This window comes from Sinorhizobium sojae CCBAU 05684, assembly GCF_002288525.1.
GTDB classification, from domain to species: Bacteria; Pseudomonadota; Alphaproteobacteria; order Rhizobiales; family Rhizobiaceae; genus Sinorhizobium; species Sinorhizobium sojae.
This window is the reverse complement of sequence record NZ_CP023068.1, coordinates 56,101-112,308: the sequence shown is the minus strand read 5'-3', so window position 1 is coordinate 112,308 and position 56,208 is coordinate 56,101. Positions and strand designations below refer to the sequence as shown.

Sequence of the window (56,208 nt, the reverse complement as noted above, 5' to 3'; positions counted from 1 at the left end):
TGCGCGTCGGATTTGTCGGAACCGGTTTCATTGCCGGGTTCCATCTCAAATCGATGGTCGGCGTGCGCAATGTGGAGGTGACCGGCGTCTACAGCCGCAGCCCCGAAAACCGCAGTCGCTTTGCCGAAGAAGTGAAGGCACTCGAACTTGGTCGCTGCCGGCCCCATGACAGTCTCGAGTCGCTCGTCTCAGCCGGCGACATCGATGCGATCTGGATTCTCTCGCCGAATTACACGCGGCTTGAGGTGATGCGGGTGCTGCACCGGGAGATCCAGACGGGGCGCAGCAAGGTCTTCGCCGTCGCCTGCGAAAAGCCCTTGGCGCGCACGGTCGCGGAAGCCCGCGAAATGCTGCGGCTTGCCGAGGACGCCGGCCTCAATCACGGCTATCTCGAAAACCAGGTGTTTGCGACGCCGGTGCAACGCGGCAAGGAGATCATCTGGCGGCGCGCGGTCTCCGCCACGGGCAGGCCCTATCTGGCGCGCGCGGCGGAGGAGCATTCCGGTCCGCACGAGCCCTGGTTCTGGCAGGGCGACAAGCAGGGCGGCGGCGTGCTTTCCGACATGATGTGCCACAGCGTCGAGGTGGCGCGTCATCTTCTGACCGCACCCGGCGCGCCGCGCAACTCCCTGAAGGTCAAGGCGGTGAACGGCACGGTCGCCAACCTGAAATGGACCCGCCCAGGCTATGCCGACCAGCTCCGCCATCGCTTCGGTGCGGAGGTCGACTACCACAACCGCCCTGCCGAGGATTTCGCCCGCGCAACCGTCATGCTCGAGGATGAAAACGGCCAGGATCTGATGATCGAGGCGACGACCTCCTGGGCTTACGTCGGCGCCGGTTTGCGCATCCAGCTCGAGCTTCTGGGGCCTGAATATGCGCTCGAATACAACTCGCTCGGCGCCGGTCTCAAGATCTTCCTGTCGCGGGCCGTGCAAGGGTCCGAGGGCGAGGACCTCGTCGAAAAGCAGAATGCCGAGCAGGGGCTGATGCCGGTACTCGAAGACGAAGCGGGCGTCTATGGCTACACCGACGAAAACCGGCACATGGTCGAATGCTTCCGTAAAGGCATCAAACCCGTCGAGACCTTCGAGGATGGCGTTGCCGTGGTCGAGATCCTGATGGGGCTGTATCGCTCCGCCGAGATCGGCGCCACGCTTCACTTTCCGGCAGCGGAGCTGGACAATTACGTGCCGTTGGTGGCACGTACAGGTGCGTGAAGCGCGGCGGTTATGGTCGCTGCAAGCGAGCCGGCGCCCGTTGGCGCAAATCAGCCTGGAAGGGCGCTCTTTCCTTTCAGGCTGATTTGGCTGCGGCTCAGTCGACGAAAACTGTAAGCGTGCCGTCAGCCTCGACGCGCACCGCAACCGCGGCCCCTATCTGCTCATCGGTGAGGTCGTCCAAGTCGAGCTCGGCCAGGTCTTCGCGAAGCCGGGCGATCTCTGCCTCCCGGGCCTCGACGGCGTTGTCGAGGGCGGTGCGATTGACCACGAACTCGTCGACGTCGACCACGGTGACCTCGACGTCATCCTGAATTCCGCCCAGATCGGTCCTGTCGGCGCGGAGAGTGGAGATAAGGGTGCCGAGATTCCTCTTGTCCACGCTGCCGGTCGTATCATCGTCACCTCCGTCGCCAGCCCGCTTGATTTGACCCGGTGCGTAAGATTTGGCACTTTCGTCGTCGCTTTTCACTTGACCGGGCGCAACGTCTCTGGCGCTCTCGCCTTCGCCCTTGCCATGTCCCGGGGCGCTTTCGGCGGCACTGTTCTCGGTGCCTCGCTCATTGCCTTTGCCGTTTCCATTTCCATTTCCATTGCCGTCCTGTGCGAAAACGGGTGAGGCCACGCTGGCGCAGGCGAGCAGTGCGGCAGCTAAACTTGCGACAATTCTCTTCATGTCCGTGTTCCTTTTTTAGGTCAAAGTGCAAGCTCCAGTTCGGCAAGTTCGAATTCGGCGTTCCCGAGATTGTTCCGTGCGCACCAACCGCATCGGACCATTGCCTTTCCGTTTGAGCCTTTGGTCCGATCACCAAAGATTCCAATCGGCCATTGAGACAAACCGGCCTGAAGCAAGGGGAAAGGGAAAGTGCTTAGGACCTTCGTCTTAGGCAAAGGTCTTACCGCGCCGAGGGAAAGGTCCTAAAGGCGCTGACTGCGGAAGACGCGGCTTGACGATTTGTTGGGGGGTAAGCAAGGTGATCCCAAGATCACGCGTGCTTTGTGCGATTTTTGAATTTCGTGTCGATATCACGCGGAACCCGATCCCGGCTGCCGGGTCAAGCTTTATGAGGCGGAAGGTGCGCCATGACGTTCCTCAAGAAGACGAAGACGACGCGACGGAAGACCATCGCGGTCCTGTTCGTTGCGTCGGTGGGCTTCGTCGCGCTTCCCTACAAGGTAACAATTTCCGGTTCGAGCCTTGAGGTCGCGCCCCAGTCTGCACTCGCCAAGAACGAGGGCAAGGGAAATGGCGGGGGGAGCGGCAATTCCGGCGGCAATGGCCGGGGGGGCGGAAATGGGGGCGGCAGCAGCAAGGGCCGCGACAATTCAAGCGAGAGCCGGTCGAGCGGCAATTCGGGCGGGTCGAGCGCACGAGGCGCAAGCATCGGAAATCGCAGTTCGACTTTGCGAGTACGCCACGCCCAAGGTATAAGCGAAGAGATCAGAAACGGGCGATACATCATGAAGGATGCCCGTGGGCGCACGATCGTCAACCGTCGCGCCACTGAAGACGATCAGAAACGGCTCTTGTCCTTCATTGACTGAGCGGGCGGTCAAGCGCGTCGCGCAGCACCATCGCGGCCTCCGTCCGGTTGGCGACGTCGAGCTTTGCCATGATCTGAGTCATGTGGTGCTTGACAGTCTTCTCGTGCAGATTGAGCCGCCTTGCGACCTGCTTGTTGCTCATGCCGGACGCGACGAGATTGAGAACCTCTTTCTCCCGAAGAGTCAGATCCCGGATCAGGTCGGACTTGCGCGCAGGCTCTGAGGCCCGGCTGGACAATAGCTTCGCCGAAAGCGTCGGCGCCACATAGCTTTCCCCCGATGCGACCGTCCGGATGATATCCGCCAGCGCCCTCGATCCGACACCCTTGAGCACATAGCCTCGGGCGCCATTCTGCAGCGCAGCGGTGACGTCGTCGCCGGCTTCCGAAACCGTGAGCATGACGATCTTCTGCGACGGGACGATCTCAAGGATGAGCGGGATAGCGGCCAGTCCGCCGCCCGGCATGGAGATGTCGAGAAGCATCACGTCGGGATTGAGATTTTCGGCGATTCTCAGCGCGTCGTCGTGTGAGTCCCCCTCGGCGACGACTTCAAATCCCTCGATCTCCGACAGGCTTCTCGTGACTCCCTCTCTGAACAGAGGGTGGTCGTCGATTACTGCAACCCGGATTACAGCTGTCATATCTGCCCAATCTCCCTGATGTCGAGCCACATCCGGACAACAGTCCCCGTTGCTGCCGCGTTCAGTTCAAATGTTCCCCCGAGACTTTCCACCCGCTCCCTGAGACCGGCAAGCCCGAGGCTCGTGGAGCTAATCTGGCTCGGATCGAAGCCGGGGCCGCCATCCGCCACCTCGATCCGGATCCTTTCGCCTTCAAGGGTCTGCGTGACACGCTGGCCGATGCCTCCAGCGTGCCGATAGGCATTGTTCAGCGCTTCCTGTACGAAGCGGAATATGCATATCTTCGCCGAAGGGGAAAGATGCGCAGGCGGGTCGGAGAGCGACAAGTCCACAGCCGTACCGGTCCGCTGCCTATGCGCCTGGACACAGCGCTCGAGGATTTCAGGCAAACTGGCGGCTTCAATCTGCGGCAGCACCAGCCCGTTGCACAGGGTCCGGATCTCATGCATCGCCTCTTCGAGACTGGCTTTGATCGCCGCAAGCTCGCGGTCGCGTTTTTCGTCCGAAGTCGACGGGTTCGTCAACAGGTCGCTGTCCAGCCGCAACGAGGCATAGGCCAGCAGTTGCGCCGGGCCGTCATGAAGATCCGCTCCGATGCGCCTTAACATCTTCTCATTGAGCGCCGTTGCCCGTTGGGAGGCGTGCTGCACGCGTCCGCGCAGGGTCTCGTTCTGTGACAGAAGCGCGGAGAGCTCGTCGATGCGCTGCTTGAGCGCCGCACGCTGTTTTTCGATCGTTCTGCTTCCCCGCATGACGATCGCCGAAAGCATGATGAAGAAGGCAAGCGTGAAGCCAGCGACAGCGAGCCAGGTAAGGAACCGCGCCCGAAGCAGGCTCTGCAGGAAGTCGTGGGCGATTTCATGGAATTCGGAAACGGCCACGACCTCGCCCGACCAAGGCTGCAGGACCGGATTGTAAATTTCGAGGAACGGATTGCCGGCCGGCCGGCCGGTCACATCCTGAAAGTCGTCCTGCGACTGCAATTGAGCCACCATCTCGCCGGAAAAGGCCGTCCGCAATTCCGGACTGAGCTCGAACCGCTTTCCGGCTATCTCCGCATGGCTCGAATAGAGGACGGTGCCGTCGGCGCGCCAGAGTCTAAACTCCAGCAGCCGATTTCCGAGCGCGCCCTGGCCGAGCGTTTCATCGAGCGCCCGAGCGACGGCATCGTCCAGGACTTCGGCGGTCTGCATGTCGGGCAGGAGCGGAGCGATCACGCTGTCGACGTAGAGCGCCGTCGTCGCCGCGGAGTTCCGCGTGACCGCCTCCTCTATGAGGTTGGTCACGAACGCCCCGACCACCAGCATTGCCGCAGCCGCAACTATGCCGCCGGCCAGCAGGAACTGGCTGCTCAGCGCTTGTGCATTCCATCGTGTGATCAGGTCCGTTGTGCGCACGACAAGTTCTCGGGGTCGCCCGCCCGATTCGCTGGCGGCACTGGGGTCGAATTGAGGCGTAAACTATCGCCCGCGAGAAGGGGGTCAATGGCATGCCATGCTTCGTGTGGCGGATCGGACCTTTTTCCGGACGGCCGATGCGACCTAAGTCCTACTGATCAAGGCAATGGTCCGAGTGCCATGGCGCCTTGGTATCCCGCGAGCTACCGTCGCACTGGATCAAGTCTGCCCTTGCCTCGCCGGAGAGGCAACGATTCGAGAGGAGGCCAACATGAGTCTTTCCAGAACAGTCGGACGGAGCGTCGTTGCCCTGGCCATCACGCTTGCTCCCATGGCAAGTATTGCTTTCGGCACTGCCGACGTTGCTTTCGCCAAAGGCGGAAATGGCGGCGGCGGTGGCAATGGCAACGGCGGAGGGAATGGCAATGGCAATGGCAATGGAGGGAGCCACGGCAAGGGGCATTCCACCAGCGGCAAACAGGACAAGGCAAGCAAGACCAATCGAGGCGCCGGCGATGTCCTGAAGTCGCTTTTCACGCGGGGCACCAAGACCAAGAAGACGATCAAATCCGCGAAGGTCCCGAAAACAGGAAGCGTTGCGACGATCAAGCCGAAGAACGTCAAGAGCGACACCGCCGGGCTGAGTTCGCTGAAGAGAAATTACCACGCCTATCTCAACTCCAATGATCCCCGCATGGCGGCGATCTCTGCCTATGTGATTTCTTATGCCGCGTTCGAGGCCGAGTTCGGTCCCGACGCTTTACCGACAGATCCGGCGCTCAGCGACGAGGCGCTGCGGGAGGCACTGGAGAGTTTCACCAAAGGAGGCGTTGTGACCGACGATGCGCTCCTCGAAGCCAAGGATATCCTTGGCGTCGGACCTGCAGTCGGCAAGATCGACCAGATTCGCGAAACGCTTCCAGAACCTGCGGAGACCGACCTCGAAGCGTCGGAGTGACCCTGACCACTCGACGATTGGACGCCGCCGGTGGAGCTGAACGAAAGAGGTCGACCTATGAATGCAGAGAAACTCGACCTCGCAGGCGGCGTCGCGCCGCAGGCGATGCAGCAAGAACGGATCGGGTTTTCCCTGCAGCAGATCAACGCGGTCGACGACCTCGCAAAGGTCCTCTATTCGGAGTGTCTGGGCAGGTTCACCGAGCCCGACGGCACGATCCGAACCAGTGAAGAGCTCTTGGCAATGCCCGAGATTTCGGGCAGCCCAGCCTTCGACCGGTACCTCCTGCAACTCGCATTGGACTGGCTGGCCCGTCACCCGTCCTGTGTGCTGGGTTGCGACATCCAGGCTTCGAGTCTGGCCGACAAGCACAGCTCGGCGACGTTATACGAATTGCTCTTCAAGCACCGAGCTGTGGCGCGGCGCATGATTCTCGAAGTCACGGGAAGCGTTGGGTTGAAGACACATTCGGCCGCGATGCTCCAGAACGCCCGCGCCCTGGGGTACCGGATCGCGATGGAGGCGTTCGGAACCGAACACGCGATCGCCCGCACGCTCCCGTCCTTCCCCGTCGACATTGTCAAGATCGATGCATCTTTGGCATGGCATGGCCGGGGCGACGCCGCGCCCATGCTCCGCCACATCGTCGCCCGCGCATCCCGCTCGGCATCGGTGATAGTGATCGAAGGGATCGAAACATACGAGCAACTCGACGCCGCCAAGATTGCCGGAGCGACCCACGTTCAGGGCCTTCTCCTGTCGGAACCAACGCTACCGCCCATCTATTCCGAGCCGTGCCGCCCGGTGGTCCAGCGCGGGAACCCGCTCGCGCATCGGCCCGAAAATCGCACTCGATTTTCGGAAAGCGCGGTGCGCAGGTTCAAAGAGTTACAGGGCCCTTTGCGCGTCTGAAAAGACGCGCAGCGCGCTGCAAAAGACCGTCGCTCAGCCTATCGGATGCACCGTTCCTTGGCGTCGGTGTACGCTCAACGGTCTTCCCTACTCCCCGCGATGGGAATTCGCCGCCGGGTCGCCGCGACGAGATCTCAAGAACAACTGTGGCGTGTAGGACCTTAGTCCGATCTGCTCATTCAAAGGTCTTAGGGTCGTTGCCAAACAGCTGGCCCGTTCCATATGGTGCAAATCAGCGCCGAGGGGGCAACGGCCAAAGATGAACGCAGGTTCTATTTGGGAGTTCCCGCAATGGCTTTCTCGATCAGCGAACGGAAATATCGCTCTTCCGATTTCGCCTTTCGGCTGCTCGCCAGCCCGCTGGCATTCGCTGTCTACATTGCGATCGCCATGGCGACTGCGTTTCTTGCAAGCGCCAGCACAGGTATTCCGGCCTACCTGCTCGTGCCTGTTGGCTTCCTGCTGGTAACTTTCCTCGACCCGCCCGCGAGACTCACAAAGTTCCGAGAGGGCCGAAACGGACAGCTTGTAAAAAAGCGGCTTCGACAAATGCCCGCGGCCAACAACAATTGCCCGAGCGAATTTGCGAACAGCCGGACAAACTCTCGCGAGTCCAGGTCCGATAGCCGTCGTCGCTGATCGGACCATTTCGGAGCCCCGGAGCGATCCCCCATCCGTCCCTTCGGGTAAGAACAGCTCTGGGGCTTCACCCCGTCCGCCGTCCGCAATGAGCGAGGCATCGCACTCAATTGGAAGCGGAAACGTATATCTCGGGACAAGACAGGATCGGCGTGGCCGCCGATACGGTCCGCTCTACCGCAACCTCTTTCCACGCTCGTCAAACACCAGCGCGCAAGCCGGGTCAAATCGCGCCGCGATGCGATCGCCGGATTTGAGACTCCGACCGTTCTTCGTCTCGATCACGATCAATTCGCTCTTGCCATGGCGGGCATAGGCGAAGGTTTCGCCGCCGAGATGCTCGAGCATGTCGATCGTCAGGTCGAGGCTAGCCGAACCATCCTCCTTAAAATGCTCGGGTCGGATGCCGATCGTCACCGGCATGCCCTCTGCCATGCCCTTCGGGCTGACGGTGATTCTCACATCGCCATGGTCCGGCAGCCGTGCATAGGCCTGCCCGTCCCCGCCGGTCTCGATGACGCCCTTCAGGAAATTCATCTTCGGTGAGCCGATAAATCCCGCAACAAAGAGATTGGCGGGATCGTCATAGAGTTCGAGCGGAGAGCCGACCTGCTCCACCACGCCGCTGCGCAAGACGACGATCTTGTCGGCAAGCGTCATCGCCTCGACCTGATCGTGAGTCACGTAAATGATCGTCGCAGCAAGCTGTTTGTGCAGCCTTGCGATCTCGATGCGCATATGGACGCGCAGCTCCGCATCGAGGTTTGAAAGCGGCTCGTCAAAGAGGAAGATCTTCGGGTGGCGGACGATCGCCCGACCGATCGCCACGCGCTGGCGCTGTCCGCCGGAGAGCTGCTTCGGCTTCCGGTCGAGCAGCGGCTCGAGCTCCAGGATGCTGGCCGCTTCCTTCACGCGCTTCTCGATCTCGGGTTTGGGGACACCGGCAAAACGCAAGGCAAAGCCCATGTTTTCCCGCACCGTCATGTGCGGATAGAGCGCATAGGACTGGAAGACCATGGCAATGCCGCGTTTCGACGGGTCGACATCGTTCATCCGGATGTCGTCGATCGTGAGGTCGCCGGAGGTGATCTCCTCGAGCCCGGCGATCATGCGAAGCAGGGTCGACTTGCCGCAGCCGGACGGTCCGACAAAGACGACGAACTCGCCCGACCTGATGTCGAGATTGACACCTTTGATGACTTCGAGTCCGCCATAGGACTTGCGGACATCGGTGAGTTGCAGTTCGCTCATGCCCCGGCCGCTCCTTCGACCACGGCGGAAAGCTTGATCTTTGTCGTACCCAGACGCGATGAGGTGACGGTCACCAGGATTTCGCCCGCGGTTCCCGTCGACTCCAGCCAGAAGCCGGTCGAGCCGCCCTGCAAGACGAGCCGGCTCGGACCGATCAGGCGCGCCGGCCCCTGCACCGATACATCGATGGCGTCGTTCAGAAAGGGCAGGACATTGTCGACCTGGTCGAGCGCGCGGACGATCACGCGGACGCTGTCGCGGCCCTCGGCGCGGATCGCGGCGCTATCCGCCTGAAGCTTCAGCGTCATCGGCACCGGATCGGCGACCATGCGGAGGTTGGCGACCGTCTTACCGGCCAGGAAACCGGTGAATTCAGCGCTTTCCCACTTCATGCCCCAGACGCCGAGCTCGTCCTTTGTGAAGTGGCGATGGTCAATGACGACAGGTGGATGCGGCAGGTGCGGGAAGTTCTCGCGGTCCGGCCTGACGCGCTTCGTGAGCGCGCCATATTTCAGCTCGACCTCGTCGCAATTGGTGAGCACGATCAAGGGCAGCACGCCGCCGATATTGCGCTCGCCGCGCGCCCAGAAGGTCACCGGCTTCATCACCACTTCCTCCGAAGGGTCGCACTGGCTCGCATAAACGTAAGCGGCGAATTTCGGTTCGCGGAACATGTCCATGACGCCGTGATAGCAGATCCGATCGCCGGAGCCGAAATCCTTGTGGGTGTTGTAGTCGAACATGCACCAGCCGATCGCGCCGGAAATGCTCGGATCGCCATGGGCAGCGTTCAGCACTTCCAGGTGCCGGCGCACATGTTCGGCCTGGCGCTGCTCCTGGTCGTAGATCTTCGTCGGATACATGTGGCCGCCGAATTCGGTGATGAGATAGGGCACCTTCCGGGAAAGCCCGGTACATTCCTGCTGCGGGCGCAAGGGCGTGCGCGGGCGATTGGAGCCCGGCAATTCCTCGTTGCCGAGGATGAAGTCGTTCATGGTGTAGACGTCCTCGAGGAATTCGCTGTCGGTGATGTAGCGCACGCCGCCGGTCTGCCGCGTCGAGTCGAGTTCGCGGGCCAAGCGGTTGGTCTCGACATAGAAGTCGTGCAAGTCCTGGGATTCGTTGATGCGCACGCCCCAGATGACGATCGACGGGTGGTTCCAGTCGCGCTCGATCATCCGACGAACATTGCGGATCGCCTCCTGCTTCCATTCCTCGCCGCCGATATGCTGCCAGCCGGGTATCTCCTCGAAGACGAGCAGGCCGATCCGGTCGCAATGGTCGAGGAACCATTTCGACTGCGGATAATGCGAGGTGCGCACCAGATTGCAGTGGAGCGTGTGCTTGAGGATTTCCGCGTCGCGCTCCTGCGCGGTGCGGCCCATGGCATAGCCGACATAGGGAAAGGCCTGGTGGCGATTGAGGCCGCGGATCTTCAACGGCCGGCCATTGAGGCGGAAGCCTTCGGCAGTGAATTCCGCCGTGCGGAAGCCGAAGTATGTAGCCTGGAGGTCGCGGCCCTGGTCGGTCCTGAGCTGGACTTCCATCTGGTAGAGCGCCGGATCGTCGACATCCCAGAGCGAAACTCCCGTGAGGCCCGTGATATCGAGCGTAACGCTCTCGCCCCGAGTCTCGCCGACCGCCTCGGCCAGCAATTCGCCCTTGGCGTCCCGGAGGAGCGCCGTTACCGTGCCCGCAACGCTCAGACCCTGCGGATTGGCGAGATCGCAGCGGACGGAGACCGACTTCGTTTCACTCAAGACGTCGCGGGCTTCGATCTTGATATTGGCGATCGATACCGCGTCAGTGACTTTGAGCCACACGTCGCGATAGATACCGGCATAGGTGAGATAATCGATCCGGCCGCCGAAGGGCGGGATCTGCGGATTCTCGCTGCCGTCGATCTTGACGGTGATCAGATTGTCGCCGCTACGCAGCCGTCCTGTCAGTCGCACCTCGAAAGGCGTGTAGCCGTCCTTGTGGGCGACGAGTTCCTCGCCGTTCAGATAGACGACGGCGTCGGCCATCGCCGCATCGAAGACGAGCGAGACCTCTCGGGCCTCGTATTCCGGACGCCAGGCAAGCACCTTCTGATAGGTGAAGGCGCGCTGGTAGCACGTCTCGTCGAAATAGTTGAAGGGCAGTTCGACCGCATTGTGCGGCAGGCTTACCGGCTCCCCGCTCCTGAGCGTGCCGGCGTCCGCGAAGCCTTCCGAGAAGACCCATGAATTGTTGAGGGAAGTAACAGAGCGCATCATCGTTCCTATTTGACTGAGCCCAGCATGCCCTGGACGAACTGGCGTTGCATGAGAAAGAAGACGGCAAGCGTCGGCAGCGTCGCGAGGATCGTGCCGACCATCACGACGCCGTAATCGGGATAGTAGGCCGAAGCGAGCGAGGAGATGACCAGGGTGATCGTCTTGGTCTCGTTGGACTGCAGGACGATCAGCGGCCAGAGATAATTGTTCCAGGCGGTCATGAAGACGATGATGAAGGCCGCCGCATAGGTGGAACGCATCACCGGCACGTAGATATAGAGAAAGATCTGCCACTCCTTGAGTCCGTCGACCTTCGCGGCGTCGCGCAGTTCCGACGGAAACGCCTTGGTGCTCTGGCGGAAATAGAAGACGACGAAGGCCGAGCCGATCGTCGGCAGCACCACGGCGAGATGGGTGTTGATGAGACCCGCCTTCCCCATCATGATGAAGAGCGGGATCATCAGCGCTGCGAACGGGATCATCAGCGTCAGCAGCATGGCGCTGTAGAGCCGTTCGCGCTGGCGCGAGCGGAAGATCTCGAAACCGTAGCCGGCGAGCGACGAGACGGCGAGCGTCAGCACCGTCGCGAGAATGGCGACCTTCGCTGAATTCCAGAAGACGAGCGGCACGTTCACCAGCGTGAAGAAGTTGGCGACATTGGTCGCCAGCGCTTCACCCGGCAGCATCTTGCCTTTCATGATGTCGATCGACGCATTGGTGGCGCCGATCACCATCCAGATGAACGGGAAGACGGAGAGGAAAGCCATCAGCCCGACGAAGCCATAGGTGACGATCGCGGGAAGTACGTTCGTGGATTTCGTCCTCATCGGTCGCGCTCCCGTGCCAGGAAGAACTGCAGGGAGGCGAGAAGGGCCACGAGCACGACGATGACGTAGGAGACCGTCGCCGCGTAACCGAAACTCGGCATGTAACGGAAGGTCAGATTGTAGATATAGAGCGAGAGCGTCAGCGTCGCATTGGAGGGGCCGCCCTTGCCCTCGGTCAGGTTGTAGACCTCGTCGAAGAGCTGCAGCGTGCCGATCGTCGAGATCACCGTCGTGAAGAGGATCACCGGTTTCAGGAGCGGAATGGTGATGTGGGTGAAGCGCGCCCAGGCCGGAACACCGTCGATGCGGGCAACCTCGTAGATCGATTTGTCGATGTTCTGCAGGGCGGCCAGATAGAAGATCATGTTGTATCCGGTCCAGCGCCAGGTGATCGCGATGATGACCAGCGTCTTCGCCCAGAAAGGGTTTGTCAGCCACGGAATGGGCGAGGCAATGACGCCGATCGCCTGGAGCGTCGAATTGACGATGCCGTCGGGGGCGAACATGCCCTTGAAAAGCACGGAATAGGCCACGAGCGAGGTGACGCAGGGCAGAAAGATCGCGGTCCGGAACAGGCCGCGGCCGATGAGGCGCGGATTGTTGAGCAGCGACGCCAGGATCAGCGCCAGCAGGATCATGATCGGCACCTGCACCACGAAATAGGTCATGGTGTTGGTCAGTGCCTTGATGAAGATCGGATCGTTCCCGAGGCGAACGATATTGGCGAAACCGGCGAACTTCATCATCATGCCGCGGCCGGACTGGAAGGACATCCAGAGCGACCAGAGGATCGGGTAGACCATGAAAATGGCGATCAGCCCGAGCGCCGGCGCGACGAAGAGCCAGCCATTGACGTCATAATACCGGCCGATGCCGCCGCGGCGCGGGTGAGCCATCGTCAACCTCATGAACATAGGAGATCATTGGCCGTGGCTCGCATCGCCACGGCCGGGAAGCGGTCGCAACCGACCGGCTCGATTACTGGATCTGCCCGGCGATCTCGGCGTCGATCGCCTGCAGCACTTCATCCACAGGAGTGCCCTGCGACAGCGCCGGCAATTGCGCGGTCACCGCGAGATCGGCCTCGTTGGTGAAGATGCCGTAATTCACCGAAGGCACCTTCGCCAGCCAGTCGGAGAAGTTCTGCCAGACCTTCTCCCCGCCGAAGAAGGCATCGGCCTCCTCGTAGGCAGCGCCGCCGCGGGCGGCGAGCAGCGTGCCGACGGCGCCGCGATCCTGCAGAATCGTCTGGTAGAAATCGATGTCCTTGCCATAGATTTCATTGAGGAAGTCGATGGCCTCAGCCTTCTCCTCGGAGCTTTCAAGCACATACCAGCTCGATCCGCCGAGGTTCGAAGCATGAGTGGCACCTTCGACGGAAAGAGCCGGGATCGGCGCAACGCCCCATTTGCCGGCCTGGTCCGGCTGGGCCTTGACGGTGCCGGTGATCCACACGCCGGTGACGACCGTCGCGACATCGCCGGAGGTGAAGGTGCCGACCCAGTCGGACCAGCCATTGGCCGGTTTGTAGATATTGGCGGACATGATCTTGCCGACCGTCTCCAGCGCCGCCTTCAGCGCGGCGTTGCCGGTGATGTTCGGCTTGCCCTCCTTGTCGAAATACCATTGCCCGGCCGACTGCGTCATAATGCGGACAAGCCCGGCATCGTTGGGGTCGAGGCCCATCATCTTCTTGCCGGTCTTGGCCTCGACCTCCTGGCCGATCTCGATGAAGCGGTCCCAGGTGATGTTCTGCATGTCCTCCGGCTTGAAGCCGGCCTGCTCGAGATAATCCTTGCGGTAGTAAAGCCCGGTGACACCGGAATCGAAGGGCATGCCGTAGACCTGCCCGTCGAGGGTCATCACCTCGACCTTGTAGGGTGCGAAACCGGAATAGTCGACGGTGCCGGAGAGCGGCGCGAAGGCACCCGGGAAGGATTGGAGATATTTCTGCGCGCCGTAGTCCTCGATGAGCACGATATCGGGGAGCGCGTCGGCCGTACCGGAAGCGAGACCCGTCTGCAGCTTCTGCTCGACGTCGGCCTTGGCGAAGTCAACGACATTGAAGGTGACGTCCGGGTGCGCCTTGGTATAGCGCGCACCGGCCTCCTTCATGATGGCGACGTTGAAGTTCGGATCCCAGCACCAGATGGTGATTTCCTTCGCTTGCGCCGCGCTCACGGCCAAGAGACTCGCGCCCGCCACGGCGAGGCCGGCGATACGCGGCAGATGGGTACGCACCAGTTTGTCCATTAACTCCTCCCAAGATTCGGTCCCCGAGACGGTCCTCACGTCCCGGAGGCGGAGTATTTCTCAAAATTTCGGCGGAGGCAATATTTTCAGTAAATTTTTACTATGGGTTTTGCCGCCTCGCCCCAATGCCGGATTTCCGGCGCCTGTGGAGGCGTTCGCCGGATCGATAGCACGCATTCCTCTCTGGCCCCCGGTCGCGGATTGTGCCAGATGGACGAGGACGATTGGATGCGGAGAACGAACGGGTGAAAGGGCGCCGCCCACCTGCGATGAAGCAAGGCAGAGACGCGCAAGACGGCGATCGGGCCGGCAAGCGCGTGACGCTCGCGCGCGCGCTCTCGAAGCTCGGCTATTGCTCACGCACCCAGGCCGCGAGGCTGATTGAAGAGGGTCGCGTCAGCGTCGCCGGGCAGAGTACCACGGAACTGTCCCGCTGGGTCGACATCGAGAAAGACAGGATCGCCGTCGACGGGGTGGCGATCGCGCCGGAAGCCAAGGTCTATCTGATGCTGAACAAGCCGCGCGGCCTCGTGACGACCCGCGACGACCCGGAGGGGCGTCCGACTGTGTTCGACGGTCTCGACCGGCGCGAGGCCCGCTTCCTCTCCCCGGTCGGCCGGCTCGACAAGGCGAGCGAGGGGCTTCTGCTTTTCACCAACGACACAGTGCTTGCCCAGCGCCTGCTCGATCCCGAAAGCCATCTCGACAAGGTCTACCACGTCCAGGTGCGCGGCCAGTTCGACCCGGCCATGGCGCAGGCGATGACAGAGGGGGTGAGCGAGGGCGGCGAATTGCTGAAAGCCACACAGGTCCGTCGATTGAGGAGCGGCGAGCGCAACAGCTGGATCGAGGTGGAGCTCAAGGAAGGGCGCAATCGCCAGATCCGTCGCATGCTCGAGTCCCTCGGCTTCGAATGCCTTCGCCTCTTGAGGGTCTCGATCGGCGAGATCGCCCTTGGCGACCTGCCCAAGGGGGCAAGTCGCCCGCTGACGGATGCGGAAATAGAGTATCTCAAACGGCGCACCGGGCTCTGAGGCTGGAAATTCACCCTGCTACGCTCGACGGCGCGGAATTGCGCGAGATGAGCGTAAAGTGCGGTTTTCTATGGTAATATCGTTCGCCAGCGCATCGGCCCGAAAATCGGAACCGATGCCTCGATGCAAATATTTACAGCGACCGTTGCGCGCCTGAAAAGACGCGCGGCGCTGTCATGGGTGCATCCAGACCGGCGCGGGAGGAGCCACGCCGGCTGGCGGACACGATCACGGGAGGAAAACATGAAAATCCAGAACGCGCTTCTGGGCGCCGTTGCTGCCATTTCGCTCTTTGCCGCATCTGCCGGCGCCCAAACCTATCCGGAGCGCACGATCACCATGGTGGTGCCCTTCTCGGCCGGCGGCCCGACCGATACGGTCGCGCGCCTCGTTGCCGAATCCATGTCGAAGGATCTCGGCCAGCAGATCATCGTCGAGAATGTCGGCGGCGCCGGCGGGACGCTTGGCGCGGGCCGGGTCGCCGAGGCCGAGCCTGACGGCTACACCCTGCTTCTCTATCACATCGGCATGGCGACCAGTGCCACGCTCTACCGCAACCTTGCCTATGACACGCTGAACGCCTTCGAATATGTCGGCCTCGTCACCGACGTGCCGATGACGATCGTCGCCCGCAAGGATTTCGAGCCCACGGATCTCCAGGGGCTGATCGACTACGTCAAGGCCAACAAGGATACGGTCACCGTCGCCAATGCCGGCATCGGGGCGGCCTCGCATCTCTGCGGCATGTTGCTGATGGACGCTATCGAAACGCAGCTCACGACCGTGCCCTACAAGGGCACCGGCCCGGCCATGACCGACCTGCTCGGAGGCCAGGTCGACATCATGTGCGACCAGACGACGAACACGACGAAGCAGATCCAGGGCGGCACGATCAAGGCCTATGCGGTAACCTCGCCGGAGCGCCTTGCGATCTTCCCCGACCTGCCGACGGCGAGCGAAGCCGGCCTGCCGGGCTTCGAAATCGGTATATGGCACGGCATCTATGCACCGAAGGGCACGCCGGCGGAGATCACCGCCCGCCTGTCCGAATCGCTGCAGAAGGCGCTCAAGGACGAAAACGTCATTGCCCGCTTCGCCGAGCTCGGCACGGAGCCGTCGAGCGAGGCCGAGGCGACCCCGGAGGCGCTGAAAGGCAAGCTCGAAAGCGAAATCGCCCGCTGGAAACCGGTGATCGAGGCCGCCGGCCAATACGCGGACTGACGCCACACCGACTTGCCGCCGCCGCTCACCCCTTCAAAGCGGCGGCGCCCGCTGGACCGCAAGGGCGGCAAGACAGTCCGACCGCGCGATGTTGACAGCCGTCAACGGCCCGCCCGCACAATGGGGCCGGATCGGCAAATGCGAGGACAGGCCAAAATCGGCACGCAAGCGCCGGCGGCCGAGAACGAACTGGGGACCCATATGAAAGCCATCTCCTTCGATACGACCAACGCGCTGTGCGGCGGCATCCTCACGGCAGCGGGTGTCTTTTTCGCCTGGCAGTCGCTCGGTCTCGAACTCGGCACCGCCTTTCGCATGGGGCCCGGCTATTTTCCGCTCGTGCTCTCATCCGTGCTGATCCTGCTCGGCACCGCCATCCTGGTTCAAGCGGCCCGCGTCCATGGCGAGCCTATAGGCCCGCTCGCAATCCGCGGCATGCTCTTCATCCTGCCCGCGCCGATCTTCTTCGGACTGACGGTCAGGGGTCTCGGCTTCGTTCCGGCCATCTTCTTCACGGCGCTGATCGCCTCCTTTGCCTCAAGCCGGATGAACGTGTTCTGGGCGGCGCTGCTGGCGCTGGTGCTGACCCTCTTCTGCGTCCTCGTCTTCAGCTACGGACTGCAACTTCCCTTCCAACGCTTCGGCCCCTGGGTCCGGTTCTAGGAGGCCCAAGCAATGGATCTCTTCAGCAATCTCGCCCTCGGCTTTGCCACCGCCGCTTCGCCGGCGAACCTCATGTTCTGCCTGATTGGCGTGCTGCTCGGCACGCTCATCGGCGTGCTTCCCGGCATCGGCGCCACCGCCACCATCGCCATGCTGCTGCCGATCACTTTTCAGCTGGAGCCCGTCTCCTCGCTGATCATGCTGGCCGGCATCTATTACGGGGCCCAATATGGCGGCTCGACCACGGCGATCCTGATCAACATGCCGGGCGAATCCTCCTCGGCCGTCACCGCCATCGACGGCTATCAGATGGCCCGCAATGGCCGCGCCGGCGCCGCGCTGGCCATTGCCGCGCTCGGCTCCTTCTTCGCAGGCACCGTCGCAACCTTCCTCGTCGCCATCTTCGCGCCGCCGCTGACCGCGATTGCGCTGGAGTTCGGCGCAGCCGAATATTTCTCGCTGATGATCGTCGGCCTCGTCTCCTCCGTCGCGCTTGCCCACGGCTCCATCGTCAAGGCGCTCGCCATGGTCGCGCTCGGGCTTTTGCTCGGCCTCGTCGGCACCGACATCTATACCGGCACGCCGCGCTTCACCCTCGGTATCCGCGAATATGCCGACGGCCTCAATTTCGTGGCGCTCGCCGTCGGCGTCTTCGGCATCGCCGAAATCCTGCGCAACCTCGAAAGCGAGAAAACCCGCGAAGTGCTGATGGCCAAGGTCACCGACCTGATGCTCTCGCGGGACGACTTCAAGCGCATGCTCGCGCCGATCGTGCGCGGCACGGTGATCGGCTCGGCGCTCGGCATCCTGCCCGGCGGCGGCGCGATTCTCGCCTCCTTTGCCTCCTATACGGTGGAGAAGCGCATCTCGGATCGTCCTCAGGATTTCGGCCACGGCGCCATTGCCGGCGTCGCTGGGCCGGAAAGCGCCAATAATGCGGGGGCGCAGACCTCGTTCATTCCGCTCTTGACCCTCGGCATCCCGGCCAACCCGGTGATGGCGCTGATGATCGGCGCGATGATCATCCAGGGCATCGTCCCCGGCCCGAATGTCGCCGTCGAACAGCCGCGGCTCTTCTGGGGCATCATCGCCTCAATGTGGATCGGCAACCTGATGCTCGTGATCCTCAACCTGCCACTCATCGGGCTCTGGGTGAAGCTGCTGAAAGTGCCCTATTTCGTGCTCTTCCCGATCATCATGGCCTTCTGTTCCATCGGGGTCTACAGCGTCAACTCCAACGTCTACGACCTCTACGCCGTCGCCTTCTTCGGATTGATCGGCTACGTGCTCTTGAAGCTGCGCTGCGAACCGGCACCGCTCCTGCTCGGCTTCGTGCTCGGGCCGCTTTTGGAAGAAAACCTGCGTCGCGCCATGATCCTCTCGCGCGGCGACCCGACTACCTTCCTCACCCGTCCGATCAGCGCCACGCTGCTTGCCATCGCCGCGATCGTTCTCGTGGTCGTCTTCCTGCCGGCCGTCAAGGCCAAACGCGAGCAGGTCTTCGTGGAGGAAGACTGAGTTCCGACGAGGGCCGCCTCAGTCCATAAGCGAGGCAAGTTCCCTGAACAGGCGCTCGTCCTGGCACTGGGCGACGTTGAAGCGCAGGAAGCCGCTGGCGGTCTGCGCCGGGCTGAAGGCATTGCCGGGGGCAAGTACGATGTTCCTCGCAAGCGCCTTTCTCGCAAGGCCGGCCGCGTCGATGCCGTCCGGCAGCCTGCACCACAGAAACATCCCCGCCTGCGGCTCCAGCCAGGGTGTTATGCCGATCCGCTCGAGTTTCACCGCGGTCTCCGCCATCGCGCGGGCGAGCCGCCCCCGTACGGCTTCCATATGCTTGCGGTAGCTGCCGTCCTTCAGGAGCGTCAGCATGAGCGCCGCAGAAAAGCCCGTGCCTCCGAAACTGGTGGCGATCTTGAGATCCGCCAGCGGTTCGATCCAGTTGCGTGGAGCTACGACGAATCCGCAGCGCATGGCGGCCGAGAGGGCCTTCGAAAAGCTGCCGATATGCACGACCCGCTCGATCCCGTCGAAGGCCGCCAGCCGCGGCGCCGGCGTCTCTTCGAAATCCGCGAAGATGTCGTCCTCGATGATGGTCAGGCCCGACTGGTCCGCAAGCTTCAGCAGGCGATGGGCAACGAGCGGCGCCAGCGTCGCGCCGGTCGGGTTATGAAGGGCTGAGTTGGTAATGTAGAGGCGCGGCCGGTGCACGGAAAGCGCCTCGGCGAAGGCGCCAATATCCGGTCCCGTCGGCGTATGGGGAACTGCGACGATTTCCGCCTGATGCGCCCTGAGGAGCGCGAGGAAATTGAAATAGCACGGGTCGTCGACGAGCACGACGTCGCCCGGCTTCAGGAGGAAGCGGCAGAGCAGATCAATCGCCTGCGTGCCGGATTCGGTCAAAAGGATCTGCTCGGGCGATGCCTCGATGCCACGCTGCGCCAGGCGGCGGGCGAGAAGCTGGCGCAGCGGCAGCAATCCGAGCGGCGGTCCGTAATCGACGAGGGTCGCGGCATTGCCGCGGGCAAGCGCCCGCAGGCCACGCCTCAAGCCCTCCTCCGGCATCCAGCCCGGCGGCAGCCAGCCGCAGCCGGGCTTCAGGACGGCATCCTCGGCCTCGAGCGCCTGCCGCGAAATCCAGAGGGGATCGACCTCGCGCTCCAGCTTCGGGCCGATCTCGGCAAGCGACAGGGGCGCGAGCGGTGCAGCGACGAAGAAACCGGAGCCCGGCCGCGAGCGGATCAGCCCCTCGGCCGCAAGCCTTTCATAGGCCTCCACCACCGTAGATTTCGACACCTTCATGCTCGTTGCGAATGACCGAATGGACGGCAACCTGGCACCAGGCGTCAGGGCTCGGCTGGAAATGCGATTCCTGACCGTCGTCATCACCCTGGCGATCAAGCTCTCGCCTGCTGCGTTCAGTGTCTCGACCACCATCCGTACCGCTTCCATGACCATGACAGTTTGGTGAGACTGTACCGTACTGTATCTGGAAGAGCTAGCGACTTCACCCGATACCCGAGAGGAAAATGGAGAGTTGCATGGACAAGACGACGACCGGCTTCATCAACGGATTTCTGGGCGTGCTGGTCTTCAGCGGCTCGTTGCCGGCGACCCGGCTGGCCGTAATGGAGTTCGATCCGCTGTTTTTGACGGTCGCCCGCGCAGTGATCGCCGGGGCGCTTGCCGGACTCCTCCTCCTTGCGTTCCGGCAACGGCGACCGGAGAGTGGCGATCTCCTGTCGCTCTTGCTGGTATCGCTGGGCGTCGTCGTCGGCTTTCCGCTTCTGACGGCGCTCGCACTCAAACAGGTCACCTCCGCCCACTCCATCGTATTCGTGGGGCTGCTGCCGGTGGCGACAGCCGTCTTTGGCGTCGTTCGCGGCGGCGAGCGGCCGCGTCCGGCCTTCTGGCTGTTCTCCGGCCTGGGCAGCGCCATCGTCGTCGGCTTCGCGGTGAGGCAGGGCTTTGCGGCATCACCGGTGGGCGACCTCCTGATGCTGGCGGCCATCCTCGTCTGCGGGTTCGGCTATGCCGAAGGGGCAAGCCTGTCGCGTAAACTCGGCGGCTGGCAGGTGATCTCCTGGGCACTCGTGCTCTCGCTTCCGCTCATGACCGTGCTTATGCTCCTGACCATGCCCGCGAGCCTCGCACAATTGAGCGCGGCCTCCTGGATGGGTCTCGGCTATGTCTCGATCTTCAGCATGCTGGTCGGTTTTTTCTTCTGGTATCGCGGCCTTGCGCTCGGCGGCATCGTCGCGGTCGGCCAACTGCAATTGCTACAGCCCTTCTTCGGTCTTGCTATCGCCGCGATTCTCCTCGGTGAAAGCGTGAGCTGGACCATGCTCGCCGCTACGCTCGCGATCGTCGCCTGCGTTGCCGGCGCGAAGAAATTTGCAGGATAGGCCGCGAACACGCAGCGCCTTCTGAACAAGCGATCGTCCTGCAGAGGGGATTGGATTCCGCTCGGTCCGCGGAACCTCGACGGGGATCGAGCGTTTGCCTGAAGCGGGCTGGCCCACCTCATCCGACGGTGTCACAGAGCGCTGTGGCGCTTCGGGCCGAAAGCCGGGCCGATTTTCGGAAGGCACGATGGGTCATTCGAAGAGTTAGCGTCCTTTGCGCGTCCTGAAGGACGCACGGCTGTAATGGAGGTGTGGGAGAATGATCCGGAGACTTCTGCTTGCAGCCATGATGAGCGTCGCGGCGGGCGCCGCGCAAGCCGACGAACAGGCCTTTCTCGCCTCGCTCGAGGGCGACTGGACAGGACGTGGTTCCGTGCGGCTTCGCGCCGACTCCGCCCCGATCAACGTTTCCTGCAGCTTCGACACCGAAAGTGCCGGTCCTGCCCTTTCCATGCGAGGCACGTGTCGCGGCCTGATCGTGGTCTCGCGCTCGATCAGCGCGGATCTGAGAGCCGATGGCAACCGCTATCGCGGCACCTATGTCGGGCCGAAAGGCGGCCGCTCGAAGCTGACAGGTACGCGCCGCGGGAACGCGATCAATCTTGCTGTCCGCTGGGCGCAGGCCGTCAATGGCGATCACCGCGCGAACATGGTCCTGCGAAAAGTGGGAGAGAACGGCATGCAGCTTACGACCATCGATGTCGACCCGGGCTCCGGGAAGCGCGTGGCGACCAGCGATATCAATCTTCAACGGCGATGAAGGGCCGCACGCCAGCCAGCCTCTCGCAGAAACAATCACGAGACGAACGGGTTGAGCGATCATAGCGAAGGAGGCTCGATAATGGCACCCGACCCGATCGGCCCACGGCCCGGCCCGGGACCTGGTCCTGGACCCGGACCCGGGATCATCCCTCCGAACCCGGTTCCCCCGCTCGGAATTCCCGACCCGCCGGTCAAGGATCCGCGGCCCGACGAGCTTCCCGAAGGAGAGCCTGTCGAGCCACCGGACCGGGAGGAAGAGCTTCCCCAGCCGCCGGACAGGTCCGGCGCCCCGCCTACTGCGTCGAGACGGCGTCGTTGATCTTGCGCACGTCGTCCTCCAGCACCTTGTAGGTTTCCTCGAGCGACAATTCGCCGACGATCAGCTGGCTCATGCGCTGAACGATCTGCTGGTAAAGGGCGGTGCCGCCTTTCTTGCGCTCGAATTCGCGCGCAGCCGCCGGCACGTTCTCCCTGTTGTCGAGGAAGACGGCCATGGATGCCTTAGCGTCTTCGCTGGAAAGCTTGTATTGCGTGTCCTTGATGTCCGCGCCCGTCAGGATGACGTAGTTCTCGGCGATCTCGCGCTGGATCTTCTCCGAGCCGAGGAACTCGATGAACTCGGCCACCACTTCGGGGTGCTTGGTGCGCTTGAAGCCGACGATCGCGGTGCCGCCCGGCATGGCGAAGCAGCCGGCATCGCCGCAGGGCGCATTGATCGCCGTCCAGTCGAAGGCGTCACCGATCTTGGTCTGGAACGGGTTCACCATCCAGTTGCCGGCGAGATAGGTCACCACATTGCCGTTGACGAACTCGTCACCCATGTTCTTGTACTGCGAGCCGCCGGCCGCGCCCCACATCTCCTTGGGGAAGCTGCCGTCTTCGGTCCAGGCGTGAAGATCGGCTATATATTTCTTCGCCGCCTCGTCGGGGAAGCTGAACTTGCCGTCCTTCACATAGGTTGCCCCGTAGGAGAAGGCCCCACCGGAGAAGCGATGGCCCGACCGGTCCATGGTGAAGGGGATCTCAACGCCGGTCGCCTTGGCGACCCGCGCCGAGGCTTCGACGATCTCCTTCAAGGTTGCCTTCGGTCCGGGCAGAGGCTCGCCGGCCTGCTCGAACAGGGTTTTGTTGACGAAGGGCAGGTTAAGCGTCTGCGAGGCCACGTAGCCGTTGATGGAATTCGGATCGTTGATGCCCGGCAAGCGCAACTGCTCGAGGCTTTCCCCATGCAGCTTGGCGAAGCCCTCCGGGTCCTTCATATGAGGACGCATGTCGAGATAATAGGGGGCGAGCTGCCAATCGGCGATCTTTGCGACATCGGGACCCTCACCGACGGCAAGCTGCACCGGCAATTGCTTGACCACGGCATCATAGCCGGACGAAACGAAATTGACCTTCACGTCCGGATGGGCGGCCTCGAACTCCTTGCTGAGTTCGGCCATGCGCTCGACATAGCCCTGGTCGTCATCGGTGAACACGAAAGTGATCGTCTTGGTCTCGGCCTGGGAGGCGCCGGCGGCGACGAGGAATACCAGGGCACTCACGCCGGTAAATAGTTTCGACATGCACATCTCCTCCATGAAAATGTTTTCATAAACCGAACCGGAACTCCTCTCCCGCAGCCGGTTTTCTCTCTTTTGCGACTTGACAGCCGAAACGTCAAGCCGTTTATTTTGCCTGACCTCTCGAGCAACGCTGCGGCACAGCCCGAAACGGTAATGAAAAACTTTTCATGAGATCGGTGGGAGGCGACCTGTGGGGAGCAATTCCGCGACAATTGCGGCCTCGTCGGACCCGACCTATCAGGTTTCAAAGGGAGAGACGATCACCGCCTGGATCGTGTCCGCGCTCATCAGCGCGGACTTTCCGGGCGTGGCCGCACTGGCCGAGGATCGCGTCGACTACCGCTTCATCAACGGTTTTGTCGACGTCGGGGACCTGCCTTGCCGCAAGGCCTTCTGGGCGGAGATGGTCGGCCGCGCGATCGAACCCGCACACGGCTGGCCGGAGGCCCGTCTGAACCTGCCGGGCACCAATCGCCGCGTGGAATTCACCGGTTTCTGGCACACCCCGACCCATATCCGCCGCTGGCTGAAGGGCACGTTTCGATGTCAGGCAGCGCGGAAGCTGAACCTCAGGCTCAGCACCTGCGGCGGCGTGCGCATCTGGGTGAACGGCACGGAGCAGGTTCGCTTCGAGCCGTTCCGACGCAATGTCGAAAGCGCATGCGATGTGACGCTCACGCTTGAGGCCGGCGACAATGAAATCCTGCTGCATACGGAGGATCTCGCCGAGCGGGACACGATCTGGTTCTTCGAACTCGAGCTCCTGGACGAGGCGCCGCTGACGACCGTCCTCCCGGTCGCCCTCGACCACGAGGAAGTCGGCCGCCTTGCTGCGCTTGTCCGCGACGTTCGGCCGGGCCGGGACGTGTTCGTCGACCAGGCGTTGGAAATCGTCTTCGACACTCCGCCCGGCCGTGACCTGCCTGTTCTTGTCGAGGTCGTCAGCCACGGCCACGACCGCGCCGTTCTGGCGCGGGCCGAGGCATTGCTCAAGTCTGCCGAAACCCGTCTCTCGATCGCGGAAACCCGAGGGCTTCCCGACGGCTATCACGCGGTGCGGCTAACGATCGGATCGGGTGCAGGTACCGTCACGCGTGTCATCGATGCGGCGTTCCTCAGTCAGGCCTCGCCCGGTGCGAGCGCTTCCTCGATCGAAGCGCGAAAGCAAGCCGCCCTCGCCTACAGCGCCCGCTTCGGCGCCGAACGCATCGGCCGGGTCCTCGCCATGCTCGCCACGGGTGACGACGACGAGGCGACGATCGACCGGATCGTCGCGGCAACGCTCCGCTCGATCGACCGGCGCGAGGACTGCTCCGACTTCGCCATGGTGCCGCTCCTCTGGCTCCTTGGTGGCTACGGCCATCGGCTTGCGCCCGATACCGCGGAGAACATCCGGCAGGCCGTGCTCGGCTATCGCTACTGGGTGGACGAGCCCGGCAACGACGTCATGTGGTTCTGGAGCGAAAACCACGTGCTCTGCTTCCATGTGAGCCAGCTGCTTGCCGGCGAATACCTGCCCGACGCCGTCTTCACGACCTCGGGCAGGACCGGGCGGCAACAGGCGCAGCTCGCCGGGGCGCGGCTCTCCCGCTGGTTCGACGCCGTTGAGGCGCATGGGCTCGCCGAGTGGAACTCGGCCGCGTATTACCCGATCGACTTCATCGGCCTCATGGCGCTCGAACATTGGGCGGAGCCCGAACTCGCGGCGCGCGCCCGGCACCAGCTCGACCTGATCTTCGAGATGATCGCGCTCCATACGCTGGCCGGGGTGCCGGCGGGGTCCCAGGGCCGCGCCTATGACAAGGAACTGCGCGCCGGGCCGCTCACGGAACTCGCCCCATTCGCCGAAGTCGCCTTTGGAGAGGGCTGGCTGAACGGCGGCGTGGCGTCGCTGCCGATGTTCTGCTGTTCGAATTACGCCCCGCCGGCGCATCTCGAGGGCTTCGCGCGGCTCGAACCCGGCCGTGCCATCGAAGCCCGCTACGCGCAGGGGCTCGATTCCGGCAAGCTCGTCCTCTTCAAAAACGAGGCGGCGCAGCTCTCGACGGTCGTCGACCACAAGACCGGCCGCAAGGGCCATCAGCAGCACGTGATCGACATCCGCCTCTCTGGCCATCCGATGGCTCGGCTCTGGGTGAACCATCCGGGGGAGGACGACCCCTGGGGCACGCAGCGTCCCTCCTACTGGGCGGGCAGCGGCATGCTTCCGCGCGTCGCCCAAGACCGGGATCTCGCGCTGATGATCTTCGACACGGATGATCATCGCAACGGCTGGAGCCATGCCTATCTCGGCCGCGGCGGTCTCGACGAGGTGCTGCTCGAGGGCAAATGGCTGCTCGTTCGCTCCGGCGCCGGCTTCGCCGCCCTTCACGCCACCAACGGCCTCGAAATGGTCTCGAAGGGAGCGACCGCCGGACGGGAGGTCCGCTCGGAAGGCCGACGGGCAGGCTGGGTCGCTGCCATCGGCTGCGGTGACGGCGCCGATTTCGCGCTTTTCCGCGAGCGGATTCTCGCAACCGCCGTCACCTTCGACCCCCATGGGCGCGTGCTCGCGGTGACGCCCCCCGATCGGCCGGAACTGCGCCTCGCCTATGAGGGCCCCTTCTCGATCGGTGGGCGGCCGATGGCATTCGACCACACGCAGCCGAAACCGGAAATCACGTTCGACAGTGCCGCTCCCGGCAGGGATCCGGCCCCTCTCTTTTATTCACGAGTGGAACCATGCAGATGAACCAGATCACCATCGAGCGAGCGTCGCTCAGGACCACGATCGACAAGGTGGCGGCCGCGTTCAGTCGCCTGAAGGGCATCAAGGAAGGCCTTGTCGGCGCGGATCAGCCGAGCGGCATCCAGTTCGAAGAGTGGGACTGGGAGGTCGGCGTCGGTCTTTACGGCTTCCTGCGCCGGGCGCTCGCCACCCAGGACCGCAAGGCGCTTGACGAACTTGTCGCCTGGTACGCCTGGCAGATCGAGCGCGGGCTGCCGGCGCGGCAGATCAACAGCACGGCGCCGATGCTGGCGCTCGCCATCCTGACCGAACATGTCGATCGACCGGATTTCCGCGCCCTCGTCGAGGATTGGGCCGACTGGCTCGTGCATCAGTTGCCCAAGACCGAGGATGGCGGCTTCCAGCATGTGGTGAAGGAGCGCCTGAACGACGGCGAGCTCTGGGACGACACGCTGTTCATGGCCGGCCTCTTCCTTGGCCGGGCCGGCGTGATCTCAAACCGCGAGGATTGGATCGACGAAGCGGTCTACCAGTTCCTGGTCCATGCCCGCTATCTCTCCGATCCCGTCACCGGCCTCTGGTATCACGGCTGGACCTTCAACGGCCGCCACAACTTCGCCAAGGCCTTCTGGGCCCGCGGCAATGCATGGATCACGGTTGCGATCCCCGAGCTTTTCGAGCTCGTGCCGTCGCTTTCCTCGAAGGACAAGCGCTTCCTCTCTAATGTGCTCAAGAGCCAGGTCGGCTCGCTGAAGCGCCACCAGCGCGACGATGGCATGTTCCACACCCTCGTCAACGATCCGACCTCGCCGCTCGAGACCTCCGCCACGGCGGGCATCGCCTATGGCATTCTGCGCGGCATCGAGGCCGGCATCCTGCCCGAGCGGGATCGGGTCCATGCCGATCTGGCGCTGATGGCAGTGTTGCGCCAGATCGATCAGGAGGGCGTCGTCCACGGCGTCTCCGACGGAACGCCGATGGGCCACGACCTCGATTTCTATCGCCGGATCCCCAACCTGCCGACGCCGTACGGGCAAGCGCTGACGATGCTCCTGCTGATCGACGTGCTTCTCAAGGGCGGCACGAACTGATGGCCAGTCCGCAACACATCCGCATCGAGGCGACGGGCCGCGAAGCCACCGCCGCGATTCAGGAGGCGATCGATCTGGCGTCGGCACATGGCGGCCGCGTCACGCTTCTTGCCGGCGAGCATGTGGCGGGCGGGCTGATCCTGAAAAGCGGGGTCGAACTGCATCTGGCGGAGGGCGCCCTGCTCCGGCCGATTCCGGATTACGAGGCCTACCGTGAAACAACGGTCTGCGTCGTCGCCGAGAAATCGAACCGCGGCATGATCATCGCCCGCAATGCGGAGAATGTCCGGATCACGGGGCCGGGCAGGATCGAGGCGGGCGGCGAGCATTTCATCATCGGCGACGATGCGACCGTCGGCACCTTCGTACCGGCGGAGTTCCGACCGCGCGTCGTCGTCCTCGAACGCTGCCGCAACGTTCTGCTCGACGGCTTTCACGTGGCCGGCTCGCCGATGTGGACCCTGCACCTCATCGACTGCGAGGATGTTAGCGTTCGCAACGTGTCGATCGCCAATGACCGACGCCTGCCGAACACAGACGGGGTGGTGCTCGATGCCTGCCGCCGGGTCGTGATCGAGGATTGCACGATTTCGACCGCCGACGACGGTATCTGCCTTAAGACGAGCGCCGAGTCGGACGGCAAGGCGATCGGCGCATGCGAGAATGTCATCGTCCGCCGCTCGACCATTTCGAGCCTCAGCTGCGCGCTCAAGCTCGGAACGGAGTCCTTCGGCGACTTCATCAATGTCGTCTTCGAGGACTGCAAGGTCGTGCAGTCCAATCGCGGGCTCGGCCTTTTCTCCCGCGACGGCGGTCGCATGCGCGACATCCGCTTTTCTCGGATCGAGGTCGATTGCCGCGAGACGCCGGACGGCTTCTGGGGCTCCGGCGAAGCGCTGACCGTGACGGTGGTCGACCGGCGGCCGGAACAGAGGGCCGGTGCGGTCGAGAATTTGCTCGCTGAGGAGATAGGCGGGCGCATGGAAGGCGCCATCAATCTCGTCTCGACCTCGCAAGCCGGCATTCACGACGTCGCGCTTTACGGCATCGCGCTTACACAGGAGCCCGGGCCACTCGGCACGGGCCGATGCTTCGATCTCAGGCCCACCTTCGCGGATATCGCCCCAAGCGCGGAAGCGGAGGGGCGGGCGAATGCCTGGACACGCGGCGCCGACGGCAGGATCGTCGGGCTTTGCGACTATCCCGGCGGCATGCCGGCAATTTACCTCAAGGGCGTGCGCGGATTTTCCGCCCGCGGAGTGACGGTCACTCGTCCGGCGCGACTGCCCGAAGACTGGAATGCGACGGATATTGTCGAAGAATTGACCTGACGGGAGCAGGGCGATGGGAGATCTCAAACTTTCAAATCTCAACAAGTCGTTCGGTTCGGTTGCCGCGCTCAACGACGTGAACCTTGACATTGTCGATGGCGAATTTGTCGTCTTCGTAGGCCCCTCCGGCTGCGGCAAATCCACGCTGCTGCGCATCATCGCCGGTCTCGAGGACATCACCTCCGGAGGAATCGCGATCGGCGGGCACGATGTCGCCGCGCTGTCGCCGGCCGAGCGCAAGATCGCCATGGTGTTCCAGTCCTACGCGCTCTACCCGCATATGAGCGTGCGCAAGAATCTTGCCTTCGGCCTCGAAAACCTCAAGTTCAAGCGCGAGGAGATCGAGGCGCGGATCGCGGAGGCTGCGCGGATGCTGGCGATCGAACCCTATCTCGACCGCAAGCCGCGGCAACTCTCCGGCGGTCAGCGCCAGCGCGTGGCGATCGGACGGGCGATCGTGCGCGAGCCGGCGATCTTTCTCTTCGACGAGCCGCTGTCGAACCTCGACGCGGCGCTGCGCGTCCAGACGCGCGCCGAGATCACCAAGCTGCATCGCCAGATGAAGACGACGATGATCTATGTCACCCACGATCAGGTCGAAGCGATGACCATGGCCGACAAGATCGTCGTGCTCCGGGCCGGCCGCGTCGAACAAGTCGGCACGCCGCTCGAGCTTTTCGATCATCCGCGCAATCTCTTCGTCGCCGGCTTCCTCGGCTCCCCGCGCATGAACATCCTCAAAGGCCGGATCGTCGTCAGTGACGACCGCCGCGTGCTCGTCGACGTCGGCTACCCCACCCTGCTTGCGAGCGAAACAGACCCGGCCGCGGTGACCGCCGGGCAGGAGGTGCTGGCCGGTATCCGCCCGGCGCATTTCGTGCTCTCCGACGAAGGCTTGCCTTTCGAGGTGCAATATCACGAGAGCCTCGGCACCGAGACCTACATCTACGGCAACCTTCAGGGACAGTCGGAGCAGGTGATCATCCATCAGCCCGGCCATTTCGCGCCCGCAGCGGGCGCGGTTCTCAAGATCATGCCGCAGCAAGGGCGCCTGCATGTCTTCGACCCCATGAGCGAACTGGCGTTTGCCCGCGTCCAAAGGAGCAACTGACATGGTCAGGTGGGCTTCAGCAGGACTAGCGGACCGGGCGGTCGACGGGGCCATGGCCGTGGTGGAGGCGCCGATCAACGCCGTCGAGCGGCTGATCGGCAGGCGGCGTATGCCCTATCTCTTCCTTGCGCCCAACCTCGTGCTTTTCGGCATCTTCACCTTTCTGCCGATCGCGATCGCCATCGGCTATGCCTTTACCGGCGGCACCGATCTGCTGATCTCCAACCGCCCCTATGTCGGCCTCGACAACTTCCGCAAGCTCCTCTCCTGCGGCGATTATCTCGCGCCGGGAAGCTGCGAGGAATCGCTCTTCTGGACGGCGATCTGGAACACGCTCTGGTTCGTCGGCTTCAATGTCGCCGCCACGCTTCTGGTCGCGCTGACCACGGCGCTGATCCTCAACCGCGCGATCGCCGCGCGTGGCTTTTTCCGGGCCATGTTCTTCTATCCGGTGCTCCTGTCGCCGGTCGTGATCGGCCTGATCTGGAAATGGTTCCTCGACCGCAACGGCCTGCTCAACGCCTTCCTCCAGATGCTCGGCGTGCCGCCGGAAATCTTCCTTCTCGATGTCGGCTGGTCGCGCTTCTTCGTCGTCGTGGTGTCCGTCTGGTTCCACATGGGCTTCTACACGCTGATCCTGCTTGCCGGTCTGCAGGCTATCCCAAAGGATCTCTACGAAGCGGCCGCGATCGACGCCGCCTCTCCGGCCCGCACCCTGTTCCGGATCACCCTGCCGCTGCTCGGGCCCAACCTGCTCGTCGTGCTCATTCTCCTGATGATCCGCTCGGTGCAGATCTTCGACGAGGCCTGGGTGCTGACCAATGGCGGCGGTCCGGGCACGGCCAACACCTTCCTCGTCCAATATATCTACCAGATGGCCTTTGCCGGTGACTTGAGGCTTTACGGGCTCGCATCCGCCGCCTCCGTCCTCATGGGGCTGGTTCTTCTGGTGCTGACCCTCGTGCAATTGCGCCTGGGCCGCAAGGTGGAGTCCTGATCATGCACGGCACCTTCAACGCCATCGGCTTTTTGACGCGCACCCGCCGCCCCGGCCGGATCGACGTCACCGACGTTCTCTCCTGGCTGTGGCTCGTCGGCGGCACGCTCGCCGTTCTCGTCCCGGTTCTCTGGGCAGGCCTGTCGTCGCTGAAACCCGAGGCGGAGATCACCCGCTTTCCGCCAACCCTGCTTCCCGTTGCGGCGGTGCAGGTGGAGGTTCAGGGTTACGATAAGCCCTTGAGCCTCTGGAACGTGACGGTCGATGGCGAGACCCGGGAGATGGCTATGGTCCGCCGCATCGGCCTCAAGGCGCAGGTGGTCGATCCGGAGAACCCGGGCAAGCCCGCCAGCGTCGACACGAAAAGCATTTCCCCGGTCCAGCGACTGACGGTCGCAACCGAGAACTACTCGGATCCGCTGACCCGCTTCAGCTTCCTGACCTTTCTCAAGAATTCGGTCTTCGTCACCTTCGTCGCCACGATCCTGACCTTGATCGTCAACGCGCTTGCGGCCTTCGCGCTCTCCAAATACCGCTTCCGCGGCGAAAAGGCGATTTTCGTGCTGATCATCTCGACGCTGATGATCCCGCTCACGGTCGTCATGGTGCCGGCCTATCTCGTCGTCGTCGGGGTAGGCCTCGTCGACAATCTCTGGGGTGTCATCATCCCGACCGTCGCAACGCCGACCGGCGTGTTCCTGCTCCGGCAATATATGCTGACGATCCCCGACGAGCTGATCGAGGCGGCACGGGTGGATGCGGCCAGCGAGTTTCGCATCTTCTGGCGTATCATCCTGCCGCTGACCGCGCCGGCGCTCGCTGTGCTGGCAATCTTCTCCGTGCTCTGGCGCTGGAACGATTTCCTCTGGCCCTTGATCGTCCTGAGCAGCCGCGAAAACTTCACGCTTCAGGTCGGCCTCAACGCCTTTCAGGGCGAGTTCTCGGTGCAATGGCACTACATCCTCGCCATGACCTTCCTGAGCCTGATCCCGGTCACGATCGTGTTCCTGTTCCTGCAGCGCTACATCACGACGGGAATCGCCGGAACCGGCATGAAGTAAGACCTATCTCGGCGGCGGCGCGACGCTGCCTCGCAGGATCAGCCGGCATCCGAGCTCGAGCCGGTGGGCCGGGCGCAGCGGATCAATGGCAATCAGGCGCTGCTCCAGCAGTGAAAGCGCGGCGGCGCCGAGCCGGTCGGCCGGCATCTGGATCGTACTCAAGGGCGGTGTGCTGAATTCGCCCGGCACGATATCGTCGAAGCCGAGCACCGAGACCTCTTCCGGCACGCGGATGCCGGATTCGGCGAGCGCTTCCAGGCAGCCGAGCGCCAGGTTGTCGGCAGCGCAGAAGATCGCGGTTGCGCCCCGCAGGCTGCGATCCGCCTTCAGAAGGGCCCGCATCACCTGTTTTCCATGGCGCGGCTCGTAGCTTTCCGCGACCACCACCATATTTTCCGGGACCGGAAGCCCCGTGACCAGATGGGCATCGACATAGCCATCATAGCGCCGGCGGATCGTGGTACGCCCCTGCCAGGTGAGATGCAGGATGCGGCGGTGTCCGAGCGAAAGAAGATGCTCGGTGCCGAGCCGGGCGCCGAAGCGATTTTCGACCGTTACCGTATCGACCAGCATCGAAGGGTCCTCGCCATTGAGGATGACCATCGAGCGGTTGAGCGCGGAAAGAGCCCGGATGAGCTCCGGCCTGTCGTCGTTCAGGATGACGATGCCGTCGACCTTCTCGCTCTCGGCTGCATCGCGCACTTGCGCGGCATCGAGCCGCGCGGTCGCGCTGACGAAGGGCACGATGCGGATTCCCCGCCTTTCACATTCCTGCCGCAGGCCGTTGAGGATCGTCCAGCTCACCATATTCACGTCGCTCTGCGGCGCCGCATCGCGGGTGAGCGCCAGCAGGAGGACGCGCAAGGTCGCGATCGTCGCCTTCTTCCGTCTGGTTTCGAGATAGCCGAGCCGGCGGGCGGATTCGAGCACCCGCTCGCGCACCTCGACCGTCAACGACGCAGTGCCGTTGAGCGCGTGCGAGGCGGTGCTGAGCGATACGCCCGCATCCCGCGCCACGTCCTTGAGATTGGTTTTCCGCTCCACGACCGAACCGTTCAACCCGCGCCACATCCCCGCCAGCCCCGCCCCGTGTCAAACCATACCAGCAGGGCGATCCGCAAGCATAAAGCGCCGAGCTGACCCATTTAAAGTCATTGACAGACGCCTCGGCAAATGAGAACATAACAAGAACAAATGGAGGCATCCATGTCCCATGCGGAGCAAGTCATCGAGCGTGCCATGGCGGCGGTCGCAGCCGCGCGGCTGCGACGGGAACGCGAGCTAGAGCGGCGCAGGCAGACATTCGGGCGGATCGAATTGACCCCGCCCCTGCCCATGCCGAGACGCGGCCTGCAGCTTTCGCTGCAATTGAGCCGGCCAACCCCCGAGGAAGGAACCGTCGGCCGCTAGCGCATGGGTCGAAATTCGGACCCGATTTTTCGGAAAGCACGCTGCGCGGAGGCAAGGAGTTACAGCGCCTTTATTGATGCGTCCGGAAGGACGCACGGCGCTGTAAGGGCCGTTTCGGGCAAGGCGGCTGAGCGCCGTTGTCCGCGGCTGCGGTGAGGTCCGCTTGTTTGCGCTGCGCTGCGGTGATAGAATTCGAGTGTTCGATCGAGGGGTGCCGGCCCCCTTGCTATGATCGTTCGCCGGAGCGCGCTTGGCCCAAACAAGCGCGCTTTCCTGTTCCCGGTGGAGGCATTACGAAGCCGATGCGCCAAGCTTGTGCATCTCGGCGATCCATTGCTCGCGTTTCGATGCGCTGACGCCTTCTACCATGCCGTAGAGCTTCTCCCGCACCGGCTTGATGCCGACGAAATTGAGGATTCCGCGCCGCATCCCCGCTATGCCGTGACCCAGATACCAGAGACGATAGACGAAAGCCGGCATTCCCATCGTGACGATCACGCGCGCCGAGCGCCCGTTCAACCGCGTCTTCACGAGCTTTTCGTTTCCGGTCGGATAGTCGAAGGCGATACCCGGGCGCATGACCTGCTCGAGGAAGGCCTTGAGAAGTGCGGGCATCGTGCCGAGCCAGAGCGGGAAGACGAAGACGATATGCTCCGCCCAGAGGATCGCCGCACTCGCATCGGCCAAGCTTGTCGGAACGGATCCGTTCTCGAATTCTTCACGGCTTTTCAGAAGCGGGACGTCGATCTCCGCAAGATCGATCCTTCGGACATCATGGCCGGCCGCCTCCGCCCCTTGCGCATAGGCCTCGGCGAGCGCGCGGCAAAAGCGGCGCGGATCCGGATCCGGGTGCCCGACAATGACCAGAACGCGCTTCATCAAGTCCTTCCTTTGCTCCTTGTGGCAATCGGTAGAACATGTCGCGCACCGGCGCATTGACGCCGGTCAATGCGCTACAGCGCCGCGCGTCTGTCAGACCGATGCGCACATCGAGGAAACTGGCGGACGGTTCTTCCGATGTTCACGATCGCGTTAGATCGACAGGAATAGGCAATAATCCGGCAGGATTGAGTATACCGGCCTCGACGACGGTCTTCTAAGCTTCGGCCGCAGTCGGCCATGGCCTGGGCACCCAACCGGTACGCTCCGGTGCGCCCGCGACCATGCGCCACAACGCGAGGAGAACACCATGGTGACTGTTACGATCAACGGCGTCGAACGCTCCGTCGACGCCGAACCGGACATGCCGCTGCTCTGGGTCATCCGCGATCTAGTCGGGCTAAGCGGAACGAAATTCGGCTGCGGCATGGCCCAATGCGGTGCCTGCACCGTCTATGTCGACGGTTCGCCGGTCCGGTCCTGTCAGACCTTTATCGGTGACATCGAAGGCGCTCAGGTGACGACCATCGAAGGGCTGAACGGCAAGGTCGCGGAAACGGTCCAGGCGGTCTGGGCCGATCTCGACGTGCCGCAATGCGGCTATTGCCAATCCGGGCAGATCATGTCGGCGACGGACCTTTTGACCAGCAATCCGAAGCCGAGCGATGCGGATATCGACGCGGCGATGTCGGGCAATCTCTGTCGTTGCGCCACCTATCACCGGATCCGCGCTGGTATCCACGAAGCCGCAAAACGTTTGGAGGCGTAGGCCATGATCCCGAAACTGATGCAATCGGTTTCCCTTCCGCCCGTGCGGATCGAAGCCTCGCGGCGGCAGTTCCTCATTGGCGCGCTTGCCGCCGGCACCGGCATCGCCGTCGGCTTCCGCCTGCTTGCCGCCGCACCGGCGGCCGCAAGCGAGAACGCGACAGGCTCGCACGCCTTTTCCCCCTATGTGACGATCGACGGCGACGGCAGGGTGACCGTGCTTTCCTCGCAGTTCGAGATGGGCCAGGGCTCCTATAACGGCATCGCCACGCTGGTAGCCGAGGAACTCGATGCCGACTGGTCGACGATCGAGGTGAAGGGCGCGGCCGGCAATGTCCAGGCCTATGGCAATATCGCCTTCGGCGGTGCGATCCAGGGAACGGGCGGCTCGACCTCCATGTCCACCTCCTGGGAGCGCTATCGCAAAGCGGGTGCCGCCGCTCGCGCGATGCTGGTTGCCGCTGCCGCGGAAGAATGGGGCGTCGATGCAGCGGAGATTACCGTCGAGAACGGCAGTCTCGCCCACCCCTCCGGCAAGAGCGGCGGCTTCGGCGACTTTGCCGCCAAGGCGGCGACTATGCCGGCGCCTGCCGATGTGACGCTGAAACAGCCAGGCGAGTGGAAGCTGATCGGCAATGACAAGCTGAAGCGTTTCGACAGCGCCCGCAAGACGAACGGAACGGAGCAATACACGATCGACGTCAATCTGCCCGGCATGCTGACGGCCGTGATGATCCATCCGCCGCTCTTCGGGGCGAAGGTGAAGTCCTTCGATGCCTCGGCCGCAAAGGCTCTCAAGGGCGTGGTCGACGTCGTCGAGACGCCGCGCGGCATCGCAGTCATCGGCGAACATATGTGGGCAGCGATCAAGGGACGCGACGCGGTCACGGTCCAGTGGGACGAGACGGCGGCGGAGAGCCGCGGCACGGACGAGCAGATGGCGATGTATCGCGATCTGGCCAAGAAGCCCCCGGTGGCGATGGCCCGCAAGGACGGCGACGCTGAGGCCGGCTTCGCCGGGGCCGCCAAGGTGATCGAAGCGAGCTTCGATTTCCCCTATCTCGCCCATGCGGCAATGGAGCCGTTGAATGCGGTCGCGCGCATGAACGAAGACGGCACTCTGGAGATTTGGGGCGGACACCAGTTCCCGGACATCTACCAGAGGCTCGCGGGCGAAATCGCAGGCATAACCCCCGACAAGGTGCGCCTCCACGTCATGAAGTCCGGCGGCAGCTTCGGCCGTCGGGCCGTCTCCGACGGCGATGTCGTCGTCGAGTCCGTCTATGCGGCCAAGGCGATCGGCTTCCGTTCGCCGGTGAAGGTGCAATGGACGCGCGAGGACGATATGCGCGCCGGACGCTACCGGCCCGCCTATGTCCACAGCCTCAAGGCCGGCCTCGACGAGAGCGGAAAACTCATCGCCTGGCACGATCACATCGTCGGCCAGTCGATCGTAGCTCGGACGGCTCTCGAGGGTATGATCCAGAACGGCGTCGATCCCACTTCGGTCGAGGGGGCGAGCAACCTGCCCTACGCCATCCCGAACCAGACGGTCGGGCTGACGACCACGGATTTCGGCGTGCCGGTTCTGTGGTGGCGTTCCGTCGGCTCGACCCATACGGCCTTCGCGGCCGAAACCTTCCTCGACGAGGTCGCCGAGGCGGCGGGGCGCGATCCGGTCGAATTCCGTCTTTCCATGCTCGAGCCGGATTCGCGCCATGCGACCGTTCTGAAGCTTGCCGCAGAAAAGGCCGGCTGGGACAAGCCGCTGCCCGAGGGCCGCTTCCGCGGCGTCGCGCTTGCCGAGAGCTTCGGCTCCGTCGTGGCCGAAATCGCCGAGGTGTCGGCCGACGGCAATGGCGGAATCAAGGTCGAGCGCGTGGTCGCGGCCGTCGACTGCGGCCTGGCGATCAACCCCGATCAGGTCCGTGCCCAGGTGGAGGGCGGGATCGGCTTCGGCCTCGGCGCCATTCTCGGCGAGGAGATCACGCTCACCGACGGGCAGGTCGACCAGGGCAATTTCGACCTGTACACGCCGCTCAGGATCGATGCCATGCCGCGGGTGGAGGTGCATATCGTCCCCTCCGCCAACCCGCCCTCCGGCATCGGCGAGCCGGGCGTCCCGCCTATCGGCCCGGCCGTCGCCAACGCAGCCTACAAGGCGCTCGGCAAGCGCATCCGAGTCCTGCCCTTCGCTCGGTCACTCAACGCCTGAACGACCCGCCCGGCCGGCTGCAATGCCGGCCGGGCAGAGGGCGAGTAAGCGAGCGCATCCGGCTATGGCCGGCAGCAATACCGCGGCATCCGGTTCCCCTCGTGACCAGCGGAAGGAGCCTTCAAGCCGCAGTCGTATCGGGTGCCGAACGGCAGGGCGACGGCGCTTCACAGGTTTTTGCCACCCAGGAATGCAGCGCGATATTCTCTATCGCTACGAGAAATGCTAGAAAGCCGGCGGGGCTCCTGCAGACCTGCCGAAGAGGTCCTCTATGGGCAGAAATGCACTTGCAGACACTGCGGTTCACATTCGCCGTTTGCAGCGAGGCCTGTCGCCACCCGTCGTTCCGGAGGTTTTTTCCGGCGACACCCGGCTCGTCGGCCGATGGCGGAACAAGCCGTTCGAATACGACCTGCCGCCCCTCAAGCATCATGTCATCTCTGCAACCCATCTCGGTGCCGGTGTCGCATCGGTGAAGATGGGCCGGCACACGATATCAGCTCCCGCGAGGCCGGGCATGATAAGCCTATGCCCGAGGGGACATAATGGCCTATGGCGGACAGACGGTTTCGTCGAGGTTTCGAACGTCTTTCTGGGACACGACCGCCTTCTGGCGTGCACGGAGCAGGTAGGGAAGGGCCGGGAGCACGAACTCGTCGACCGCGTGCATTTCGATGACCCCAAACTGTTCGCGATCATGGCCTTGATCAATAACGAGATCAGCGCGGGCGATGCGATGTCGCAGCTGTTTATCGAGCAACTCCTCGACCTCGCGTGCCTGCAGCTTCTCAGGGCGCATTCCGCGGCGCCTATACCGTTCGCGCCCGAACCGCGACGTGGCCTGACGAGCTGGCAGGTCAAGCGCGTCACCACTTACATGCGCGAAAATTTCGCGGAGGACATCCGGCTTCAGGAACTCGCAGATCTCGTCAATCTGAGCCGCTTCCACTTCTGCACGGCCTTCCGCATCGCAACCGGGAAAACGCCTCATGGCTGGTTGACCGGCCAGCGTATCGCTTGCGCCAAGACGCTGCTCGGCGACCGTACTTTGCGCATCATCGACATCGCCCTTCTCGTCGGTTACGAAACACCATCCGCATTCGCCGCCAGTTTTCGCAAGGTCGCCGGCCTCACACCGAGCGAATTCCGCCGACGGCTCTGAGGGGCCTTTGCTGCACGCCATCTGCGTCGCGCACCCCTCGTTGTCGCAATATCCAGACGAATCCGAAAGAATGCGATAGAGAGGCGGCAACCTCGGCTCTACCCTTCGGCCGCAATCACCCGTGCGGAAGAGGATATTTCCATGACCGAGAATCCGTCGCACTTGCCTCCCTCCGGACCTTTCCTGTCGCGCCGGGAAGCCCTCCAGGCAACAGCCGCGGCGGCGGCGCTCGCCACCTGGCCGTCGGCGTCCGAGGCGGAGACCAGCGCTGCCCCTGCCGGCGCCGGAACGTCTGCCGCCGCGGTGCCTGCCGTGACGCTGACGATGACGGTGAACGGCCGCGCCCATACACTGACCATCGATCCTCGCCAGTCGATACTGGATGTGCTTCGCGAGACGCTGAACCTCACCGGCACGAAGAAGGGCTGCAATCAGGGCGCTTGTGGCGCATGCACCGTTCTCGTAGACGGCAGGCGCATCGTCTCCTGTCTGACACTGGCGGCCATGCACGATGGTTCCCGGATCGAAACGATCGAAGGGCTCGAAAAGGACGGAGCGCTTCGTCCCCTCCAGGAAGCCTTCGTCGAGCACGAGGGCCTGCAGTGCGGGTTCTGCACGCCTGGCCAGATCATGTCGGGGCTCGGCTGCATTGCCGAGGGTCACGCCGGCTCGCCGGAAGAAATTCGGTTCTGGATGAGCGGCAATATCTGTCGCTGCGGCGCCTATCCGGGCATCGTCGCGGCCGTAGCCGACGCGGCCGGGAGGATGTGAGCCATGTTTCCCTTCGTGTTGGAGAAAACCAGGAGCATCGAGGACGCCATTGCGGCGGCCGCCTCCGGCGCGCGCTACATTGCTGGCGGCACGACGCTGGTCGACCTGATGCGTGAGGAGGTCGAGATGCCGGACCGGCTGATCGACATCAACGGCCTTCCTCTGGATGCGATCCGCATCGAAGGAGATGACGTCGTCATCGGCGCGCTGGCGCGAATGGCCGACGTCGCCGCCAATCCGGATGTGCAGCGTCTGCAGCCGCTGATTGCCGAGAGCCTGATCGAAGGCGCTTCGCCGCAATTGCGGAACATGGCCTCGATGGGCGGAAACCTGTTGCAGCGGGTGCGCTGTCCTTATTTCCGCATGCTGGACGCCCCCTGCAACAAGCGCAGCCCCGGTTCCGGCTGTTCAGCCATCGACGGTTTGAATGCCGCTCATGCGATCCTTGGCACGAGCGATCATTGCGTGGCGACGCATCCATCCGATGTGGCGGTTGCGCTGGTGGCGCTCGACGCCACCATGCGGGTGCGGGGCCCTGAAGGCGAGCGCAGCTTTCCGGTCGAAGAACTCTTCCGGCTGCCGGGCGACACGCCGCATCTCGAACACACCCTGCTTCCGGGCGAGCTCATCACCGAGATACGCGTGCCGGGCGGCCCGTACAGCCGCCGCGCGCGCTATCTGAAGGTACGCGACCGGGCCTCCTATGAGTTCGCGCTGGTTTCGGCGGCAGCGGCCCTCCTCATCGAAGACGGCGTGATCCGCGAAGTCCGGCTCGCTGCCGGCGGGGTCGGGACACGGCCCTGGCGTCTGCGCGACTGCGAGGCCCAACTGGTGGGTAAGCGGCCGGAGCGACAGGCCTTCGCGGAAGCCGCCGCGCTCGCCCCGCAGGGAGCCCGGCCGCTGCATCACAATCGGTTCAAGGTGGTACTCTTGCCGCGGACGATCGTCCGCGCGCTGGAAATGGCGGGAGAAGTGGCATGAATTGGATCGGAAAGCCTCTCACCCGCGTCGACGGCCGCGCCAAGGTAACGGGGGCGGCGCGATATGCGGCCGATTTCAACCAGCCGGGTCAGCTCTATGCCGTGATCGTCAGCGCGACTGTAGGCCTCGGTCGCATAAAGGAAATCGAAAGCGGCGAGGTCGAGCGGATGCCCGGCGTCGTCGCCCTGATCACGCATCGCAACGCTGAGAAGCTGCCCTATCTGCCGCACAAGGGCGTCATCGACCCGGCCGCCGGCGAGCGCCTCCATGTGCTTCAAGACGAAGAGGTGCATTTCTACGGCCAGCCCGTCGCCATTGTCGTCGCGGACAGCCTCGATCATGCCGAACGCGCCGCTGCGGCACTGCGCATCACCTATGCGGCCCGGCAACCGCTTGTCGATCTTTCGGACGAGGAGGTTCAGCCCATTGTTCCGGACGCCGGCAGAACGCTCGCCGACAGGGCACGCGGCGATGCCGACGCCGCCGTTGCCGGGGCACCCGTCAGGATCGACGAGGTCTATGAGATCGCCCGCGAAAACCACAATCCGATGGAGCCGCACGCGACCATCGCCGCGTGGGACGGCGATCGGCTGACGCTGTGGAGCAAGAGCCAATACCTGGTCAACGAGCAGGCGGAGATCGCAGCGGTCTTCGGGCTGCCGACCGAGAATGTCGAGGTCGTCTGCCCCTTCATCGGCGGCGCCTTCGGGTCAAGCCTCAGGACCTGGCCGCATGTCACGCTCGCGGCACTCGCCGCGCGCCAGGTCGGCCGACCGGTAAAGCTGGCGCTCACGCGTAAACAAATGTTCTTCACCACCGGCCATCGGCCGCGCACGCATCAGCGGATCGCGCTTGGCGCGACAGAGGACGGAAAGCTTCAGGGGATCATTCACGAAGGCACCGGCGAAACGAGCCGCTACGAACAGTTCATCGAGGCGCTGACCGCCGTTACCGACTACCTCTATTCCTGCCCGAACGTGCGCACCCGCTATCGCCTGGCGCAACTCGACACCGGCACACCCAACCACATGCGCGGCCCGGGTGAAGCGAGCGGCATCTTTGCGCTCGAAAGCGCCCTTGACGAACTGTCGTACAAGCTTGGCATGAACCCCGTCGAGCTTAGGCGACGTAACGAGCCGCGGCTTGACGAAGCCGAAGGCAAGCCCTTCTCCAGTCGTTCACTGATCCAATGTTACGACATGGCGGGCGAACGCTTCGGCTGGTCGCGGCGAACGCCGGAACCGCGTTCCATGCGCGACGGACGTCTCCTGATCGGGATGGGCGCCGCCACGGCAACCTATCCTGCCTTCCATGCGCCTGCGAGAGCCAGGGTACGGCTGCTTCCGGACGGGTCGGCAGAGGTCGAGGCGGCAGCGAGCGACATGGGTCCGGGAACCTATACGTCCATGACCCAGGTTGCGGCAGAGTTTCTCGGCCTTCCCTTGGACCGGGTCCGCTTCAGGCTGGGAAAGTCGGTCTATCCGCAGACGCCCTCGCATGGCGGCTCATGGACGATGGCCTCGGTCGGATCGGCCATTCGCGTCGCCTGCGCCGAGGCACAGGCGCAGGCGGCGCGCCTGGCGGTATCGGATAACGGCTCACCGTTCTTCGAGGCGTCGGCGGACGATCTCGAGTGGGTCGAAGACCGGCTCGTGCGCCGCGGCGAAGCCGCGCAGGGCCTGTCCTATCGGGAGCTCGTTGCGAGAAGCGGCGCTCCTGTCGAGGCCGAAGGATCTGCCCAGCGCGATCCGGAGGTGGCGGAGAAATATTCGATGCACTCCTTCGGTGCGGTGTTTGCAGAGGTGGCGATCGATCCGGACGTCGGAACCATCCGCGTGCGGCGCCTCGTCGGCGCCTACGGCATAGGGCGTGTGGTCAATCCGCTGCTCGCCAGGAGCCAGTGCACGGGCGGCATGATCGGGGGCATCGGCATGGCGCTGATGGAGCGGACCGTGCTCGACCGGCGCGACGGACGGCCGGTCAACGCCCATATGGCTGATTACCTGATGCCCGTGAATTTGGACATACCCCGGCTTGAAGCCTATTTCGTCGACGAGGTCGATCCCGTCGTCAATCCCCTCGGCGTTAAAGGACTGGGCGAGATTGCATTGGTCGGGACCGCACCGGCGATCGCCAACGCCGTGTTCCACGCGACGGGTAAGCGCGTGCGAGCCCTGCCGATCCACATCGAGGATGTTCTGACCGCCTGATCTACCGGTCGACCCTCGTCACCTCGCCCGTCATTCTCGATCGAGGCCTGCTCGATCCATGCGCATCTGCCGCAACATGTTCCGCCCGGCGGCGAGCATTTCGAACAGGAACGCCATGAGCGACCCAATGAGCGAGAGGATCGCTCCACCGAAGAACCAGAAGAGGTTCTCCTCACGGAAGCCGAGCCGGAGCGCACCGGCGAGCAGGTTCAAGATCGCGCAGCCGGTGAATACAGCAGCCAGGGTGCCCAACACGACTGCCACCTCCAGGGCGAGTGTCCGTCGCCGGAGATAAGCGAGTTGCAGGCGCCTCGCCTCGCGCTGCTCGTTGTTGTCCCCGACCTCATTGACCCGGTCCGATACCCTGCCGAGGCGAGTCGCGTAGACGCTCACGAACCCCGCCGTGCCGGCAAGAAGGAAGACAGGCGCGAGGGACGTTTGAACGATGGACGCAAGATCGTCGACGACTGGCGGTGGCTCCATAGTGCCCTCACGATTGTGGTCAGACTCAGCTATGGCTCTACTCCATATCTCCTGAAATCGACCTCGATCTAAGGAGACAGACGAGTAACTCAAGCGATTGGCCCGGCTCTAAAACCGCACGACGAGCCCCAGGATCGGCCCCTGTTGCACGACGTCGAAGACGAAGCCGTCATTGCTGTAGTCGACGCCCAGGGCGCGGTAGCCGGCGACGGCCGAGATGGTGTCGCTGAAGCGGTAGCCGATCGCCGCGGCGACGTCCCAGTCGAGATCGGCGCCGCCGGCACCGACGAGGCCCCAACCGGTCAGGTAGATTTCCGGCGTGAACGAATAGGTGCCGCGAAAACCGGCTAGGCCGTCCACCCAGGTCGCATCATCGCTTCGCGAGACGCCGTCGAGAACGCCGCCGCTGAAGGAAAGCTCCGTCTCCGCGTGCCAGACTCGCAGGCCGCCGACGATATCAAGCCGCGTGGAACTGTCTTCGAAGATCGAATAGCCGGCCCCAAGCAGGCCGGCGAATGTCTCGGACGAGAGTTCGACGTCGGTGGCGAGGATGCCCCTGGGCGTGCCGGCCTGCCCGGAGATCTTCGTATACATCACGTCGCCGAAGACGCTATAGGGGCCATAGCGGGCCTCGCCGATCGCCATCGCCCCGAAATCCAGGTGATCGAAGATATCGCTGAAGCTGGCGTCGACATCTGCCTCCGGCAACCCGAAGGCTGCAACGTCTCCCGTAAGCCCCGCCGCCCAGAAATAGGGTGCGAAAGAGAAGGTCCAGCCGCTCTCGGTCGTGGTCTCCTGAGCCGTCGGCGTCAGCGGAGAGTAGATGTCCGCGGCCACGGCACTGCCGGCGGCAAGTAGGCTTCCCAAAGCCGCCAAAGCTGGAAAGAGGCAAGATTTCATCGTTTCCCCCGGCAAAAGTTTGCTCCGATTGATTCACCCCGGCAGCACGGATCATGACCGGGCGCGGATGTTCGACCAAGCACTTTCTGACACTCTTTGTTAGTTCTTCACCGGCTGCAACTTCCGGTCCTAGCCTGGTTGCGATTGCCGCAGTCGGGAACCGTCGTGCCTTGCATGGGCGGCCGGGAAGACCCGGCCAGGGCTTCGACATGGTGCCCGTAGTTCTCCCTGGTGTTCTGGTCGACCACGGCAATCGGAGCGGCAACGGCCAGAGCGGTCGCGGTACCGACCATGTGCGCTGCGCCGGCGGTCGCCGCGACGATGTGATCGCCGAGGCCCACCCGGCTGTCGGTCAATGCCTGTCCGGCCGAGAGGCGGGTGCCGATCAGTTGGACGATTTCCGGCGATTCTGCAAATTTGGTATGGTGCAGCCTGTCGCCGGATTTGACCTTGGTCATGTCGATAACCGCTATGTTGTTCGCGGCCAGTTCCTCCTTGTAGGGCGACTGCTCCGGATCGATCGCCCCCAGCCGGGAGACATTGCCCCAGACCCGCCTGGACACAGCGAGCGCACGATCGTCGCGCGAGACGAAAAGCGTGAAGCGCGGGAGCTGCCTGCCCATGTCCGCGATCTGCGAGCGAAAGACGTCCACATCGACGTCCGGCGCCGCCAGCATGACATTCTTGAACTTCGCGGGCAGCCTGCCATTGCGAATGGCCATCTGGCGAAGCGATTCGAGAGCCAGCCAGTTGCCCATCGAATGGGCGAGGATCGAGACGTCCTTCACCTGCGGATCGCGCGCCAGGTACTGGAACAGCCTCTCCACCTCGTTGCGCGTATAGTTGGTGCTTTCGCGATCATAGCCATAGGCGAGCAGGCTGCCGCGCGAGGGCCAGGTCGCCAGCACCGGAGCACTGTGCGCGCCCGAATCGTGGACGATCTGCGCGAACCGGAAGACCGCGTCCTCGAAATGATTGTTGAAGCCGTGGATGAAGACGAGGACGCTTCGATCCGGGCTCTTGCGTACCGATGTGCTCAACCATTTCTGGGCCGCCGGCCGGTCGATTTCCTCCACCTTGAGGGTGGCGAAATCCGTGGCCGGATTGGGCGGAAGGCGGCGCGGCCATGCGACCTCGCCTTCCTTGCGGGTACTTTCAGGCGGGATCGACACCGTAATGTTGGCGAAGGTCGGGCTCGGCGCGCGCTCGCCGCTGAACACTTCGCCGGGCCTCTCCGCCCGGCCCCGCGTGGTCGCAACCAACATCTCGACCTGACTGGTCGAAGGCGAGGCCGCCACGGGTTCGAGCACGCCGGTCGGACGGCTGGCGCATGCCGCCAGCACGGTTGCAAGAAGGCCGAGGGCGACGGGCAGGCGCTTGATCCGAAGCCGCGTCAGGGGCATCGGTAACCAACGACGTTACCGTAGGCATCCCGAATTTCCACGCATGCGGGACCGTAATATGTTGCAGCGGCGGCGCCGGCATAGACGGCTCGCCGCGTCGTGCGACGCGCAACACCTGCGTAACTTACGGGCGTTGCCGGCCTGCCGATCCTTGCCTCCGCTTGCGATATCAGATCGGCCGCCCGCTCTGGAATGAAGGCGCCGCTCCAGAAGAGGCTGAAGATGGCGCCCAGAAAAGCGAGCGCAATTATGGCTGTTCGACCGCTGTCCATGGTCATTGCTCCTTCGGTGCTTCCGCGGGCGGCGGCAGTTCGCCGATACCGGTCAGGGCCGTGAATTCGACGGATTTCGCGCCTTCAGGCGGCTCGAAGGCGAAAGCGCCGGCGTCGAGCGGCGTCTTCGTATCCCATGACTTGATCCGCAAGGTGTATTGTGGCGCTGCCGCAAGCGTCTTGCTGGTGATGACGTATTTCCGCGGGATGGGCGCGGTTCCGGGTTCCACCCAGAGCTGCCAGTCGGTTTCCCGATTGCGGAACGCCAGGTGCTCGCACTCGACGCCATCCACGACGCCGCGGCCGATATACTTGGCCTCTATGACACCGGCGGCCAGTTCCTCGTAGAGGTCGGACAAAAGCAGGTCCGCGCCGGGCATCTCGATGTGGTGCTCGGCTCTCAGCCGATCGATCATCTGGTCGAGCGAGCCCGGCATCTCCACCTGCGCGAAGGCGTTGCTGTCCTCTCCGTAGACGGTCGCGGTCTTTCCGTCGAAAAAGAGTTCGACATGCGCGTAGCCCCCGCTCCGCGTTGCCTGCAACTTGTCGGGCCGGGCGAGCTTGAGATCGCCCGAGGACGCGAACTGCAGCTTTTCCAGATGCGGCGTGATCACCTCGATGTCCACGTCATAGGTCAACTGGATCTGCTGCTGCGCCGTGACGTAGTCGGCCATCGCCTTCAGGATTCTCTTCGCCTCTTCGTCTTGAGCGAGCACCGGCGACGATACCGACAAGGCAAGCGGGAATGCCAATGACGCGACCCATCGCCTCATCCGCCGGACCTTGCATGGTGTGTCATGCGACGGAAGACTGTTCATGCACGCCTCCCTTTCCTCTGGGACTGCCCTCGCAGGCTATTCTTTCTTCTATTATGGCGGCGCGCTGGACGCATGTAACATCGCGTAACGTCTATCGACTCGCGCATCCGCCGGGGGCGGAAGGCTGCGATTTACCGGACCGCCAGACCCGCCTTCGCCAAGCCTTCGAGGAAATGGCTCTGGTCCTCCGGCCGGTGGATGCGCAGCGCCACCTCCTGGCGAATGTTCTGGAGAATGCCCGGTGCATTCTTCTCGATCCATTCTCTTTCCCTGGCCGCTTCCTCCGACTTCACAAGTTGCCCGAGGATGGCGGCAGCGATGAAATGGTAAAGCGGATTGGCCTGCACATCGGCTGCCCTGATCCATTGCTCGGCGGCGGCATAGTCCTGTTGCATGTAGGCGCAAAGCGCGAGCGATGCCTCGAAATAGCCGAGAGGCCCAGGGTTCCTGCTGACCGCTTCCGCGACAAGGTGACACCCGCGCCCCCACTCGCCCGACAGCGCTAGCCGAAGCCCATATTCCGCGCTCAGTTCCGGGTCGTTCGGATTCATGGCCAGTGCGCGCTCGCCGATCTTCAGCGCCGTATCGACGTCGCCGCGCAGGAAAAAAGCAAGCATTTCCGCCTGAAGACCGCGAACGTTCTGCGGATCGAGTTCGACGGCGCGCCTTGCAGCCGCGATGGCGAGATCGACCGGCGGCGAAGCGGGAGCATCGAGGCGGTAGCGGAACCGGAGCTGATCGATGTAGGTCAGCGAAAGCAGCGCCCAGGCGGTGGCATAGCCCGGGAATTTCTCTACCGCCCGCTTGAGGCAGCCCTGAACCGAGGCATGGGTCTGCGGATTAAGGCTGGCGCGATAGCCATAATAGGCCAGAGTGCATCGATAGGCTTCCCAATCTTCCGGCGGCATGTTTGCCGCCGACGAGGCATCCGCCCTGAATATGGCGCCGTAGGGCTGCGCCAGTGCCGTGGCCACGGAGCGCGCTATCTTGGTCTCGAGCTCGATAAGACTACGGACCTTCAGGCTCTCATTGTAGCTTTCGGCCCACAGGACCGATCCGTCGCCGCGGTTGACGAGGCGGCTAGTCAGCCGCAGCCGGTAACCGTCGAACCGCACGCCGCCTGAAAGCGCATAGCGTGCATTCTGCACTACGGCGCCTGCCGGCGTCTCGCTCGACGCATCGGGCGGGTCGCCCGCGACGACGACGATTTCCTTGAACTTCGAGATCTGTTCGATGACCTTGTCGGTCAGGCCCCTCGCCACCGAGCTGTCACTTCCGGACAAGTCCTCGAAAGGCAGGACGATCAGACGTGGCACGTCCGGCACGGTCTGCGCCAGGGTCGAGGACGCGTTGGGCACGTGATCCGTTCGCGAGATGCCGTAGAGAAGAATGGATCCGAGAAGAAGAAATCCGGCGGCGGCGACAAGGATCGGCCGCCAGCGCGTCACCGGGCGCTCGCCAGTCTCGCTGCGCTCTTCCGCAGCATGCTCTGCATTTCCGTCCAGCTCCGCGCCGCCATCGTTCCGGCTGAAGACTGGAACGTATCCGCCTTTGGGTATGTCGATCGTGATCAGATCGCTTTGTCCCGCAACAAGGTAATAGCGCTCGAGCGCCCGTCTTATGCGCCCTGCTTCAATCCGAACGACGGGATCGGTCTGTGCGTCGAACGAGGAGTCGCGGCCGAAAACCGCCACCGCAATCGAGTAGGCCTTGATCCGATCCCCTCGGCCCGCGATGGCCTCCTCGACGACATAGGAGAGAAACCTCCGCGCCCGTTCCGGCACGTCAAATTCCAGGCTCGACAGGATTCGCTGCAATTGTAGGCGGATCTCCGGCTCCGGCGGCATCGGCTTTGCCGCCTGATCCACTCGGACAGAACGGGTCTGGACCATTGCCTCGCCCCCTTCACAGGCCGCCGCAGGTGCATTGCCTACCGCATACGCCTGTTTGCCCACGTAAGTTACATCCCTGCATTGACTTAGCGCAATATACTCTCCCTGAAATAGTTTTCAGCATTGCGAAGGCTACTCGAACATGGGTGCGCGGTCGGACGGCACTGTAGGGAAAAGGGGACTGCAAGCGGCCACTTGCCGCTTTCCGACGCGAGGTCCCCAGATCGAAGCGTTGCTTGCGCGGGACGAGAATTTCCGTTGCATCTGCGACGATCTTGCAGCCGCCGAAGAGGCCCTCGCTGCGGTCGAGCACTTGCCGGAAAGCCTTCGTGCGGCGCGGCGCCTGGAATACGAGGAGATTGTCGTAGATCTTGCCGAGGAGATCGCCGAGGCGCTGGAGCGGGCAAATGTCGTCGCGATGCGGCGATCGCCGATGCACTAAAGCAGACTTGCGTGCCCTCTCCCACGCTTCATCTGCTCAGATGTTTGTTTTCGGTCCAGGACTCCTGGCTTCTGGCGATCACAAATGGAACCGCCGGTCAGATTTATTTTCCGCATCGTGCGACTTCAGGCAATTCCGCCTGACTGCGAGATGCTCAAGCGGGATGGCTCATCATGAAGCTGCTGAAGGAACCCGTCGTCCACTTCGCCATCGCGGGCGCCGCCCTGTTTGTCGCCCATGCCTGGCTCAACAGCGACGCCGGGACAGGCGACCGGCCGGAAATCCGGCTCGACGACGGGCACCTGCGCTGGATCACTGAGACATGGACCGGCCAATGGGGGCGCGCGCCCTCCGAGGAGGAACTGCGCGGTCTCATCGCGGAGCTGATCAAGGAAGAACTGCTTGCCAACGAGGCCCGCGCCTTGGGGCTCGGTGAGGACGATACGATCATCCGGCGCAGGCTGGCACAGAAGGTGACATTCCTGATCGAGGATACCGCGCGCCTCGCCGAGCCAACCGAAGACGACCTGCACCAGTTCTATGATGCGCATCCGGACCGGTTCCGTCAGGAGGCGCGGGTGTCTTTCGTCCACGTCTTCTTCAGCGGTTCGAATCGCCAGGACGCGGCGGCCGATGCGCGACGCGTGCTTGCCGCATCCAACGGCCTTGCGCAAACGGCAATCCTCGAACAAGGCGACCAATGGCTGGCCGAGGCACGGCTGGAGGACGGTAGGCAAAGCGACATCGCCGCACAGTTCGGCCCTGATTTTTCCCAAGAGGTCGTCGCACTCAAGGAAGGGGAATGGAGCGGCCCGATCGAATCCGCCTTCGGACAGCATCTCGTCCACGTATCCGAGATCGCCCCCGCCGCACTAAGGCCCTTCGCCGAAGTCAAGGACGAAGTGCGCGCGCAATGGCAGGACGAAGAGCGGCGCCGCTACCAAGAACGTTACTTCGCGGAGTTGTTGAAGAAATACGAAATCGTGGCAGCGGCAAGTGTCGAGCCATTCATCGGTCGCCTGTCGCAGGAGGGCATCCGATGAGGCGGTGGGCAACGATCCGCGTCGCGGCGCTGGCGACTGCGTTGCTCTTGCCGCTGCTCGTCGCCGCGGCAGCTTTGGCGCACGAGGTCCGGCCCGCCTATCTCGAGTTGCGTGAGCAGGAGCCGGGCACATTCGCCGTTCTGTGGAAGGTGCCGATGCGCGGCGACATGAGGCTCGCGCTGAAGCCCGAATTCTCCGGCAAAACCCGCCCGTCGCTGCCGGCCGTCCGCATCCTCTCGGGTGCGGCAATCGAGACCTGGTACCTCGAAGCCCCGGCCCTGCGCGGCCAGACCCTGACGATCGCCGGTCTTGCCGCAACGATGACCGATGTGCTCGCGCACATCGAATATGCGGACGGCAGCACCTGGACGCAACGCCTGACGCCGAACGCGCCCTCGGCGGCGATACCTGCCCGGGACACCATCCTCAACGTGGCCGGCCTCTACCTGCTGCTCGGAATCGAGCACATCCTCTTCGGCATCGATCACCTGCTCTTCGTCTTCGCACTTCTGATGCTGACGCAGGGTATCGGATCGCTGGTGAAGACGATCACTGCCTTCACTCTCACCCATTCCATCACGCTCGCGCTGGCGACCCTCGGACTCGTGAACGTGCCGCTCGCCCCGGTCGAGGCGGTGATCGCACTTTCCATCGTCTTCGTCGCTGCCGAGATCGTCCACCGGGACCAGGGGCGTGAGGGCATGGCGGCGCGGGCGCCATGGCTCGTGGCCTTCGGCTTCGGCCTGCTGCACGGCTTCGGTTTCGCGGGTGCGCTGAGCGAGACCGGTCTGCCCGCAGGACACGTCCCGCTGGCGCTGCTGTTCTTCAACGTCGGCGTGGAGATCGGACAGCTTCTCTTCGTGGCAGCGGTACTGGCGCTTGCGGCTGCGGTCCTCCGTATTCCCCTGCCGCTCCCGACCTGGGGGTACCGCGTTCCCGCCTATGCAATCGGCTCCGTTGCAATGTTCTGGACCGTGCAGCGACTGGCGATGTTCTAGAGGAAGCGACCATGCACAGACGCGCTTGCATTTCCCGGCTGCTCCTACCGCTATCGCTTCTGGCCGCAACGCTGTCGCCATCGGCAAGCTCTGCCTGCGGCTATCACGACGACGTCATGATGGCTCGAGGGCTCCTGAACTGGGTCTATCCGGACGCACTGCATGTGCTCGGCTCCATCTCGGCAGCTGTCGCCGAGCGGCGGCTGCCGCCTCCGAGCTCCGCGGGCGCGGCCCCGGACCTGTTCGGCGCGAATTATCGCAAGACTGTGCGATCCCTTGAGCAATTTGGCCGAAACTTGCCTCTTGCCTCGGGCGAGAAGCCTCCGCCGTCGGTCTCCCTCGTTCTCATCGAGCCCATGCTGTGGACGCGCTTCGAAATGGGTACGAGCGGGCTGCACATGCGCGTGCACGTGACGGGGCCCGAACCGGAGGACGTCGTTCTCGTCTCCGGCGAGGCGGTCATCGCTGAGATTGCGAGCGGAGGCCTGACGATCGGCAAAGCCCACGAACTCGGCCTCATCCGCCTCTATGGCCCGGCGGCAAAACGGGCGCTGTTCCTGCTTGCCTATGCCCGGGCCGAAGCTCGCCCATCGAAATCGACGACACCCGCGGCGGTGGCGAAAACCGCGATCCCGGACAATCCGTGCCAACGCAAGACCGACATGGGCCGCGACCTTTGAAACAATCAGTCTTCAGGAGGAAATCATGGCAAGGACCTTCTTCTACGGCACGGCGCTGACCAGTCTTGTCCTGTTGGGGCTGCCGGCATCGGCGCAGGACGCAGGCACGCTCGGCAAGGAAGCCGCCGAGCGTGTACACCAGCGGCCTCCTGCCTATTCGCCCTATGTCGGCCACGATTTCCCAGCCCGCCCCTTCTTCGGCGATACGCATCTGCACACGTCCTTTTCCATGGACGCAGGCGCCTTTGGCGCCCGTATCGGACCGATGGACGCATATCGATTTGCCAAGGGCGAAGAGGTCGTTTCCTCTACCGGACAGCCGGTGAGACTCTCCCGACCGCTCGATTTTCTCGTGGTAGCCGATCACTCGGACAATATGGGCTTTTTCCCGGATCTCTTTGCGGGCAAATCGAATCTCATCTCCGACCCCACCGGCCGCAAGTGGTATGATATGATCCAGTCCGGCAAAGGAGCGGACGCGGCGACGGAAATCATCGTCGCCTTTTCGCATGGGACCTTCCCCAAGGATCTGATGTACTTCCCGGGAACCACCGCCTATCGCAGCGCCTGGAAGGAGACGATCGCCGCCGCCGAACAACACAACGAACCGGGCCGGTTCACGGCGCTTATCGGCTACGAGTGGACCTCGAACACCGGCGGCAACAATCTGCACCGCAACGTGATCTTTCGCGACAATGGCGACAAGGCCAGCCAGGTCGAGCCCTTCACCGTCTATCCGCCCTATGGCAGCGACAACCCCGCCGATCTCTGGAAATGGATGGAGGCCTATGAAGAGAAAACCGGCGGCAGCGTGCTCGCGATCGCGCATAACGGCAATTTGAGCAACGGATCGATGTTTCCGGTCGTCGAGGCATTCGGCAAGAAACTCGACCGCGACTATGTCGAGACGCGGGCAAGGTGGGAGCGCCTCTACGAGGCGACCCAAACCAAGGGCGACGGCGAAGCACACCCCTATCTCTCACCCAATGACGAGTTCGCCAATTTCGAACGCTGGGACAAGGGCAACCTCGACGGCAGTGTTGCCAAGAAGAAAGACATGCTGGAATTCGAATATGCGCGCTCAGCTTACAAGAACGGCCTGAAACTCGAAAAGGAGCTCGGCACGAACCCGTACAAGTTCGGCCTGATCGGCAGCAGCGATGCCCATACCGGCCTCTCTGCTTTGGAGGAAGAGAATTTCTTCGGCAAGACAACACCGCAGGAGCCCAGCCCCCACCGCATGACCGCCACCTTCATCGACAACGCCGAGACGGGCGTGAAGGTCATGGACTGGGAGGTGTCGTCGTCCGGCTACGCCGCCGTCTGGGCCAGGGAGAACACGCGCGCGTCCCTTTGGGACGCCATGCAGCGCAAGGAAACCTACGCGACGACCGGCCCCCGCATGGTCGTGCGCTTCTTCGGCGGCTGGGATTTCGCCCCGGCTGACGCGGAAACCCGCGCCCCGGCCATCGTCGGCTACGCCAAGGGCGTCCCGATGGGCGCTGATCTCGGCAAAGCCCCGCAGGACAAGTCACCGACCTTCCTCGTTGCCGCGCTGAAGGACCCGATCGGCGCCAATCTCGACCGCTACCAGATCATCAAGGGCTGGCTCGACAAGGACGGCAACCTGCAAGAAAAAATCCATGACGTCGCCTGGTCGGGCGAGCGCCAGCCCGGAAACGACGGAAAACTCCCCCCGGTCGGAGACACAGTGGACCTAGCCGCGGCCACCTGGTCGAATTCGATCGGCGCGCCGGAGCTGATTGCCGTGTGGCGGGACCCGGAATTCGATCCCACCCAGCCGGCCTTCTATTACGGCCGCGTGATCGAGATCCCGACGCCGCGCTGGACCGCCTATGACGCCAAGCGCTTCGGCGTCACGCCGGCGCCCGGGACGACGATGACCTTGCAGGAGCGCGCCTATACGTCGCCGATCTGGTACACGCCGGCGCCTTGAAGGCTTTCGTCCGACTGCGCAAGCCGGGACGTGGACCGAGGCGATCGTGCCTTCATCGATCGCTTCGGTCCGGACGAGAAGTGGGGTATTGTTAACGACTGATGCGCCGGCAACGCGACGCATCGTGGGGGGCCTGGGATATGCCAGAATCTTTGCATCCCGCTGCAGTGGAGCACGTGCCGGCGTTTATCACGGCTCCGGGGGAGACGGACGTTCTGATGAACGTGATGGTAGTCTTCGTGCTGCTCATCATTTTCCTTGCCGGTGTTCTCTATCTGCGCCTGCACGCATTGCCGGAGCATATCGCGCACGGCGCCAGCAAGGTTCAGCTCCAGCTGGTGGCGGTCCTGTCGCTGATCGCGCTCTTCACGCACAACCACCTCTTCTGGATCGCCGCCCTGCTCCTGGCGTTGATCGAGTTTCCGGACTTTTCCACGCCGGTGAATTCGATGGCCGACTCGCTCCGCAGAATTGCCGATCGGGACGAAAGGCCGCTACTCGAAACGGTTCCGCACGACATTCACGTGGTCGCGGCGAAGCCACACCCGGTCGAGACCGAACCGCAATGGGCACCGGACGTGCCGGCCGGCGAAACCCTGTCGGAGCCGAGAGGCTGAGCCATGCTCGAATTCATGATCTGCTCCCTGCTGACGATCTTTCCGGACTTCCTCTTCCGCCGCTACGTCCAGGGCAAGCGGATCGGCCGGGAAATCAATCTCTATTCCATGTGGTTCGAGCTCCGATGGGGCATCACCGCCTGCGTCATCCTCACGATTTCGTTGATCACCCTGATCTTCTACTTCCATCCCTCGACGAAGACCGTCACGGCCGCCTTCCGCACCGTTACCATCCTGCCGGAGGCAAACGGGCGGGTGGCCGAGGTGTTCGTCGGCATGAACGACAAGGTCGCGGCAGGCGATCCCCTGTTCCGGCTGGACGACACCGGACAGCGGGCGGCGCTCGAGACCGCGCGCCGGCGAGTCGCCGAGATCGATGCCGAAACGGCGGTGGCTGAGACCGAACTGGCGGCCGCCGACGGGCTGATCGCCCAGGCCGAGGGCGCCTACCGGCAGGCGGTGGACGAGCTCGAGTCGCAGGTCGAACTCAACCGCCTCAATCCGAACGTGGTGGCCAGGCGCGAGATCGAAAGGCGCCAGGTGGCGGCCGACGGCAGCAAGGGTGCCCGTGACGCCGCCGTCTCCAACAAGCAGACGCTCGAGGCGAAGATCGCCTCGCTCCTGCCGGCGCAGAAAGCGAGCGCCGAAGCCGCCCTTGCCCAGGCGCAGGTCGAGCTCGACAAAACCGTCATTCGCGCCGGCACCGATGGCATGGTCCAGCAGTTCTCGCTGCGGCCCGGCGACATCGTCAACCCGATGATCCGCTCGGCCGGCATTCTCGTGCCGGAGGATCGCCGCATCGGCCTCGTCGCCGGCTTCGGCCAGATCGAGGCGCAGGTGTTGAAGCCCGGCATGATCGCCGAGGCGACCTGCGTCGGTAAACCCTTCGCCGTCATCCCGATGGTCGTCACCGAGGTCCAGGAGGTGATCGCCACCGGGCAGGTGCTCCCGACGGATCAGCTCGCCGACGCGCAGCAGTTCTCCCGCCCCGGAACCCTGACCACTTTCCTCGAGCCGCTCTTCGAGGGGCAGTTCACCGGCATTCCGCCCGGCAGCAGTTGCATCGCCAATGCCTATACCAGCAACCATGACGAACTGCACTCGCCCGGTATCAGCACGTCGCGCTGGCTGTTCCTGCACATGGTCGATGCCGTGGGGCTGGTGCATGCCATGATCCTCAGGCTGCAGGCGCTGCTCCTGCCGGTGCAGACGCTTGTCCTGACCGGACATTGAACCGGAGGGGTGCCGGATGACTGCGACGATGCCCGGCCCTATCCGTGGGTTTCGACGCCGTCGAGACCTCACGCAGACAATGGGGGATAGCGCATGGGGGCAGTCTTGAGGTACGGGTGCAGACGCTGCGTTCACGCTGCATTGCTTCTGGTTCTGCAGCTCTTCCTCGCGCTGGCAGCTCCGCTCGCGGCACAGGAGCCAGGCACGGCCGCGCCGCCGGACAAGGTCCAGCAATTGATCGAGCTGCTGGACGATCCGGAAGTGCGACAATGGCTCGCTGCCCGCCCGCCCGCGAACACGGCGGTTGCAGCTCCATCGGCGAGCGACGCGTCCCGCTGGATCGCCGCGATCAAGAGTCACCTCACCGGAATGCGCAATGCGGTGCCTCGGTTGGGCCCCGAGTGGCAGGCGGCAAAAGGCCGCGTCGCGACGGACATTCATGGCCACGGGCAGATCCCCATCCTCAGGGGTTTCGCTCTCATGCTCCTCGTCGGCTACGGCGCCGAATTCCTGCTGCGCTATATTTTGCGGCGCGGTGCACGTCGCCACCCCGGAGAACGTGGCCTTGCCGCCTTCGACCGCATCGCGCCGCTCCTCGTCTTTGCGATTGCAGTCGTGGCCGCCTTCGTGCTTGCCGGCTGGCCGAGGCAACTGGAGGCGGCGGTGGCGCCGCTGCTTGTCGCCTGGATCGTCGCCCGCCTACTGATCGCGGTCGTTTCGACCGCATTGAAGCCGGCATATGAGGGCGGAGCAGGGACTCAGGAAGGGAGAGTCTCGATTGCGCCGGAGGCTGCGCGCTTCTGGCATCGGCGCCTGGTGCTGTTTATCGGTGCATTGGCCTTCCTGTGGGCGGTGGTCGACATGATGCATGCGCTCTCGGTCCCCAGCGATGTTCGTGATCTCATAGCGGCCGGGCTTGGCCTCCTTGTTCTGGTCTTGGCGATCGACACCACTCTTAGACGGCCCGCGCCGGCAATAGCACCCGGGCGGCGGATGTTGCGCAGCGCCCTGCTCATTGCCTTCCTCATCCTCATGTGGCTCGTCTGGGTCGCCGGCATGAAGGTGCTGTTCTGGCTCGGCGTCTATTTTCTCGCCTTGCCGCCGCTGTTGCGCTTCACGAGTGCCGCCGCCAGATCGATGCAAGACAGTGAAGCAGCAAACCACATGCGCGTGATGCGCAATGTGCTGATCGACCGCGGCGCGCGATTCGCCATCATTGCGCTCGCCGCCGCCTGGCTCGCCGTCGTTTTCCAGCTGAACGGCAGCGCGCTGATCCGGGACGATTCCTTCAACCGCCTCTTCCGCGGCGTTCTCGCCGGCGTGGTCATCCTACTTGCGGCAGACCTGGTCTGGCAGTTGGCCAAGGAATTCATCACGCTCCACCTGAAACGGGCCACCGTCGATGTGGCGGATCCGGCTGAGATCGCCCGCAACATGCGCCTGCGCACGCTGCTGCCGATCCTGCGCAATTTTCTCGCCGCCTTCATCTCCGTGGTCGCCATCATGATGGTGCTCTCCGGGCTCGGCGTCGAGGTCGGCCCGTTGATCGCCGGCGCCGGCGTTTTCGGCGTTGCCATAGGCTTCGGTTCGCAGACGCTGGTGAAGGACATCATCAGCGGCATCTTCTACATGATGGATGACGCCTTCCGGGTCGGCGAATATATCCAGAGCGGCAGCTACATGGGCACGGTCGAGTCCTTCAGCA

The 56,208-nt window shown here is 63.6% G+C and carries 51 protein-coding genes (2 of these 51 cut by a window edge); 33 read left to right on the top strand and 18 right to left on the bottom strand.

What is annotated here, in order from left to right; genetic code table 11:
* On the top strand, window positions 1-1,220 hold the 3' portion of the coding sequence (locus tag SJ05684_RS18265) for a Gfo/Idh/MocA family protein (protein WP_034856030.1). 25 nt of this gene lie to the left of the window's left edge; 1,220 of the gene's 1,245 nt are visible here — the last part of the coding sequence; its start codon lies off the left edge, out of view; it ends in the stop codon at window positions 1,218-1,220.
* Between the two features lie 97 nt (window positions 1,221-1,317).
* On the opposite strand, the gene SJ05684_RS18260 is transcribed toward SJ05684_RS18265, so the two are convergent.
* A complete protein-coding gene (locus tag SJ05684_RS18260; RefSeq protein WP_034856033.1) occupies window positions 1,318-1,896 on the bottom strand; it encodes a hypothetical protein in 579 nt (192 codons plus the stop codon).
* Window positions 1,897-2,303: 407 nt separating this feature from the next.
* Here SJ05684_RS18260 and SJ05684_RS18255 point away from each other — a divergent pair, with 407 nt between their 5' ends.
* The gene (locus SJ05684_RS18255) at window positions 2,304-2,765 is read left to right on the top strand and encodes a hypothetical protein (protein WP_034856035.1); all 462 of its coding nucleotides are present in this window, start codon (window positions 2,304-2,306) and stop codon (window positions 2,763-2,765) included.
* On the opposite strand, the gene SJ05684_RS18250 is transcribed toward SJ05684_RS18255, so the two are convergent.
* Both SJ05684_RS18250 and SJ05684_RS18245 read right to left on the bottom strand, forming a co-directional pair.
* Complete coding sequence (locus tag SJ05684_RS18250) at window positions 2,755-3,408, bottom strand: response regulator (protein ID WP_034856038.1); 654 nt, start codon at window positions 3,406-3,408, stop codon at window positions 2,755-2,757. The two genes, SJ05684_RS18255 and SJ05684_RS18250, sit on opposite strands and share 11 nt — an antisense overlap.
* Entirely contained in the window at window positions 3,405-4,805 is a 1,401-nt protein-coding gene (locus SJ05684_RS18245; RefSeq protein WP_034856040.1) for a sensor histidine kinase, read from the bottom strand. Before SJ05684_RS18245 ends, SJ05684_RS18250 begins: the two co-directional genes overlap by 4 nt.
* A 271-nt stretch (window positions 4,806-5,076) precedes the next feature.
* Here SJ05684_RS18245 and SJ05684_RS18240 point away from each other — a divergent pair, with 271 nt between their 5' ends.
* The 3 genes from SJ05684_RS18240 (at window position 5,077) to SJ05684_RS18230 (ending at window position 7,314) form a co-directional block, all read left to right on the top strand.
* On the top strand, window positions 5,077-5,763 hold the full coding sequence (locus SJ05684_RS18240; protein ID WP_034856044.1) for a hypothetical protein: 687 nt from the start codon (window positions 5,077-5,079) through the stop codon (window positions 5,761-5,763).
* 57 nt (window positions 5,764-5,820) lie between these two features.
* Entirely contained in the window at window positions 5,821-6,675 is an 855-nt protein-coding gene (locus SJ05684_RS18235; RefSeq protein WP_085939099.1) for an EAL domain-containing protein, read from the top strand.
* A gap of 222 nt (window positions 6,676-6,897) precedes the next feature.
* Window positions 6,898-7,314 (top strand): hypothetical protein, encoded by a 417-nt coding sequence (locus SJ05684_RS18230; protein ID WP_157211984.1) that lies wholly within the window; start codon window positions 6,898-6,900, stop codon window positions 7,312-7,314.
* 174 nt (window positions 7,315-7,488) lie between these two features.
* Here the strand turns inward: SJ05684_RS18230 and SJ05684_RS18225 are convergent, their stop codons facing one another.
* The 5 genes from SJ05684_RS18225 to SJ05684_RS18205 form a co-directional block, all read right to left on the bottom strand.
* The gene (locus SJ05684_RS18225) at window positions 7,489-8,565 is read right to left on the bottom strand and encodes an ABC transporter ATP-binding protein (RefSeq protein ID WP_034856047.1); all 1,077 of its coding nucleotides are present in this window, start codon (window positions 8,563-8,565) and stop codon (window positions 7,489-7,491) included.
* Window positions 8,562-10,820 carry a glycoside hydrolase family 2 protein gene (locus SJ05684_RS18220; protein WP_034856100.1) on the bottom strand — a complete coding sequence of 753 codons (2,259 nt, stop codon included), beginning with the start codon at window positions 10,818-10,820 and terminating at the stop codon, window positions 8,562-8,564. Before SJ05684_RS18220 ends, SJ05684_RS18225 begins: the two co-directional genes overlap by 4 nt.
* Before the next feature lie 8 nt (window positions 10,821-10,828).
* Window positions 10,829-11,650 carry a carbohydrate ABC transporter permease gene (locus SJ05684_RS18215; RefSeq protein WP_050980062.1) on the bottom strand — a complete coding sequence of 274 codons (822 nt, stop codon included), beginning with the start codon at window positions 11,648-11,650 and terminating at the stop codon, window positions 10,829-10,831.
* Complete coding sequence (locus SJ05684_RS18210; RefSeq protein ID WP_034856049.1) at window positions 11,647-12,546, bottom strand: carbohydrate ABC transporter permease; 900 nt, start codon at window positions 12,544-12,546, stop codon at window positions 11,647-11,649. Before SJ05684_RS18210 ends, SJ05684_RS18215 begins: the two co-directional genes overlap by 4 nt.
* Before the next feature lie 82 nt (window positions 12,547-12,628).
* Complete coding sequence (locus tag SJ05684_RS18205; RefSeq protein WP_034856052.1) at window positions 12,629-13,903, bottom strand: ABC transporter substrate-binding protein; 1,275 nt, start codon at window positions 13,901-13,903, stop codon at window positions 12,629-12,631.
* 245 nt (window positions 13,904-14,148) lie between these two features.
* On the opposite strand from SJ05684_RS18205, the gene SJ05684_RS18200 reads away from it, so the two are divergent.
* The 4 genes from SJ05684_RS18200 (at window position 14,149) to SJ05684_RS18185 (ending at window position 18,339) form a co-directional block, all read left to right on the top strand.
* Window positions 14,149-14,937, top strand: a complete 789-nt coding sequence (locus SJ05684_RS18200; RefSeq protein WP_034856104.1) for a pseudouridine synthase — start codon at window positions 14,149-14,151, stop codon at window positions 14,935-14,937.
* Window positions 14,938-15,180: 243 nt separating this feature from the next.
* Window positions 15,181-16,158: a tripartite tricarboxylate transporter substrate binding protein BugD gene (locus SJ05684_RS18195; RefSeq protein WP_034856053.1), complete on the top strand. Its 978-nt coding sequence runs from the start codon at window positions 15,181-15,183 to the stop codon at window positions 16,156-16,158.
* A 201-nt stretch (window positions 16,159-16,359) separates the two neighbouring features.
* Entirely contained in the window at window positions 16,360-16,821 is a 462-nt protein-coding gene (locus SJ05684_RS18190; RefSeq protein ID WP_034856055.1) for a tripartite tricarboxylate transporter TctB family protein, read from the top strand.
* Between the two features lie 12 nt (window positions 16,822-16,833).
* Window positions 16,834-18,339, top strand: coding sequence for a tripartite tricarboxylate transporter permease (locus SJ05684_RS18185; protein WP_034856056.1), 1,506 nt, complete (start codon window positions 16,834-16,836; stop codon window positions 18,337-18,339).
* An 18-nt stretch (window positions 18,340-18,357) separates the two neighbouring features.
* Here the strand turns inward: SJ05684_RS18185 and SJ05684_RS18180 are convergent, their stop codons facing one another.
* A complete protein-coding gene (locus SJ05684_RS18180) occupies window positions 18,358-19,704 on the bottom strand; it encodes an aminotransferase-like domain-containing protein (RefSeq protein WP_244938037.1) in 1,347 nt (448 codons plus the stop codon).
* Here SJ05684_RS18180 and SJ05684_RS30470 point away from each other — a divergent pair.
* From SJ05684_RS30470 to SJ05684_RS18170, 3 genes are all read left to right on the top strand, one after another.
* Window positions 19,640-19,789: a hypothetical protein gene (locus SJ05684_RS30470; protein WP_244938038.1), complete on the top strand. Its 150-nt coding sequence runs from the start codon at window positions 19,640-19,642 to the stop codon at window positions 19,787-19,789. The genes SJ05684_RS18180 and SJ05684_RS30470 overlap by 65 nt on opposite strands.
* Window positions 19,790-19,859: 70 nt before the next feature.
* A complete protein-coding gene (locus tag SJ05684_RS18175) occupies window positions 19,860-20,723 on the top strand; it encodes a DMT family transporter (RefSeq protein WP_034856060.1) in 864 nt (287 codons plus the stop codon).
* Between the two features lie 259 nt (window positions 20,724-20,982).
* Window positions 20,983-21,483 carry a hypothetical protein gene (locus SJ05684_RS18170; protein WP_034856063.1) on the top strand — a complete coding sequence of 167 codons (501 nt, stop codon included), beginning with the start codon at window positions 20,983-20,985 and terminating at the stop codon, window positions 21,481-21,483.
* Between the two features lie 295 nt (window positions 21,484-21,778).
* On the opposite strand, the gene SJ05684_RS18160 is transcribed toward SJ05684_RS18170, so the two are convergent.
* On the bottom strand, window positions 21,779-23,050 hold the full coding sequence (locus SJ05684_RS18160; protein WP_034856105.1) for an ABC transporter substrate-binding protein: 1,272 nt from the start codon (window positions 23,048-23,050) through the stop codon (window positions 21,779-21,781).
* 190 nt (window positions 23,051-23,240) lie between these two features.
* Here SJ05684_RS18160 and SJ05684_RS18155 point away from each other — a divergent pair, with 190 nt between their 5' ends.
* The 6 genes from SJ05684_RS18155 to SJ05684_RS18130 are packed head-to-tail and all read left to right on the top strand — an operon-like array spanning window position 23,241 to window position 31,369.
* Complete coding sequence (locus SJ05684_RS18155) at window positions 23,241-25,781, top strand: hypothetical protein (RefSeq protein WP_085939102.1); 2,541 nt, start codon at window positions 23,241-23,243, stop codon at window positions 25,779-25,781.
* Entirely contained in the window at window positions 25,778-26,869 is a 1,092-nt protein-coding gene (gene bglB / locus SJ05684_RS18150) for a beta-galactosidase BglB (RefSeq protein WP_034856065.1), read from the top strand. The genes SJ05684_RS18155 and bglB overlap by 4 nt, the downstream gene beginning before the upstream one ends.
* Window positions 26,869-28,200 carry a polygalacturonase PglB gene (pglB, locus tag SJ05684_RS18145; RefSeq protein WP_034856068.1) on the top strand — a complete coding sequence of 444 codons (1,332 nt, stop codon included), beginning with the start codon at window positions 26,869-26,871 and terminating at the stop codon, window positions 28,198-28,200. The genes bglB and pglB overlap by 1 nt, the downstream gene beginning before the upstream one ends.
* A gap of 13 nt (window positions 28,201-28,213) precedes the next feature.
* Complete coding sequence (locus SJ05684_RS18140; RefSeq protein ID WP_034856072.1) at window positions 28,214-29,311, top strand: ABC transporter ATP-binding protein; 1,098 nt, start codon at window positions 28,214-28,216, stop codon at window positions 29,309-29,311.
* Between the two features lies 1 nt (window position 29,312).
* Window positions 29,313-30,308 carry a carbohydrate ABC transporter permease gene (locus SJ05684_RS18135; protein ID WP_034856073.1) on the top strand — a complete coding sequence of 332 codons (996 nt, stop codon included), beginning with the start codon at window positions 29,313-29,315 and terminating at the stop codon, window positions 30,306-30,308.
* Between the two features lie 2 nt (window positions 30,309-30,310).
* Window positions 30,311-31,369, top strand: a complete 1,059-nt coding sequence (locus SJ05684_RS18130; RefSeq protein ID WP_034856074.1) for a carbohydrate ABC transporter permease — start codon at window positions 30,311-30,313, stop codon at window positions 31,367-31,369.
* A gap of 3 nt (window positions 31,370-31,372) precedes the next feature.
* On the opposite strand, the gene SJ05684_RS18125 is transcribed toward SJ05684_RS18130, so the two are convergent.
* Entirely contained in the window at window positions 31,373-32,413 is a 1,041-nt protein-coding gene (locus tag SJ05684_RS18125) for a LacI family DNA-binding transcriptional regulator (protein WP_085939104.1), read from the bottom strand.
* Window positions 32,414-32,575: 162 nt separating this feature from the next.
* On the opposite strand from SJ05684_RS18125, the gene SJ05684_RS18120 reads away from it, so the two are divergent.
* A complete protein-coding gene (locus SJ05684_RS18120) occupies window positions 32,576-32,779 on the top strand; it encodes a hypothetical protein (protein WP_034856109.1) in 204 nt (67 codons plus the stop codon).
* A 291-nt stretch (window positions 32,780-33,070) separates the two neighbouring features.
* Here SJ05684_RS18120 and SJ05684_RS18115 read toward each other — a convergent pair whose 3' ends face one another.
* Window positions 33,071-33,658 carry an NAD(P)H-dependent oxidoreductase gene (locus SJ05684_RS18115; protein ID WP_374188714.1) on the bottom strand — a complete coding sequence of 196 codons (588 nt, stop codon included), beginning with the start codon at window positions 33,656-33,658 and terminating at the stop codon, window positions 33,071-33,073.
* A 310-nt stretch (window positions 33,659-33,968) separates the two neighbouring features.
* On the opposite strand from SJ05684_RS18115, the gene SJ05684_RS18110 reads away from it, so the two are divergent.
* The 6 genes from SJ05684_RS18110 (at window position 33,969) to SJ05684_RS18085 (ending at window position 41,765) form a co-directional block, all read left to right on the top strand.
* Window positions 33,969-34,427 carry a (2Fe-2S)-binding protein gene (locus SJ05684_RS18110; protein WP_034856080.1) on the top strand — a complete coding sequence of 153 codons (459 nt, stop codon included), beginning with the start codon at window positions 33,969-33,971 and terminating at the stop codon, window positions 34,425-34,427.
* Window positions 34,428-34,430: 3 nt separating this feature from the next.
* Window positions 34,431-36,641 carry a xanthine dehydrogenase family protein molybdopterin-binding subunit gene (locus SJ05684_RS18105; RefSeq protein WP_034856082.1) on the top strand — a complete coding sequence of 737 codons (2,211 nt, stop codon included), beginning with the start codon at window positions 34,431-34,433 and terminating at the stop codon, window positions 36,639-36,641.
* Window positions 36,642-36,912: 271 nt separating this feature from the next.
* Window positions 36,913-37,803, top strand: a complete 891-nt coding sequence (locus tag SJ05684_RS18100) for a helix-turn-helix domain-containing protein (protein ID WP_034856083.1) — start codon at window positions 36,913-36,915, stop codon at window positions 37,801-37,803.
* 141 nt (window positions 37,804-37,944) lie between these two features.
* A complete protein-coding gene (locus SJ05684_RS18095; RefSeq protein ID WP_034856084.1) occupies window positions 37,945-38,574 on the top strand; it encodes a (2Fe-2S)-binding protein in 630 nt (209 codons plus the stop codon).
* Between the two features lie 3 nt (window positions 38,575-38,577).
* Window positions 38,578-39,555 carry an FAD binding domain-containing protein gene (locus tag SJ05684_RS18090; RefSeq protein WP_034856085.1) on the top strand — a complete coding sequence of 326 codons (978 nt, stop codon included), beginning with the start codon at window positions 38,578-38,580 and terminating at the stop codon, window positions 39,553-39,555.
* Window positions 39,552-41,765, top strand: coding sequence for a xanthine dehydrogenase family protein molybdopterin-binding subunit (locus tag SJ05684_RS18085; RefSeq protein WP_034856087.1), 2,214 nt, complete (start codon window positions 39,552-39,554; stop codon window positions 41,763-41,765). The genes SJ05684_RS18090 and SJ05684_RS18085 overlap by 4 nt, the downstream gene beginning before the upstream one ends.
* A gap of 30 nt (window positions 41,766-41,795) precedes the next feature.
* On the opposite strand, the gene SJ05684_RS18080 is transcribed toward SJ05684_RS18085, so the two are convergent.
* The 6 genes from SJ05684_RS18080 to SJ05684_RS18055 all read right to left on the bottom strand — a co-directional run bounded on the left by SJ05684_RS18080 (window position 41,796) and on the right by SJ05684_RS18055 (window position 47,533).
* Window positions 41,796-42,248, bottom strand: coding sequence for a DUF2721 domain-containing protein (locus SJ05684_RS18080; RefSeq protein WP_034856088.1), 453 nt, complete (start codon window positions 42,246-42,248; stop codon window positions 41,796-41,798).
* A gap of 108 nt (window positions 42,249-42,356) precedes the next feature.
* The gene (locus SJ05684_RS18075) at window positions 42,357-43,148 is read right to left on the bottom strand and encodes a hypothetical protein (protein ID WP_034856090.1); all 792 of its coding nucleotides are present in this window, start codon (window positions 43,146-43,148) and stop codon (window positions 42,357-42,359) included.
* Window positions 43,149-43,255: 107 nt separating this feature from the next.
* A complete protein-coding gene (locus SJ05684_RS18070; RefSeq protein WP_034856093.1) occupies window positions 43,256-44,551 on the bottom strand; it encodes an alpha/beta hydrolase in 1,296 nt (431 codons plus the stop codon).
* Complete coding sequence (locus tag SJ05684_RS18065) at window positions 44,542-44,823, bottom strand: hypothetical protein (RefSeq protein WP_095694307.1); 282 nt, start codon at window positions 44,821-44,823, stop codon at window positions 44,542-44,544. Before SJ05684_RS18065 ends, SJ05684_RS18070 begins: the two co-directional genes overlap by 10 nt.
* A gap of 2 nt (window positions 44,824-44,825) precedes the next feature.
* Window positions 44,826-45,641, bottom strand: coding sequence for a DUF2092 domain-containing protein (locus SJ05684_RS18060; RefSeq protein ID WP_050980063.1), 816 nt, complete (start codon window positions 45,639-45,641; stop codon window positions 44,826-44,828).
* A 131-nt stretch (window positions 45,642-45,772) separates the two neighbouring features.
* The gene (locus SJ05684_RS18055) at window positions 45,773-47,533 is read right to left on the bottom strand and encodes a hypothetical protein (RefSeq protein ID WP_095694306.1); all 1,761 of its coding nucleotides are present in this window, start codon (window positions 47,531-47,533) and stop codon (window positions 45,773-45,775) included.
* 142 nt (window positions 47,534-47,675) lie between these two features.
* On the opposite strand from SJ05684_RS18055, the gene SJ05684_RS18050 reads away from it, so the two are divergent.
* The 8 genes from SJ05684_RS18050 to SJ05684_RS18015 all read left to right on the top strand — a co-directional run.
* The gene (locus SJ05684_RS18050; RefSeq protein ID WP_034856115.1) at window positions 47,676-47,975 is read left to right on the top strand and encodes a hypothetical protein; all 300 of its coding nucleotides are present in this window, start codon (window positions 47,676-47,678) and stop codon (window positions 47,973-47,975) included.
* Window positions 47,976-48,148: 173 nt separating this feature from the next.
* Window positions 48,149-49,018 carry a peptidylprolyl isomerase gene (locus tag SJ05684_RS18045; RefSeq protein ID WP_034856116.1) on the top strand — a complete coding sequence of 290 codons (870 nt, stop codon included), beginning with the start codon at window positions 48,149-48,151 and terminating at the stop codon, window positions 49,016-49,018.
* Complete coding sequence (locus SJ05684_RS18040; protein ID WP_034856117.1) at window positions 49,015-50,016, top strand: HupE/UreJ family protein; 1,002 nt, start codon at window positions 49,015-49,017, stop codon at window positions 50,014-50,016. Before SJ05684_RS18045 ends, SJ05684_RS18040 begins: the two co-directional genes overlap by 4 nt.
* Before the next feature lie 11 nt (window positions 50,017-50,027).
* Entirely contained in the window at window positions 50,028-50,696 is a 669-nt protein-coding gene (locus tag SJ05684_RS18035) for a hypothetical protein (RefSeq protein WP_244426659.1), read from the top strand.
* A gap of 25 nt (window positions 50,697-50,721) precedes the next feature.
* On the top strand, window positions 50,722-52,653 hold the full coding sequence (locus tag SJ05684_RS18030) for a DUF3604 domain-containing protein (protein ID WP_034856119.1): 1,932 nt from the start codon (window positions 50,722-50,724) through the stop codon (window positions 52,651-52,653).
* 140 nt (window positions 52,654-52,793) lie between these two features.
* Entirely contained in the window at window positions 52,794-53,270 is a 477-nt protein-coding gene (locus tag SJ05684_RS18025) for a hypothetical protein (RefSeq protein ID WP_034856190.1), read from the top strand.
* Window positions 53,271-53,273: 3 nt separating this feature from the next.
* Window positions 53,274-54,503, top strand: coding sequence for an HlyD family secretion protein (locus SJ05684_RS18020; RefSeq protein WP_034856122.1), 1,230 nt, complete (start codon window positions 53,274-53,276; stop codon window positions 54,501-54,503).
* Between the two features lie 93 nt (window positions 54,504-54,596).
* Window positions 54,597-56,208, top strand: the 5' portion of a protein-coding gene (locus SJ05684_RS18015) for a mechanosensitive ion channel family protein (RefSeq protein WP_034856123.1). It continues 494 nt past the right edge of the window; only the first 1,612 of its 2,106 coding nucleotides appear in the window; its start codon is at window positions 54,597-54,599; its stop codon lies off the right edge, out of view.

Bases quoted from the DNA above. Each gene is read 5' to 3' on its own strand.
- SJ05684_RS18260 (WP_034856033.1), bottom strand. From the start codon at position 1,896: ATGAAGAGAATTGTCGCAAGTTTAGCTGCCGCACTGCTCGCCTGCGCC.
- SJ05684_RS18255 (WP_034856035.1), top strand. From the start codon at position 2,304: ATGACGTTCCTCAAGAAGACGAAGACGACGCGACGGAAGACCATCGCG.
- SJ05684_RS18250 (WP_034856038.1), bottom strand. From the start codon at position 3,408: ATGACAGCTGTAATCCGGGTTGCAGTAATCGACGACCACCCTCTGTTC.
- SJ05684_RS18240 (WP_034856044.1), top strand. From the start codon at position 5,077: ATGAGTCTTTCCAGAACAGTCGGACGGAGCGTCGTTGCCCTGGCCATC.
- SJ05684_RS18235 (WP_085939099.1), top strand. From the start codon at position 5,821: ATGAATGCAGAGAAACTCGACCTCGCAGGCGGCGTCGCGCCGCAGGCG.
- SJ05684_RS18230 (WP_157211984.1), top strand. From the start codon at position 6,898: ATGGTGCAAATCAGCGCCGAGGGGGCAACGGCCAAAGATGAACGCAGG.
- SJ05684_RS18225 (WP_034856047.1), bottom strand. From the start codon at position 8,565: ATGAGCGAACTGCAACTCACCGATGTCCGCAAGTCCTATGGCGGACTC.
- SJ05684_RS18220 (WP_034856100.1), bottom strand. From the start codon at position 10,820: ATGCGCTCTGTTACTTCCCTCAACAATTCATGGGTCTTCTCGGAAGGC.
- SJ05684_RS18215 (WP_050980062.1), bottom strand. From the start codon at position 11,650: ATGAGGACGAAATCCACGAACGTACTTCCCGCGATCGTCACCTATGGC.
- SJ05684_RS18210 (WP_034856049.1), bottom strand. From the start codon at position 12,546: ATGGCTCACCCGCGCCGCGGCGGCATCGGCCGGTATTATGACGTCAAT.
- SJ05684_RS18205 (WP_034856052.1), bottom strand. From the start codon at position 13,903: ATGGACAAACTGGTGCGTACCCATCTGCCGCGTATCGCCGGCCTCGCC.
- SJ05684_RS18195 (WP_034856053.1), top strand. From the start codon at position 15,181: ATGAAAATCCAGAACGCGCTTCTGGGCGCCGTTGCTGCCATTTCGCTC.
- SJ05684_RS18190 (WP_034856055.1), top strand. From the start codon at position 16,360: ATGAAAGCCATCTCCTTCGATACGACCAACGCGCTGTGCGGCGGCATC.
- SJ05684_RS18185 (WP_034856056.1), top strand. From the start codon at position 16,834: ATGGATCTCTTCAGCAATCTCGCCCTCGGCTTTGCCACCGCCGCTTCG.
- SJ05684_RS30470 (WP_244938038.1), top strand. From the start codon at position 19,640: ATGGACGGCAACCTGGCACCAGGCGTCAGGGCTCGGCTGGAAATGCGA.
- SJ05684_RS18180 (WP_244938037.1), bottom strand. From the start codon at position 19,704: ATGACGACGGTCAGGAATCGCATTTCCAGCCGAGCCCTGACGCCTGGT.
- SJ05684_RS18175 (WP_034856060.1), top strand. From the start codon at position 19,860: ATGGACAAGACGACGACCGGCTTCATCAACGGATTTCTGGGCGTGCTG.
- SJ05684_RS18170 (WP_034856063.1), top strand. From the start codon at position 20,983: ATGATCCGGAGACTTCTGCTTGCAGCCATGATGAGCGTCGCGGCGGGC.
- SJ05684_RS18160 (WP_034856105.1), bottom strand. From the start codon at position 23,050: ATGTCGAAACTATTTACCGGCGTGAGTGCCCTGGTATTCCTCGTCGCC.
- bglB (WP_034856065.1), top strand. From the start codon at position 25,778: ATGAACCAGATCACCATCGAGCGAGCGTCGCTCAGGACCACGATCGAC.
- pglB (WP_034856068.1), top strand. From the start codon at position 26,869: ATGGCCAGTCCGCAACACATCCGCATCGAGGCGACGGGCCGCGAAGCC.
- SJ05684_RS18140 (WP_034856072.1), top strand. From the start codon at position 28,214: ATGGGAGATCTCAAACTTTCAAATCTCAACAAGTCGTTCGGTTCGGTT.
- SJ05684_RS18135 (WP_034856073.1), top strand. From the start codon at position 29,313: ATGGTCAGGTGGGCTTCAGCAGGACTAGCGGACCGGGCGGTCGACGGG.
- SJ05684_RS18130 (WP_034856074.1), top strand. From the start codon at position 30,311: ATGCACGGCACCTTCAACGCCATCGGCTTTTTGACGCGCACCCGCCGC.
- SJ05684_RS18120 (WP_034856109.1), top strand. From the start codon at position 32,576: ATGTCCCATGCGGAGCAAGTCATCGAGCGTGCCATGGCGGCGGTCGCA.
- SJ05684_RS18115 (WP_374188714.1), bottom strand. From the start codon at position 33,658: ATGAAGCGCGTTCTGGTCATTGTCGGGCACCCGGATCCGGATCCGCGC.
- SJ05684_RS18110 (WP_034856080.1), top strand. From the start codon at position 33,969: ATGGTGACTGTTACGATCAACGGCGTCGAACGCTCCGTCGACGCCGAA.
- SJ05684_RS18105 (WP_034856082.1), top strand. From the start codon at position 34,431: ATGATCCCGAAACTGATGCAATCGGTTTCCCTTCCGCCCGTGCGGATC.
- SJ05684_RS18100 (WP_034856083.1), top strand. From the start codon at position 36,913: ATGGGCAGAAATGCACTTGCAGACACTGCGGTTCACATTCGCCGTTTG.
- SJ05684_RS18095 (WP_034856084.1), top strand. From the start codon at position 37,945: ATGACCGAGAATCCGTCGCACTTGCCTCCCTCCGGACCTTTCCTGTCG.
- SJ05684_RS18090 (WP_034856085.1), top strand. From the start codon at position 38,578: ATGTTTCCCTTCGTGTTGGAGAAAACCAGGAGCATCGAGGACGCCATT.
- SJ05684_RS18085 (WP_034856087.1), top strand. From the start codon at position 39,552: ATGAATTGGATCGGAAAGCCTCTCACCCGCGTCGACGGCCGCGCCAAG.
- SJ05684_RS18080 (WP_034856088.1), bottom strand. From the start codon at position 42,248: ATGGAGCCACCGCCAGTCGTCGACGATCTTGCGTCCATCGTTCAAACG.
- SJ05684_RS18075 (WP_034856090.1), bottom strand. From the start codon at position 43,148: ATGAAATCTTGCCTCTTTCCAGCTTTGGCGGCTTTGGGAAGCCTACTT.
- SJ05684_RS18070 (WP_034856093.1), bottom strand. From the start codon at position 44,551: ATGCCCCTGACGCGGCTTCGGATCAAGCGCCTGCCCGTCGCCCTCGGC.
- SJ05684_RS18065 (WP_095694307.1), bottom strand. From the start codon at position 44,823: ATGGACAGCGGTCGAACAGCCATAATTGCGCTCGCTTTTCTGGGCGCC.
- SJ05684_RS18060 (WP_050980063.1), bottom strand. From the start codon at position 45,641: ATGAACAGTCTTCCGTCGCATGACACACCATGCAAGGTCCGGCGGATG.
- SJ05684_RS18055 (WP_095694306.1), bottom strand. From the start codon at position 47,533: ATGGTCCAGACCCGTTCTGTCCGAGTGGATCAGGCGGCAAAGCCGATG.
- SJ05684_RS18050 (WP_034856115.1), top strand. From the start codon at position 47,676: ATGGGTGCGCGGTCGGACGGCACTGTAGGGAAAAGGGGACTGCAAGCG.
- SJ05684_RS18045 (WP_034856116.1), top strand. From the start codon at position 48,149: ATGAAGCTGCTGAAGGAACCCGTCGTCCACTTCGCCATCGCGGGCGCC.
- SJ05684_RS18040 (WP_034856117.1), top strand. From the start codon at position 49,015: ATGAGGCGGTGGGCAACGATCCGCGTCGCGGCGCTGGCGACTGCGTTG.
- SJ05684_RS18035 (WP_244426659.1), top strand. From the start codon at position 50,028: ATGCACAGACGCGCTTGCATTTCCCGGCTGCTCCTACCGCTATCGCTT.
- SJ05684_RS18030 (WP_034856119.1), top strand. From the start codon at position 50,722: ATGGCAAGGACCTTCTTCTACGGCACGGCGCTGACCAGTCTTGTCCTG.
- SJ05684_RS18025 (WP_034856190.1), top strand. From the start codon at position 52,794: ATGCCAGAATCTTTGCATCCCGCTGCAGTGGAGCACGTGCCGGCGTTT.
- SJ05684_RS18020 (WP_034856122.1), top strand. From the start codon at position 53,274: ATGCTCGAATTCATGATCTGCTCCCTGCTGACGATCTTTCCGGACTTC.